Consider the following 57,671-nt stretch of genomic DNA (forward strand, 5'->3'; position numbering starts at 1 on the left):
TTCTTTATCCGAATATTCAAACCATACCGATTGTTATCGCAATTCTTACGGGGATTTTCCTGATCCAGGCTTTTGGGACAAAAATCGTTGGACGTGCATTTGGGCCGATTATGATCACCTGGTTTTCCATGCTTGGGGTTCTTGGCTTGTATCAGGTTTTGGATCATCCGGAAATATTCAAGGCCTTGAATCCTATGTATGGATACGATTTGCTAACCAAACATCCGGGCGGATTCTGGATGCTGGGTGCCGTTTTCCTTTGTACAACGGGAGCCGAAGCATTATATACCGACCTTGGACATTGCGGTCGTGCCAATATTCGCATCAGCTGGATTTTCGTTAAAATTTGTCTTGTTTTAAATTATTTCGGTCAAGGTGCATGGTTGCTTTCCGAGGTGGGAAATCTGCTTGCTGAACGTAAACCATTTTACGAAGTAATGCCGGATTGGTGGCTGCTTCCGGGAATTGTTATTGCTACCTCGGCTGCCATTATTGCCAGTCAGGCTTTAATTTCAGGATCTTTTACCTTGATCTCCGAAGCAATTCGATTAAATTTCTGGCCAAAAGTACGTCTGGTTTATCCAAGTGATCAGAAAGGACAATTATATGTCCCGAGTGTAAACTGGCTTTTGTGGCTGGGTTGTATGGTGGTTGTGTTTTATTTCAAGGAATCTTCCAACATGGAAGCAGCTTATGGACTCGCGATCACGATGACAATGATTATGACTACGATCCTTTTCTCTTATTACTTGTATCTGAAGCGGGTTAATTTATGGATCGTTGTCGTGTTTATGCTGCTTTACCTATCTATTGAAGGACTTTTCCTTGGTGCTAATTTATTGAAATTTACACACGGAGGCTGGTTCACTATTCTGGTCGGTGTTCTGGTTGCAGGCTTAATGTCCGTTTGGCTCCGCGCTTTTTATATCAAATTGCGTTTGACAGAGTATACCAAACTTGAATCTTATCTGCCGGCTTTAAAGGAGTTGAGCCGCGATATCAGTATTCCAAAATATACAACGCATTTAGTTTTCATGACGAATGCTTCAAGGGTTTCAGAAATTGAAACAAAAGTTGTGTATTCAATTTTCCAAAAAAGACCAAAACGTGCTGATATTTACTGGTTTATCCACGTAGATACCACCGATGATCCGTACACAATGGAATACAAGGTGAATACAATCGACGATGATGAAACGGTTATTAAGGTAAATTTCAAACTCGGATTCAGAGTTGAACAACGTATTAACCTGTTTTTCCGGAAAGTTGTGGAAGATATGGTGATGAACAAGGAAGTGGATATTACCAGCCGGTACGAATCATTAAGTCGCCAGAATGTCACCGGAGATTTCCGTTTCGTAGTTTTGGAACGTTTCCTTTCCTTCGAAAATGATCTGCCATTTATTGAACAAATGGTTATGAAAACGTACTTTTTCGTGAAAGATTTTACAACGCCGGAAGACAAATGGTTTGGTCTGGACAGTAGTTCTGTAAAAATTGAAAAAGTCCCGCTGATCATTCGCCCGGTTGAAAATGTAAAGTTGAGACGGGTTTACGTTTAAAATTAACAATCAATATTAATTTAAAGGATCAATATTACTCAGTATGATTGAGCGGTATTGATCCTTTTGCTATCTCAACAATCAATTTTTTAATCTTATCAGTTGTGTATAAAAAAATTATCCACTCCCTCTTTCTCATCGTTATGGGAACCGGTTCCTTTGCCCAGAATCAACCAACTATCATCCCTATAGAAACCAGGCGAAATGCTCTGGTGCTTCAAACAGATAAAGAAAACCATCTTGGGATCATCTATTTTGGAAAAAAATTAAGTCAATCGGCTGAATATAAATCCATTCCGTCACAAAGCAGGCAGCACGACGGGAACGCCGGTATTTACAATTCAGCTTATACGCCCTCGGGTACATGGAGTGTTTCAGAACCGGCGCTTCAACTTACGCATGGTGATGGGAATAAATCGCTGGATCTCGTTTACGTAAGTCATAAAACAACCAAAGAAAATGATAATGTAAGTGTTACGAGCATTGTTTTGAAAGACCCGGTTTATGCTGTTGAAGTAACACTTTTTTACAAAACCTACTTTCAGGAAAATGTCGTTGAGCAATGGAATGTGATCAAAAGTGAAGAAAAAAATCCGGTCACGCTGCAAAAATATGCGTCGGCAAATCTTTATTTCATAGCAAAAGATTATTACCTGACACATTATAACGGAACATGGGCGAAGGAAATGAATCCTGAGGAAGAATTGCTGACAGCCGGAATTCGTGTGTTAGATTCAAAATTGGGAACACGTGCAAATCTTTTCCAGCCTCCAAGTTTCTCTTTGTCTTTTGATAAACCTGCAACGGAAACCGAAGGAAAAGTACTGCTGGGAACATTAGCCTGGTCAGGGAATTTCAAAATGGATTTTGAAGTGGATTCCTATCATAATTTACGTCTGATAGCCGGAATAAATCCTTACGCTTCTGAATATCCGCTTGCTTCAAAACAGGAATTCAAAACACCTTCTTTCATTTATACTTTCTCTGAAAATGGAAAAGGAGAAGCCAGTCGTAACTTACATATCTGGGCCAGAAAATATAGAATTCTGGATGGTGAAGGAACAAGAATGACACTTTTGAACAATTGGGAAGCTACTTATTTTGATTTTAATGAAGATAAACTTTCTGAACTTTTTAAAGACGGCAAAAAATTAGGCGTTGATTTATTTTTGTTAGACGATGGCTGGTTTGCCAATAAATATCCAAGAAATAACGATCAGGCTGGCTTGGGCGACTGGCAGGAAAATATTAAAAAATTGCCGCACGGAATCGGTTATCTTGTCAAAGAAGCACAAAAAACAGGGATAAAATTCGGTATTTGGGTGGAACCGGAAATGGTAAATCCGAAAAGTGAATTGTATGAAAAACATCCTGACTGGGTGATCAAGCAACCACAACGCCCGGAACATTATATGCGAAACCAGCTTCCGCTGGATTTGTCAAATCCGGAAGTACAGAATTTTGTCTATGGAATTTTAGATAAATTGTTTACTGAAAATCCGGATATCGCGTACATCAAATGGGATTGCAACGCGATCACTTTTAACGCTTATTCCGCTTATCTCGAAAAAAGCAAGCAAAAACAATCGCAGCTTTATGTTGATTATGTAAAAGGGCTGTACAAAGTTTTGGAAAAAATACGTGCAAAATATCCTAAAATTCCGATGATGTTATGCTCTGGCGGCGGCGGTCGTGTGGATTACGAGGCACTTAAATATTTCACTGAATTCTGGCCAAGCGATAATACTGATCCTCTGGAAAGGGTTTTTATGCAGTGGGAATATTCTTACTTTTTCCCAGCTATTACGCAAAGTGCACACGTAACGGATTGGGGAAAACAACCTTTGAAATTCCGTACGGATGTAGCCATGATGGGCCGTTTAGGTTATGATATTGTGGTAAGTCATTTGAATGAAAAAGATTTAAAGTTCAGTCAAGAGGCAGTTGCTACATACAATTCCGTAAAGGATGTGATTTTCCAGGGCGATTTGTTCCGCTTGGTTGATCCAAAGAAAAATGATTACGCTGCTTTGATGTTTGCTGCAAAAAACAAATCCAAAGCGATTCTTTTTTCTTATTTGGTTGGAAACAGAAATGGTGATGGCTCGGATACACCTTTCCGTCTGGAAGGTTTGGACGCCTCTAAAAATTATAAAGTAAAAGAATTGAATTTATATCCTGAAACGAAATCAGCGTTGAAAGAAGATCAAATTTATTCAGGAGAATATTTGATGACGGTTGGATTTAATCCCATTGTGAATGCGAGAAGGACGAGTGTGGTGGTGGAAATTACGGTGGTAAACTAACTTTAAATATGTTTCCGGTAATAATTTGATCGGAAACATATTTTCATTCTATGGATCTAAATATTTCCTCCAATTCTTTGTTTGTGATATTGCTCTTTTCCGATTTATCATAAATCGATGTTAAAATACACTTCCGAATCGATTATCCTGACATAAGTAATTATCCTAGCCCCTCTGGATTTACCTTTTCCTTTTGAATGAATTGCTAACCTGATTTTATAAAAATTATTGCCAAGAGCCTTTCCTTGATCGGGATGGCTAGCCAGATTTTCAAATAATTCTGCCAGCTCATTTTTTAAGGAAGGATATTTTTGGCAAGTCGTTTTGCCTGCTTTTCAAAAAGCGAGGTTACTAGTACATTATAGCTCATCTAAAAGGGATTGTGCCGGACGAGCTCTAACCTTTCCCTCTTCAACTAATTTTAGTTCAAGAAGGGCTTCTTTAATTTCTCCCAATAATTGCTTCTTGGAAGGTTCCTCGTCTTCCAGATTAGCCAAGTCCTTATACTGCTTTTTGAGCTTATCCCACTCTCCGATTGGGATAAATACTCCGGTGGCCTTGCCGTTGCTATCTTGTATTACTTGTAATCTCATGTTTTTTATTTTTAGGTTTTTGTTAACCGCAAGGAATTTGGTTAATACTCGAATTGGGCGACCAAAAGGGTTGCCCCTACCTGAGGTACACTCCTTCTTCGGAGGGACGGCTTAAAATTACTTCTACTCTTTCGCTGATGGTTGTACTTAATGAATAACCTACATAATTGGCAGATACTGGAAATAAATGATGTTCACGATCCACAATCACGGCAACCTGTACTTTTTTCATTCTCACTTTTAAAAAGGGTTCAAGAGCAAACGCCAGGGTGCGGCCGGTATTTAAAACATCATCCACAACTACTGCAACTTGGTTCTCCAGCAAAACAGAGTCATCGTCAAAATGGATTTCACTTTGCCAATGAATTGTTTTATCAAAACGAAGTTCGACCAGTTTCACATCAAGTGGCGAAATCGATCGTAATTCTTCTGTAAGGATTTTTGCAAATTCATATCCTTCTCCTGCTATACCGGCAAGAATAATAGTACTTTCTTCAAAATTCTGCTCATAGATTTCAAAAGCAATCCGGCGGATTTTCTGACGGGTTTGCAGTGAAGTCAATATTTGGCGGTGTGTATCTATATTCGTAATTTCCATGGGAATGTCGTTCAAATATTCAGGTTTCCCCAAACTTATAATACTTGTGTTTTTCATTGTAAAAATCTTACAATCTTCTGACAAGAAAAAATTAAATAAATATTAACTAATTCTTCTATCTGCGAAATTTACTATCCATTGAGCCATCTGTATTTCTTCGGTAGGTAATTCAAGGCTCATGACTCCCATTTCCACTTTTCGCTCACCAATCCGTTCAACGCGTAATTCCATTAATGCCTTGTCGTATGCTTTTGGAAATTCGGGATGCGCCTGTATTCCCAACATCGTTTCCCCCACCTGAAACATTCCATGCGGACAATCAGGAGTCTGCGCCAACAGAACACTATCCGCCGGCAATTTCAAAACCTGATCCTGGCACATCATCAAAAGATTGAAAGATGATAACGCAGGCCGCATCCAGTTTTGCAGTTTAAGTATTTCAAACGAATGAACGCCAACACACCAGTCAACATCAGACTTTTTGACTTCTCCACCTAACGCTTCACCCAAAATCTGGTGCCCGAAACAGACACCAATATATATTTTTCCCGACTGAGATATTTCTCTGACAAATGTTTTCAGCTCCTTTATCCACTCATCATCATCATATACCGACGACTTAGATCCTGTGCAAATGTAGACATCACAAGCATCGACAGAAGTGGGAAAGTGACCATTACAAACATCAAAAAACTCGAATTGCCAGTGAGGCGCCACCTTTGAAAATAGCGCAGGAAACATTTTACGATAGTCGCCGGCAATCGGCAGAAGCTCTACCCGGACGTGATCGCATTCTAAGAGACCAATTTTCATTTGAACAATACTGATTAATTAAGGCTAGGTTTTCCTGTTCTGATATTCTGATAAATTTAAGAATATAAAAAAAGATTTACCTAACGATGACCACCAGTATTCTTGAAAAATAGGCCATCAAGCACAGAATATGACTTTTTGACGTATATTCTCAATAAAAATTAGAAAATGCGACATTATTTCCGATTTTACCATTAGGCACACTGTTTGACGGTATATAATTACTATCAATTTATCAACTAAATACCGCCATGAATTTTAACCAATATACCATCAAGGCGCAGGAAATTATACAACATGCCGCACAAATGGCTCAGGGCAACCAGCAGCAAGCCATAGAAACAGGACATGTTGTCAAATCCATTTTGGAAGAAGATCCAAATACGTCTCAGTTTATCCTTAATCAATTAAATATTAGTGCAGATGTTTTAAATAGCCGCCTGCAAAAAATACTTGACAGCTATCCTCGTGTAAGCGGAACCAGCCAATCTTTTTTAGGAAATGACCTGACTGCCGCTACCGCAAAAGCACAAAATTATTTGAAAGAATTCGGCGACGAATTTATCAGCATCGAGCTTCTTTTACTGGGAATTCTTAGTGGAAAAGATTCCACAGCTACCATGTTGAAGGAAGTGGGATTTAAGGAAAAGGAACTTGTAAACGCCATTAAAGAACTTAGAGGAAAAAATAATCCCGTGAAAGATCAAAACGCAGAAGCCAAATACCGTTCTCTGGAACGTTACAGTAAAAACCTCAATGAGCTTGCTAAGGCGGGTAAAATTGATCCGGTAATCGGCCGGGATGAAGAAATCAGGCGGGTTTTACAAATATTAAGCCGCCGTACAAAAAACAATCCGATCCTGCTGGGAGAACCCGGAGTTGGGAAAACTGCGATTGTGGAAGGACTTGCCCAAAGGATCGTTCAGGGTGATGTTCCTGAAAATTTAAAATCGAAAATTATCGCTTCTCTGGATATGGGCTTGTTAATAGCAGGTGCCAAATACAAAGGAGAATTTGAAGAACGTCTGAAAGCAGTTATCAAAGAAGTTACCGATTCGGAAGGTGAAATCGTATTGTTCATTGATGAAATTCATACGCTGATTGGTGCCGGAGGTGGCGGTGAAGGCGCTATGGACGCGGCAAATTTGCTGAAGCCAGCTTTGGCTCGCGGTGAATTACATGCGATCGGTGCGACGACATTGAAAGAATATCAGAAATACATGGAAAAGGATAAGGCTTTGGAACGTCGTTTCCAGGCGGTGATGGTGGATGAGCCTAACATTCCTGATGCCATCAGTATTTTGCGTGGTATTAAAGAAAAATATGAATTGCATCACGGTGTAAGAATTCAGGATGATGCAGTAATTGCGGCGGTTGAACTTTCAACCCGTTACATCAGCGACCGTTTTTTACCGGATAAAGCGATTGACTTAATGGATGAAGCTGCTTCCAAATTGCGTCTGGAAATGGACAGCGTGCCTGAAGAGCTGGATGAATTGAACCGTAAGGTAATGCAGCTTGAAATTGAACGTGAAGCAATTCGTCGAGAAAATAACAAGGAAAAAGAAACGATTTTAAACAAAGAAATCGCTGACCTGAGTGAAAGACGAAATAGCCTGAAAGCACTTTGGGAAAATGAAAAAGGCAAAGTCAACGAAGTTCGTACGTTAAAAGAACAACTTGAACAATTGCGTCTGGAAGCTGAGCAAGCCGAAAGAAGCGGTGATTTTGGTAAGGTTGCAGAAATCAGATACGGCCGGATTCCGGAAGCAAATAGCCGACTCGAAGCTTTAAAGGCGTCTGAAAGTGCGGAAAGTTTGATGCAGGAAGAAGTTACGCCGGAAGAAATTGCGGAAGTAGTAGCCAAATGGACTGGAATTCCAGTTGTTAAAATGCTTCAAAGTGATAAGGAAAAACTTCTTCATTTAGAAGATCATTTGCATCAACGTGTTGCAGGACAGGAAGAAGCGATCACTTTGGTTTCTGATGCCGTTCGTCGGAGCCGCGCAGGTTTGCAGGATTCTAAACGCCCGCTGGGAAGTTTTCTTTTCCTTGGACCAACAGGCGTCGGTAAAACAGAATTAGCAAAAACATTGGCCGAATATCTGTTTAATGACGAAAATTCGATGGTTCGTATCGACATGAGTGAGTATCAGGAACGTCATGCGGTAAGTCGTCTGGTTGGAGCGCCTCCGGGTTATGTGGGTTATGATGAAGGCGGACAATTAACCGAAGCCGTTCGTAGAAAACCTTACAGCGTAATTCTTTTGGATGAAATTGAAAAAGCGCATCCGGATGTATGGAATATTCTTTTGCAGGTTTTAGATGAAGGTCGTTTGACTGACAATAAGGGTCGTGTTGCCAATTTCAAAAATACGATCATTATCATGACTTCGAACATAGGAAGCCATATTATTCAGGAAAAATTCGCAGAAGACGAAGGCTGGAATCATGCATTGATCGTTGAGGAAGCCAAACAAGGAGTTCTTGATTTGCTGAAAGCATCGGTTCGTCCTGAGTTTCTAAACCGGATCGATGAGATAGTTCTGTTTGAACCGTTATCAATGAAAAATATCCGGAAAATTGTTGATATACAATTCAAAGGAATTCAGAAAATGTTGCTTGAACAAGGCGTGACGTTGGATTCCAGCGAAGAAGCATTAACCAAATTAGGAGAAGAAGGTTTTGATCCTGCTTTCGGTGCCAGACCGTTAAAAAGAGTGCTGCAGCGTAAAATTTTGAATGAACTGTCAAAAGGAATTTTGAGCGGCCAGGTTGCCCGGGATTCAGTTATTATGATGGAGCTTAACTCCGATGGTGATTTGATTTTTGAAAATGTTGGTGGTGTAGAAATATAATTTAATCAAATATTGATTATTTAAGAGCGCAGCAAATTTTGTTGCGCTCTTTCTTTTACTTATCCATGATTTTTTGTAACTTAACATTCAATTAGTTAGCCCCTGTCGCGAAAGATCTTTCAGATCTTGAAATGAAAATTCCTCAATAATCTCTGTTTTGTCTTGGCATATTATTTGTGCTCATTATTTTATTAAAAATTTTCAAGTAATAATTCAAATTAATATAATTATGGACTCGACATCAAATGTAATCAAGGTTGCGATTTTGGTAGCCGACGGATTTGAACAGGTAGAAATGACTTGCCCAAGGGAAGCCCTGGACAAAAATGGTGCGACAACCCATATTATATCACCTAATAAGGATTCGGTAAAAGGCTGGAACCATGTAGATTGGGGCGGAACACATAAAGTGGATGTGCCTCTGGATAATGCAAGAGCAGATTATTACGACGCTTTGGTAATACCTGGCGGTGTAATGGGCGTTGATGCACTAAGAACCAATTCCAAAGCAGTTGAATTTGTACGTTCATTTTTCATGAATCATAAGCCAGTGGCAGCAATATGTCATGGCCCGCAAATTTTGATTGATGCAGATGTCGTCTTAGGCAGAACATTAACTTCCAATGCAGCGATTAAAATAGATCTTGAAAATGCAGGAGCAATTTGGGTCGATAAGGATGTAACAGTTGACAACAGCCTGGTAACAAGTAGAAAAACGGATGATTTACCGACTTTTATCAATCAGATGATGAAAGAATTTAATATGGAATTGCATCATTAATAAGTCTGGAAGCCAAAATATCAACTTTTTCAAACACCTGATTCTGCCGAAGCCGAGTCGGGTGTTCTTTTTTTACAAGCAACTCCACCTTTTGATTCTTATCAAAGTTCACAATCTTTGCAGTTTAAATGTAACCGGCCGTACTATCAACTGCCAACAGATTAAATTTGATTTGAATAATTCCTTATGACTCAGCTATCATTAGAAAATATTTTTGTAAAAAAGTATGATACAACCGTATTAACGGATCTTAACTGGAAAATAGAAGGCGGAGAACACTGGGCGATTATCGGCCCGAACGGATCCGGGAAAACAACATTACTGGACATTATAGCCGGGAAATGGCCGGTTTCAAAAGGAAAATTAAGTTATGCTTTTGATCAGCCGGTTCGTGAGATTATTGAATTTGTACCTAATGATTATTCTTTCAACCGCATCGTAAGTGCAGGTGCAGAATATTACCAACAGCGTTTTCATGCATACGAAGCAGAAAGAGCGCCCTCCGTCAGAGCAATTTTGACGGATCAATTGAAACCTGTCGGAACGGTTAATGAAAATTCTGTCCACCTTGCGCCTTCCAAAGTAAATGGAGAGCAGTTAAAAAAGGTAAGTGAGCTACTATCGATTTCACATCTGCTGGACCACCCTTTTGTAACTTTGTCAAACGGTGAAACGCGCAGAATGTTACTGGCAAAATCACTTTTAAAACATCCTAAAATATTACTTCTGGATCACCCGTTCAGTGGTCTTGATGTTCATTCCCGTGAGGTTTTGAGAAATGCTTTAACTGAATTGGCAGAAACTGGCGTCACAATCATCATTGCGACCACAGCCACAGAAATTCCGCCCTGTGTTACTAACATCCTGGAATTAAATCATGGACGTATTGAAAAATTGATTTCTGTTGATGAATACAAGATAATGAATCATGATGTCGATACTTTTCCAAAACCGGATCTGCAAAAACCAGTCAACTTTGGAGAACCAAATTTTAAAGATTTTGAAGTAGCATTTGATCTCAGAAATATTCGGGTGACTTATGGTGAAGATCCGATCCTGAAAGGTATAAACTGGAAAATCAATAAAGGTGAGAAGTGGGCCTTATCCGGTGCAAACGGTTCGGGAAAATCGACTTTACTAAGTATTATCACCGCAGATAATCCACAGCGTTTTGCGAATGATTACGATTTATTTGATAAAAAACGCGGTGGAATCGGCGCTTCTATTTGGGATATCAAACAGAAAATTGGTCACGTTTCACCTGAATTACATCTCTATTTCCCAAAAAATACAAACGTTTTTAAAACCGTCGCATCCGGTTTTTTCGATGCAACAGGCATATTTTTCAAAAAGCTAACAGAAATCCAAATTGAACGTGTGCATGAAGTGGCTGAATTTCTTCACGTACATTCTTTAATTGAAAAGGATTTTTCTCAGCTATCAAAAGGTGAACAACGCCTGGTTTTATTGGCAAGAGCTTTGGTTAAAAACCCGCCGTTATTAATTCTCGACGAACCTTGCCAGGGATTGGACACCATTTCGATTGAATATTTCAAATCAGTAGTTAATGCAATCTCTGATACGCCGGAGCGGACATTGATTTATGTTTCACATTATCTGAACGAGATTCCCTCCTGTGTGACGAAGTTTTTGAAATTGGAGAAGGGGGAAGTTGTTGAAGCTGGATAGATATGATTTTTAAACATTATACGATTAGACTTGTTACAGGAATTGAAAATAATTCCTGAATCATACCAAAAACACATTCAAAATAGTGATGGCTTATATAAAATCAGAATCAAGCAAGGCAGTGATATTTTTCGCATATTTTGCTTTTTTGATAATGAAAAGATAGTCGTATTAATGAATGGTTTTCAAAAAAACACCAAAAAATGAAATCGAAAAAGCATTAAAAATCAAGAAGAATTATGAAGGAGAAAGGTAAATTGCAAACACTCGATCAATTCAAAGACCGTCATTATGGTCTTTCCGGAACCGCTGAACGGGATGATCTCGAACGAGGTTATGAAAATTTTAGAATTGGCGCATTAATTCATGAGGCCCGAATTGCAAAAGGCTTGACACAGGAAGAACTTGCCAAGAAAACAGGGACGACCAAATCGTATATTTCAAAAATTGAAAACGATGTAAAGGAGGTTCGAATTTCAACTTTAAAAAGAATTGTTGAGGAAGGACTTAATGGCTCACTGCAACTTTCTATTAATCTCTGACGGTTCACAGTGTCAGCTGATTCCCTCCTATAATTGGAATTTTCTGCTAAAAATAACGCCTTGAAAATTGATTCTAATCTCCTTTTTTCAAATTCATCGCAATAGACAATGAGCTGCTTCCAAACCCAGGCGTATACTGCGCTCGTCCATAACTGATTTCGAATTGTTTTACACGAAGCCAGGCGCCAAATGAAAATCCGGCCAATCCGCCTGCATTATACAAACGTAATTCCTGTCTTTTCAAATGATCATATCCAAGCAGAATTTTAAAGTTTTTGTCCAGTAATAATTCTGCTCCGATCGATAGATGTCGGGCGAGTTTTTCCGCTACTCCTACTTTTCTTGGAATTCTGGTGCCGTTGATATCATAAGTAAAAAACAAACTCGGATCATTATAAACCATATCGAAACGGTTTAGATGATGAATCGTTCCGGAAAATCTAATCGGCATATATTTCGGCTTGAAAGTTATTCCGGTTCTCAAATCCAAAGGTAAAATCGGCGTGTTTGCTCCTGTGAAATTCTGTTTTAAAAATCCCAGATTTTTAACCACAAAACCGATTGTTAGATCCTGATTAGGATGCTTGAAAACACCTCCCCAATCAAAAGACATCCCATAAACATGATAGGATTCTATGGAAGAGCCAACGAATTTAACTGAACCGCCAAGCGTAAAAGCACCAACTGTTTGTCCGTAACCGGCGGACAACCCATAATCAGCTGCCCGAAATTCTCCTACAACATTACCAGACGCATCGGTTTCTGTGATCGTGCCATAATTCAGATACTGCAAACCAACAGCCCAGGTTCCGGACGTACTTTTTATTTTATTGCCATAAGCCAGATTTAAAAACTTTGTATCGGCCAGATAGGGCATCAGATTAAGAGAAACCTGGTCTTGTTTGGATGAATCAAGCAAAGCAGGATTTTGTAAAAATAACGCAGGATCATTTCCCGAAATTGTCATATGATTTGATCCCAGCGCCGTACTTTTTGCCTGCGACGGAAGCTGCAAGAAATTAAGTCCGCTTTTCCCACCGGTTGTTTGCGCGAAACTTTCTCCTGAAATCAGAAGAAGAAAAACCAGTAAAAAAACTAAGCGCGTACCAATCTGCCTCATAGAAATGCAAAAATTTCTCGAATCCGTTAAAATGACATTATATTTATGAATCTGTTCAAAAACAAATGTAACCATATCGTCTGTATTACATGGAATCAACGTCTGCTGCAACTTCGAAAAAGGATCAATTAGATAAAAAAAACGCAGAAGCTGACCTTGGAGGCGGCGAACACCGAATTAAAACACAACATGCCAAAGGAAAATTAACCGCTCGCGAACGAGTTTCTATACTTGTTGACGAAGGATCTTTTGAAGAAATCGGCAAATTTGTAATGCACAGAAGCAGGGATTTCGGTCTGGACAAGGAGCATTATCTGGGTGATGGCGTTATCACAGGTTATGGAAAAATCAACGGAAGATTAGTCTACATTTTTGCACAGGATTTCACGGTTTTCGGTGGATCTCTTTCAGAAACACATGCCGAAAAAATCTGTAAAATCATGGATCTGGCTATGAAAAACGGTGCCCCCGTTATTGGTTTAAATGATTCTGGTGGAGCAAGAATTCAGGAAGGCGTACTTTCTCTTGCGGGATATGCTGATATCTTTTACAAAAACACACTCGCATCCGGGGTTATTCCGCAAATTTCGGCGATTATGGGTCCCTGCGCCGGTGGTGCTGTCTATTCTCCCGCGATTACGGATTTTATCATGATGGTCGAAAACAGCAGTTACATGTTTGTTACCGGACCAAACGTTGTAAAAACAGTTACGCATGAAGATGTTACATCTGAGGAACTAGGCGGTGCTATGACACATGCGACGAAATCAGGGGTTACACATTTTGTAGCGCCTAATGAAGTTGAATGTTTGCTGAATATTAAAAAATTACTAAGTTATCTTCCTCAAAATTGTGAAGACGATGCACCAGCATTAGCTTATGAACCGGCAAGCGAATCGCGACCGGGTTTAAATAATATCATTCCTGATAATCCAAACCAGCCATACGATATCCGCGAAGTAATTGAGGAACTGACGGATGCAGAAACATTTTTTGAAGTCCACAAAAACTTTGCTGAAAATATCGTTGTCGGTTTTGCCCGAATTGCCGGCAGAAGTATTGGTATTGTAGCCAATCAGCCCGCGGTTTTGGCTGGTGTTCTGGATATTAATGCAAGTCAAAAAGCAGCGCGTTTTGTGCGTTTTTGTGATTGTTTCAATATCCCTTTGCTCGTATTGGAAGATGTTCCCGGATTTTTGCCAGGTACCGATCAGGAATGGAACGGCATCATTACCAACGGTGCTAAATTGTTGTATGCATTTTGCGAAGCGACAGTTCCCCGCATCACAGTCATTACCCGAAAAGCATACGGCGGCGCGTATGACGTAATGAATTCAAAACATATCGGCGCCGATATGAATTTTGCCTGGCCTACTGCGGAAATTGCTGTTATGGGTGCAAGTGGTGCAGCAGAAATTATTTTCAAAAGAGAAATCGCGGAAGCGGAAAATCCTGCTGAAAAATTACAGGAGAAAATTGACGCTTATACCAAAAAGTTTGCAAATCCTTACCGTGCGGCTCATCGTGGTTATATCGACGAGGTGATTTATCCCGAAAAAACCAGGGAGAAACTCATCCGTGCGTTTGATATGCTGGAAAATAAAGTAGCCACATTACCCAGAAAAAAACATGGAAATATTCCCTTGTAAGGTATTATCCATTATCCATAAATTACAAAACCTGCAGGTGGAATGGTGAGGCGAACAGCCTTGCCATTTCTTGTTTCAACGTTAACCTGAACCGGACTCACGCCAGAGGCATATAAACATTTCAGGTGAGAATCGATTTCATGCAAACTTTCATCAATCGTGACATAGGCGATGGTTTCATTTTGCTGATCGGTATTAAATGCGCACAAAATCTCCTTATCGTCACAAATCCTTGACCACGCCACGATTGAATTCATCCGGTCGCCCATTAAAGCCGGATAACCAAATTCTGTGCCGTTACCCGAAATCTGCCTCAAATATTGCCGCCCCCTTCTAAGTGCCAAATGCTCTTTTCTTATCTTTACAATTTTTGCGATTTCAGAAAACCACTGATTTTCTTCATTGAAAAAATGAACATCTCTACTTCGGAAAGCACCAAAGTTTCTTCCAAACATAGATTCCCGGATGTAACGGTCATTTCCTCCTTTTCCGTCAAAACCTTGTTCTGTTCCGTAATAAAGGCAAGGAATACCAAGTGAAGTAAGATTTAATCCCACCACGGCTATAAGTGACAAAACACCTGAATCATTTGCACAAAAACGTGCCTTGTTATTACCTTTCCTTACCTGATCATGATCATCAAAAAGTGTCACAACTTTATTCCTGAACCAGATATGTGATTCTTTATGAACAAGTTCCGAATTTCTGAAAAGATTGAAATAATCCGTCGGGTTACGGTAACCTTTTACCATATATTCCATTTTGTCGGGAATATCATCTATACCGAGCGCTGCATCTAATCCGGTTATTTCAAGCGTATCAAAAGCCCGTTGACGGCCTCCGGTTATTTCTCCGATCAGGTAAAAATTTTCCTTTTTGATCGACATGGTAAATTCTTTGATCACCGATGCAAAATATCTTGTTGCGCCGGGATCCATATGTTTTACAGTATCAATCCGAAAACCGTCAATATCAGCAATCGCAATCCAGTATTTATAAGCCTTCGTTAGCGCCTTTAATGTTTCGGATGGACTGTAATTATCAACCAGGCCAGAGCCGTGATGCAAATCTTTCAGCACTTCAAAATCTCCTTCCAAAAATTCCGGGCTATCATCCCAGTGAATTATTTTTCCTTTTTGTGTAAAGGTTTCGGCGGTTTGCAGTTCTTTGGGCCATATCGCAGCATCCGGGTATTTGTTGTCTCCAACAAAATCAAGAGGCAAATCCGGAATTCCCAAAGCATTTCTAAATCCTTCTACCGAAAATGTTTTTCCACTCTGATAATCAGGCTGACCATTTATGTAGCCAAAAACATCACCACTATGATTTAATATAATATCGAGAATAACATAAATTCCATGATCGTGTGCAGTTTTAACAACATCCACAAGATCCTGCGTCGAGCCAAAACGTGGTTCAATATCCAGAAAATCCTGAATGCCATAACCATGATACGTTTCCTGCGATACGACTTGTTTAAACACCGGACTGATCCAGATAGCCGAAATTCCCAACCGTTTCAGATATCCGATTTTACTTTTTAAACCAATAAGACTTCCCCCGACAAATTTCTGTCCGGCTTCATTCCAAATTTCCGCATCCTGAGTGGTCTGAATAGCATTTTCAAAATCTGTTGGCAGATATTTGACAGTATTCCCGGCGGTTACTACATTACCGTCGTTATCTATAAACCCTTTTTCTTGTCCATCAGAAAAGCGGTCAAGCAGCAAAAAATATAAAACCTGATCTTCCCAGGCATCCGGCGAGGGAAAATATTCGGATTTGATCAAATTTTGAAAATCCAGTTCTGCTATTGATTTAAAATTCCCCATGATAGATAAAGTCGCTGGTGATCAAACGGATAGTCGTAAAAAAAGGAAAAAAGAAAACAATTCGGTACTTTCGATCTTGTCAAAATTGAAACGATAAGAGGCCGCTAAGCCTAATTCAATTACAACAATTTGTTAGTCAACAGATTAATATAAATATACCAGAAAAATTGAAAAAATTATTACTTCCAAAAGCCTTGGTAAAAGTAAAAATGACCTTTTTGTTTTTATCAATTTGCGCCACGATCAGCTTCGCGCAACTTCCGGTTCCTACCGATTATCTTACCAAAGATTTTCATAAAGGAAGAAGAGAAGCGCTTAGAAAATTACTTCCCGTAAATTCCGTCATGGCGATTTTCGCCTATCCGGTCAGAAATTTTTCAAATGACGTTGATTATAAATATCACCCAAATCCCGATCTGTATTACTTCAGCGGTTATACGGAACCAAATTCCGTACTGCTGATTTTTAAAGATAATCAGAAAGATTCAGCCAGCCAGTCATATAACGAGCTGTTTTTTGTTCAGAAAAAAGATGCGCGAAGAGAACAATGGACAGGAAAACGGCTTGGTATTGAAGGTGTAAAAGCAGCGGGTTTTTCTCATGTTTACAATGCAGAAGATTTCGATCGCTATGCCCCGGATCTTTCAAAATTTGATAAAATTATTTTTGAATTCCCACTGGATATTGCTGACAAACTCAACCAATCGGATGACATTTATGATTTGGTAAAAACTTTTAAAAAGAAAACGGCTATGCCGGAAGATTTTGATGATGAAGTACTTGGCGATTTAATGTCGCTTCGTCAGTATCCAAAATTACTTGCCTCTGTTCCAAGACTGACCCAATATTACCAGGCATTGGCTGACAAAAACGAACGGTACAAAAAGAATTCACTGGTTACCAAAATCATTCAGGTGAAAGATTCGACGGAAGTAAAAACGCTTTTGTCTGAAATGGATGCTATGAAATACAATCCTGCACTTTACAGCCTTTATACCAAACAATTAAGACAAATTAAAACTTCGGAAGAATTGGTTTTGATGCGGAAAACGGTTGAGATTTCTGCTTTGGCGCATCGTGAAGCCATGAAAGCGATCAAACCCGATATGTCGGAACTTGAATTGCAGGGTGTTCAGGAATTTATCCACAAAAAACTGGGTGCTGAATATGTTGGTTATCCTTCCATCGCCGGTGCCGGTGCAAACGGCTGCGTGCTGCATTATATTGAAAACATTGCAACCAGTATTGGAAATAACAAAATGATACTCATGGATATAGGCGCCGAATACCATGGCTATTCAGCTGATATCACCAGAACTTTCCCGTCCAACGGCAAATTCACTCCCGAACAAAAACAGATTTATGATATCGTGATTGATGCACAGGACGCAGTTTTCAAAATTTGTAAAGAGGGTACTTCTTTTCAGGACATTGAAAAAGCAGCTCGTGATGTTGTTGGAAAAGGATTGGTAAAACTTGGCATTCTTAAAGATGAATCTGAAAGCCGGACTTATTTCCCGCATGGTTGTTCACATTTCCTTGGACTTGATGTGCACGACAAAGGAATTTATGATAAACTGGTTGAAAATATGATCATTACCGTCGAACCTGGAATTTACATTCCGGAAGGCAGCAACTGCGATAAAAAATGGTGGGGAATAGCGGTAAGGATTGAGGACGATGTTTTAATTAAAAAAGATAAATTTGAAATGCTATCATCCGCCGCACCAAGAAAAACAGAAGATGTGGAAAAAGTCACAGCACAAAAAAGTTTTGTGGATAATTTGTCTGCTGAACTAAAAAAATAGTCTCTAAATTCCCAAATTGTTATTAGTAGTAAGCTGCAATTCATAAATCGAATTGCAGCTTTTATATTATTCCGCTCGACAAACATTAACCTGTTTGAAAAATTGCGGTTAATTAATTACACCAAATAATTGTGGCATAAGAAGTTAAACTGAAATAAAACCTGGAATAAGATAACTCCTTTTGTTCCATTATAAATAATGTCATAATTTCACACGTACTTAATAATATTATTTACGATCCCAAACTTTTCAATTCCTAAATTTCCCCTTAACTAATGAAAGAAAAGAAAGGCACTTCTTCGTCCAGGCGTAACTTTATCAAAGGTTCGCTGGCGACGCTCGCCACATTTTCCATTGTGCCCCGTCACGTACTGGGTAAAGGTTTCATTGCACCAAGCGACCAGCTGACAAAAGCGATTGTTGGCGTAGGTTCTATGGGCCGTGGCCACATTCCCTATGCAGGAACCAAAGTTGTTGCCCTATGTGATGTTGATAAAACCCATCTTCAAAAAGCGGTAGAGCTTGTGGATAAAGGTGTTAAAACCTTTTCTGACTACCGTGAATTAATTCAATTACCCGAAGTAGATATCGTTCACGTGGCAACGCCTCCGCACTGGCACGGAATCATAGCAGCGGATGCTGCACGTGCAGGAAAAGATGTGTGGTGTGAAAAACCGATGACAAGAACAATCGGAGAGGGAAAACGTTTGGTGGAAGCAGTTCAGCAGCACGGAAGAATTTTCCGTCTGAATACCTGGTTCCGTTTTGAAGATAATTTTTATGGTATGAAAACGACCGTAAAACCGATCAAGAAATTGGTTCAGAGCGGGTTGCTTGGATGGCCATTAAAAGTCACCGTGAGTAAACATACCGGTTTTGACTGGAAATTTTACTGGGTAGGGAAAACGGATAATCAGCCAATGCCGGTTCCGGCAGAACTGGATTATGATATGTGGCTCGGACCAGCTCCCTACAAACCATACAGCGAACACCGTGTGCATCAGACTTTCCGTGGATACTGGGATTATGATGGCGGCGGATTAGGCGATATGGGACAACATTATATTGACCCGATCCAGTATTTCCTTGGAAAAGATGACACCAGTCCGGTGAGTGTAGAAGTGGACGCTCCGCAACAACACACAGAAGCAGTTGGTACCTGGAGACGTATCACGTATACGTATGCCGATGGCTGCCAGATTGTTCTGGATGGCGAAGGCAAGGATGAAAATGTAGCTTACATCGAAGGACCAAAAGGAAAACTTTATCCAAATTTCAAATCCGATATTCAGGATCTTGAAAAGAAACTGGCTGCTTTCCCGGACCCGGAACCACAGGTTACGAATTTCGTTGATGCAGTTAAAAGCCGTCAGAAATTTGCTTTGAATGAAGAAAACGGACACCGTTCCTGTACTATAGTGAACATGGGACTGATCGCTTTGCGCTTGGGTCGTTCTTTAAAATATGATCCTGTAAAACAGGAATTTATTGACGACGAAGGTGCAAACCGACTTATTGACCAGCCAATGCGCGGCCCATGGACTATGTAAACTTTTAGTTACGGAATGGGAAGTAGCCCAAATCCGTGCTTACACAGTAATTTCTGTATTGATCTTTATTCAAATTATGGAAAAGAGAAATACAAAAACCGTTTCATTCATTTAAAACAGATCATGAAAAAAATTATATATGCGCTGCTTGCCTGCTGTATGCTTAATACCGCTGCAATGGCTCAATTGGATAAAAACAGAACCCTATCGACCCGGATCGCCGATTTACTCGCGCAACTCCCCGCTGATAATGCTGCTCAATTAAAGAAAAGCATGGACGAACTGGCTGAACTCGGGAAACCGGGATTGGTTCAAATCGCATCGATGCTGGTAGCGCCGGGAAAAGGTAATGATGCGAAAGCTCAGTATGCATTGGGTGGCTTTACTTATTATTCTTCTCAGGCCGGAAAAGAAGCATGGCGCAAAAATGCAGCCGAAGCTTATGTTGAAGCGTTATCAAAAGCACAATCGCCGGAAAGCAAGCAGTTTTTAATTTACCAATTACAAACGATTGGTAAAGACGAAGCCGTTCCGGTAGTAGCCACATATCTTTCTGACGAATATTTGTCAGGACCTGCTGCCAGAACATTGGCTAGAATCGGGACTGAAAGTGCCGGGAAAGCGCTTTTACAAGCTTTGGCTAATGCAAAAGGCAAAGCTCAGATTTCAATCACGGAAGCACTTGGCATGAGCCGTTTCAAGGAGGCAGCTGCTGCAATTGAAAAAACAGCTACAAATGAGGAATTGGACTTACGTAAAGTTAGCCTGTTCGCTCTCTCCGAAATCGCTTCACCATCTTCGGAATCCATTCTGGCTGCGGCTGCAACCAAAGCGAATTATCTGTATGATGAAGCAAATTCGACTGCTGCTTATCTGAATTATTTGTCGCGTTTGTCGTTAACCGGAAACGCTCCGATTACAGAAAAGGCTGCTTTGGCGCTTACTTCCTCTTTGGTTGATGCCAAACAAACAGACACACGTTCTTCTGCTTTGAAAATATATGCGGACAGCAAAAAACGCGAAAGTGTTCCTATTTTGGTAAAAGCTTTGGATAGCACAGATCCTGAATACCGCGCCGCGGCATTAAAACTGGGACAAAAATATACAATGGCCGACGGAACGACGCCTTGGATAAATGCTTTGAAAAAGGCAAAACCGGAAGTTCAGGCTGAAATTATTTATATGTTAGGCCGTGCTGAATCAAAAGATGCGTTGCCAACAATTACCAAATCTCTTGCTTCAAAAGACGCCAAAGTGAAAACGGCGGCTATCTGGGCAGCAGGTAAAATCGGAGGAGAAAGCAGTCTTCCTGCCTTACTTCCAATTTTAAAAAAAGGTAATGCAGATGAAATCAAAGCGGTAAAAAACACGCTTTTGACTTTGAAAGGCAATACAGTTGTGGATCAGCTTGCAGCAGCTTTGCCAACTTTACCTGCTACGGCACAGCCTGCGGTAATTGATGTTTTGGCTGCAAGAGCCGCAAGTTCTAAAATGAGCGTGGTTTCAGCTTTGCTTACAAGTGCTAATCCTGAAGTAAAAACAGCTGCTTTTAACGCATTAAAATCGTTGGCAACTTCAAATGATCTTTCTCAGTTATTTACGCTTTTAAATTCCGTAAGTAATGCTGACGAAATCACTGCCGTTCAAAAAGCGATTATCACAGGTGTGAAAGGATCAGGAAATGCTTCAGCACAGAGTGATCTTATTTTGAAACAAATCACTGCTTCTCCTGCTGATAAACAATCACGTTATCTGGCGATTTTGGCTAGTATTGGTGGAAATAAAGCATTGACTTCGGTTGTTTCGTCTTACAATAATGGAGATGCAGTTTCCAAAAAAGCAGCAATTTCAGCGCTTTCCAACTGGACGGATGCAAGTGCAGCAAATGAACTTTTGGCCATTGCCAAGAAATCAACAGATGCAGAAGATTTCAATCTTGCCCTAACAGGTTATGTTTCAGGAATCACAAAATCTCCAAAAACTCCGATCAACAAAGTTTTGATGCTTCATAACGCACTTGACATTGCAAAAACGGATGCGCAGAAAGAATTGATATTGAAAGAATTGCCAAGATATAAGACTTTCAATGCTTTGCTTTTGGCAGGAAAATATCTTGACAATTCAGGTGCCGTTCAACAGGCTGCTGCCCAGGCTGTGATGAATATCGGTTTGGCTAACAAGAATTTCAGCGGTGCAGAAGTTCGTGAATTGATGACAAAAACATCATCGGTTTTGAAAGGCCAGGATAGCGAATACCAAAAGGAATCAATCCGTAAATATTTAGCTGAGATGCCGGCTGGTGACGGTTTTGTTTCTTTGTTCAACGGAAAAGATCTTACAGGCTGGAAAGGTTTGGTAGAAAACCCGATCGCACGCGGTAAAATGAGTGCTGATACTTTGGCAGCAAAACAGAAAAAAGCTGACGAAGTAATGAAAACAGGTTGGGCCGCGAAAGACGGAGATTTAGTATTTTCAGGTCACGGTGATAACCTTTGTACGGTAAAACAATACGGAGATTTTGAAATGTATGTTGACTGGAAAATCGAATCAAAAGGCGACGCTGGGATCTATCTTCGCGGGACACCTCAGGTTCAGATCTGGGATACGTCGCGTGTAGATGTTGGCGCACAGGTTGGTTCTGGTGGATTATACAACAATGCAAAAAATCCTAAAAACCCGACCAAACTTGCTGATAACGCAATTGGCGACTGGAACAATTTCCACATTACGATGATTGGTGACCGCGTTACGGTTGAACTGAACGGCGAAAAAGTGGTTGATAATATTATTCTTGAAAACTATTGGGATCGTAAATTGCCGATTTTTGTAAAAGAGCAGCTGGAATTGCAGGCGCACGGAAACATCATTTACTACCGTGATATTTATGTTCGTGAAATCCCCCGTCCCGAACCTTTTGTTCTATCCGATGAAGAGAAAAAAGAAAGTTATAAAATTCTTTTTGACGGAACAAATATGCACGAATGGATCGGAAACACAACGGACTATTCAAGTGAAAACGGTGAAATGGTAATGAATCCGCATGGTGGTGGAAAAGGCAATCTTTATACAAAAGATGAATACAGCGACTTCGTTTTCCGTTTTGAATTCCAGCTTACGCCAGGTGCCAATAATGGTGTGGGAATTCGCACGCCGTTAACGGGAGATGCTGCTTATGTAGGAACGGAAATTCAGATCCTTGACAACGATGCTGATATCTATAAAGATTTGAAAGAATATCAATATCATGGTTCGGCTTACGGAATTATCCCTGCGAAACGTGGATATCTGAAACCGCTGGGCGAATGGAACTACGAAGAAATTTATCTGAAAGGATCCAAAATCAAGGTTACATTGAACGGAACCGTGATCACAGAAGGCGATCTTACAGAAGCCAGCAAAGACGGTACTGCTGATCATCGTGATCACCCGGGCTTGAAAAATACCACGGGTTATATCGGATTCCTTGGACATGGAGCCCCGCTAAAATTCAGGAATATCCGGATTAAGGATCTATCCAAAGTGACGGAAGAGCCTGTCGCAACAGGAAAGAAAAAAGCTAAAAAGAAGAAGTAATCATATTTTTGCAAAAAATTTAAAAAGTCCGGCCGCTTGCGACCGGACTTTTTTTGTGTTTTTTTATTTAGCTTTGGTATAACAATACTATCTGATTAAATAATCTAAACCTTTTAACATAAAATCTGTCAAACCTTAGCCAAATGAAATCCAAAAACTTATTCTTAACAGCTTTACTTACAGCATCAGTTTTTTCTGTTAATGCGCAAAATACTTTAACAGAAATATGGGCGACGGAAGGGACAATTCCTGTACCGGAATCTGTGTTTTACAGCGCAGGTGATAAAATTTTGTACATAGCCCAGATCGACGGAAAATCAGGCGAAAAAGATGGGAAAGGTGCCATTGGAAAAGTTGGGCTGGATGGTAAAATTATTGATTTGAACTGGGTATCAGGTTTGAACGCGCCAAAAGGAATGGGGAAACTCGGTGGGAAATTATATGTAGCAGATGTCACCGATATTGTTGAAATAGATTTCAAATCAGGAAAAATTTTACAAAAATATCCTGTTGAAGATTCAAAATTCCTGAATGACCTGACCATTGACTCAAAAGGAAATATTTATGTTTCCGACTCGGACACACACAAAGTGCACCTTCTGAAAGATGGAAAAGTTTCGACTTACTATGAAACATTAACACGTCCGAACGGGTTATTGGCGGTAGGTCCTGATTTACTTATTCTGGACAGCGGATCACTTATAAAACTGGACGCAAATAAGAAACCAACGACCATCGCAGAAGGCATGGATAAAAGTACGGATGGCATTGTGGAAGTGAAACCAGGAGAATATGTCGTGTCCTGTTGGGCCGGGGTTATCTATTATGTAAAGTCCGACGGATCAAAAGAATTGATGCTGGATACAAAGGCAGCGGGCAGCAATACAGCCGACATTGGGTATGACGCCAAGAAAAAGATTGTGTACGTGCCAACATTTTTGAAAAATAGTGTAGTAGCTTATCAGTTAAAATAATATATTTATCATAACAAAACAAAATTTTAAAAACAGGCATTTCTATGGACATTTTTGTTGGGAGTCTTTCTTTTAAGTTAAAAGAAAGCGAGTTGCGTGAAGCTTTTGAAAAATTTGGTGAAGTAAGCTCCGCAAAAATTATTATTGACAAAATTACACGTCAAAGCAAGGGGTTTGGGTTTGTAGAAATGCCTGATGAAGAGCAGGCTAAACTAGCCATAAGTGAGTTGAACGGGATTGAAATGTACGGCAGACCGTTGGTAGTAAACGAATCGCAGAAAAAAGAAAGAACACCGGGAGACCAGCCAAGAACTGGTGGAAGTGGTGGTAGCAGCAGTAGCGCAGGCGGAAGCGACAGAAGTTCTAATTTTGGAAGAAACAAACCGGCCGGTGGTGGTGGTTATAGCGGAGGCGGAAACAGCGGCGGAGGCTACAGCGGCGGAAGCGGATATGGCGGAAAACCAAAATCCGATTACGGACGTGGTGGAAGAGACGGTGGAGACTTCAAAAAAGGCGGCGGATCCAAAAGGGGTGATTCCAGAGACAGAGATGATTGGTGAGAAATTGTTGAGCTTAACGCTCGATAATTGAAATATAACATGAATAGAAAAGGTCATCAGGTTTTAAACTTGATGACCTTTTTCGTTCATAAACCTTAAAACAAATTCCAGCGAATCAATTTGGAAATAACAAAGATTTACGGCTCCATAGGAGCCTCCTGTTTATAGAAATTTGAAATGGCCAAACATATCCCGGCTCCGTAGGAGTCTCCTAACATTTCGATCAAATTCTAATCAGGCAAAAAACAGGAGACTCCGATGGAGTCATGAAAATTGGCATCAAGACATTTTTTCTATAAACAGGAGATGTCTACGCCATCGGGAATATCCCAAGTTCTACAAACAAAAAGGCCGCAAACAAAACTTTGCGACCTTCCTTTTTTACTTTTTTGCTTTGCGTGAAATCTCAACTCTCAGCTTTGACCTTATTATCTTTAAAGAACAAGACAAATAAAACCAGAACCAAAGCAGCAATAGCAGCCGGAACCATCCAGATACTCGTCCAGTTTTTAACACCATTCACCGTATATTCGTCAGCAACAATTCCAGCGATCCAGGAACCAATTCCCATCCCGATACCATAAGTTGCGATCGTAATCAATCCTTGTGCAGAAGATCTGTATTTCTCACCTGCTTTACTATCTGTATAAATCTGACCAGTAACGAAGAAGAAATCATAACAAACACCATGAAGCAAAATGGCCATATAGAGTAACCACTCGCTGCTGGCATCGCCATAACCAAAGCCGATAAACCGAACAATCCAGGCGATCAATCCTACGATCAGTATCCATTTTACTCCGAATTTACGGAATGCAAACGGAATCAAAAGCATGAAAACAACTTCCGAAGCTTGTCCTAATGACATCTTGTTTTCAACATTAGTCATACCTGAATCTGTAAGGGACGGATTGGCCATCGCATAATAAAATGACAAGGGAATACAGATCAACAAAGACGAAATAAAGAAAATCGCGAAAGACCGGTCTTTAAAAAGCTTGAAAGCATCCAAACCTAAAATATCAGAAAAAGTTGTGCTGGTATTTGGTTTAGGAGGCGTATTTGGAAGGAAGAAAGAATACACACCTAAAATAGCAGCAGCGATCATGGAAATTTTGAAGATCATCACGCTGTCACCAAAACCGTAGAAACCGATAATATTTGAAACCACAATCCATGCCACAGTTCCCATCACACGAATGGTTGGGAAGTCTTTTTCAGTATCTTTCACATGTTGCATCGCTATGGAAGTAGTCAAAGCCATGGTTGGTGCAAACGTGATACAGTAAGCCAGAATCACCCAGAAAAATGTGTCAGCATCTGTAATTCGCGTAATCAAATACAACAAAGCCGCGCCAGCCAAACTTAGTACACCCAGTACTTTCTGTGCTGCAAAATACCGGTCGGCGATCATACCGACAAAAAACGGCGCAATAATCATTGCAATAGAAAAAGCCGCATAGGCACCACCCACCTGAACTCCAGTGGCATGCAGGGAATTAAACATGTATTTACTCATCTGGCCGTACCACGATCCCCAAATAAAATAGAGGAGAAACATCATGGCCATCAACTGATAACGGGTCAAATTTTTCATAAAAAAGATTAGGAGTTATTAGATTAAAATGCTGCTTTCGCTGTGGTTAAATTATTTTTTCTGTAACATTTTCTGAAATTCATTTAGTTTTAAAAGTGCCTCGATCGGCGATAATGTATTTACATCAATCAACGCCAGGTCTTCTTTCAGTTTTTCAAGTCTCGGATCGGTAGGTTCAAAAATGCTAAGCTGAAAATTATTTTTCGGCATTTCCTTGATCTTCTTCTGATGTTTATCCGCTACATGATCTTTTTCCAGGTGATGCATAATTTCACTCGCCCGCAACACAATCGGTTGCGGCATACCTGCAATCTGCGCCACATGGATACCAAAGCTATGCGCACTGCCACCCGGTTTTAGCTTTCTTAAAAATATTACTTTGTTGTCAACTTCCTTTACGGCAACATTGAAGTTTTTGATGCGTGGAAAATCATCGGCAAGCTGATTTAATTCATGATAATGGGTAGCAAACAATGTTTTTGGTTTAACCAATGGCTGATTATGCAAATATTCGGCAATGGCCCATGCTATTGAAACACCATCGTAAGTACTGGTTCCGCGCCCGATTTCATCCATTAAAATCAGACTTCGATCACTAAGATTGTTGAGAATACTGGCTGTTTCCGTCATCTCGACCATAAACGTACTTTCTCCCCTGCTTAAATTGTCGCTCGCTCCTACCCTCGTAAATATCTTATCAACAATACCAATCGTAGCTGCTTTTGCCGGAACGTAACTTCCCATCTGCGCCATCAGGACAATAAGCGCGGTTTGTCTCAACAAAGCAGATTTACCCGCCATGTTTGGACCGGTAATGATAATGATCTGCTGCGTTTCATTGTCGAGGTAAAGGTCATTTGGAACATAACTTTCACCTAACGGCAATTGCTGTTCAATAACGGCGTGACGACCATCTTTAATATCCAGAATCCTGTCTTCATTAATAACAGGCTTGACATAATTGTTTTTCCTGGCCGTATTCGCAAAAGAACCCAGCACATCGAGTGTCGAAATGATGATGGCGTTTTGTTGAATGGTACCGACGTACTCCGCTGCGGTCAATATCAAAGCGGAGAAAATACGGAATTCAATAGCCGAAATCTTATCCTCGGCATTCAGTATTTTTTCTTCATATTCTTTAAGTTCCGGCGTTATATAACGTTCGCAGTTAACAAGCGTTTGTTTACGAATCCATTCTGCCGGGACTTTGTTTTTATGTGAATTGGTAACTTCCAGATAATATCCAAAAACCCGGTTGTAGGCAATTTTCAATGATGGAATTCCCGTCCGTTCCATTTCTTCATTTTGAAGCTTTAAGAGAAATCCTTTTCCTTCACGGGAAATTGCATGTAATTCATCCAGTTCGGCATCAATTCCGCTCTTGATCATTCCACCCTGATTGATCAGCAACGGTGCATCTTCTCTTAATTCCGTTTCAATTTTATCAATTAAAAAAGTGCATAGATTAAGCTGATCAGCATATTTGTTCAAAACAGCGTAACTGATATGGGTCGAGGCTATTTTGCCTAAAATCTCTTTAATCGGCCCAATTTGTTTCAGTGATTTTTTAAGCTGAACCATTTCCCGTGGACTAATCCGGCGAACGGCCACTTTTGAAATCAGTCGTTCAAGATCACCGATTTGTTTTAAATATTGGGTAATGGATTCGTGCAATTCATCATTGGCAAGAAAAAACTCAACGGTATTCAGGCGCTCTTCAATAGGCAGCTTTTCCTTTAATGGCAAAACAACCCATCTCCTTAGCAACCGTGCACCCATAGGCGTTACCGTTTGATCCAGAATCTGAATTAAGGGCACACCGCCCTCCTGCTGAGGGAAAATCAGTTCCAGATTTCGGACAGTAAACCTGTCAAGCCACACATATTTTTCCTCTTCCAGCCTTGTTACACGACTGATATGGCTTACTTCCCGGTGTTCAGTTTCTCGTAAATAATGCAGAATTACACCAGCGGCAATGATCCCCATTGGCAGATTTTCAATACCAAAACCTTTAAGTGTTGTGGTGCTGAAATGCGTAGTAAGTTGCTCATAACCATAATCATACCCAAAACACCAGTCTTCCAGTTGAAATGTATGGAACTTGCCTCCAAAAAGCTGATTGAATTCCTGTTTGTGTTTTTTACAAAAAAGCACCTCAGAAGGTGTAAAACCCTGAAGCATTTTATCAACATAGGCTGCGTTACCTTGCGACGTCATAAATTCCCCGGTAGAGATATCCAGAAAGGAAATTCCATACAGATCTTCACCGCCCACATGCACTGCAGCGAGATAATTATTTCTGCGTGTGTCCAGCACATTATCGTTCATGGAAACGCCAGGCGTAACCAGTTCGGTAACGCCGCGTTTTACAATTCCTTTTGCCGTTGCCGGATCTTCAAGCTGATCACAAATGGCAACACGCTCACCGGCACGAACCAGTTTTGGAAGGTAATTATCCAGGGAATGGTGCGGAAATCCTGCAAGTTCTTCATGCGCACCACCGTTATTACGACGTGTCAGTACGATCCCAAGTATCTTGGAAGCACGTATCGCATCTTCTCCGAAAGTTTCGTAAAAATCGCCAACCCGGAAAAGAAGCAATGCACCGGGGTACTTGGCTTTAATCTGATTATACTGTTTATTAAGCGGAGTTTCTTTTTGTTCCTTTGCCAACTAATATCAATTTTGAAAACAGGATAACTACAAAATTAACCCTTCTATCCGGTTTGGCAAGTCCAAATAGTTGTTTTATCAAGTAAGTTTAAGGATCAAAGTGAGAGCTTACGGACTTCCTGATCTGTAACTTCCCATACGTCCCCAGGTTTAGCTCCGTCAGTACCAAAATCGGCAAGATTAATTTTTCCAATTGCCCAACGTACCAAACGTAAAGTAGGAAAACCAACTGCAGCCGTCATACGGCGGACCTGGCGGTTTTTACCTTCATGAAGTGTAATCGAAACCCAGGAAGTCGGAATATTTTTCCGGAAACGAATTGGAGGATTTCTTTCAGGAAGCGAAGGCTCTTCCAATGGAGAAGCTGACGCAGGCAAAGTCAGATAGGATTTTCCGTTAATGGAAATTGTTACGCCATCCGCCATTTTCTGGCAGGCTTCACTGGTAATTTCTCCTTCAACCTGAACATAATAAGTTCTGTTGTGGCGGTTTCTCGGTTCCAGCAGTTTTGTTTTGAGATAATTGTCATTGGTAAGTAAAAGCAGTCCTTCACTATCCGCATCCAGCCTTCCGACCGGATAAATATCTTTGGCAAAAGTACATTCAAGATCAGCTAAGGTAGCATGGTCGCTCTCGCGGGTAAATTGCGAAAGCATTCCGAAGGGCTTGTATATGAGGAAGTAGCTGAACAAGATGAAAAGAATTATGAAAAGCTCATGAAAGCTTTATTTGATAAGTGATTCAAGATCAAGAAAAAATTCCGGAAGTACGTTCTCGCCAGAAAGCTTGACCTGTAAGGAATCAAGAATTGTAATTGATTTATCACTTCTATAAATGTAGACTTTACCGTCAAGACGGTCAATTAGCCAAGCAAGCCTAGTTCCATTTTCAATATATTCCTCCATTTTTTCAAGAAGGTATTTAAGTTCGTCAGACTTAGAGCGAATTTCTACAATAAAATCAGGACAGATTGGAGCAAACTTTTCCTTCTGCTCATCAGTCAAAAGATTCCATCTTTCATTCTTAATCCAAGAAGCATCCGGCGACCTAACTGCCCCGTTTGGTAACGTAAAACCTGTTGATGAATCAAATATTTCTCCTTGACCCAAATTTTCATTCCAAATAAATAACTTCCCCGAAACTTGAGAATTAAAATTGCCGGTAAAAGATCCTGTTGGCGACATAAGTATAATATTTCCATGTGAGTCCCTCTCGAACTCTAGTGTGTCATTCATCTGGCAGAATTGGAAGAAATCCTCTTCACTCATCAATTCTCCCATTTTCAAAGTTACAGGCGTGGAGATGTTCATAACTTAGGTTTTTACATTCTGGCTTTATCAAAAATACAAAATATTATTGATAGTTATAGATATGATTCGTCTCTGTTAAAGGCGGCTAACATGTGCCACATAACCCGGCTGGCATGTGGATTTACGGCCTTAAATTCAACCTTACTTTCCATCAGGTTTGAGATAAAGGCCACATTCCGGCCTAAACGGTCGATCTTGGCAATAATCAAAACAGCCTTTTCTTTCCGGCATTGGGTGAGGGCGGCCAATAGTTGCGGACGCTTGTTTTTACGTCCGGACTCAACCTCCGTACTAAGCTGCAGGAATGTCATAGCCCTCCTGCAAACTGCTCGACGGCCATTGCTGGGCTTCCAGCCCTAAGCCGCTGCGGCCTTGCTTGGCAATTTATACATGGTAATAGGCAACGGCTTTTTTTTATGACTGGCCAAAAAAATGAGATTTGTTACTAAATATGCGGACGTTTATATAGTAACAAGACATCACAAAAAATCAACTTTTTAATACCCAAAAAAATTTACTCCTAAGGGATTATTCATAAAATTACTCGTGATGAATGATTCTCTTATTTGATTTTCACCATCCCAATAAACATTTTCTCCTTGCGATTGCCTAATAAGTATCTCTCTTTTGTCTTTGTATTGTTCAATAAATGTGTGATAGTAAGTTGGATTAAAAAAAGTATTTTCCGCAAGAGTTATAAACATTGAAATATCAAGTTTAAAATTATTCCTTCTTCGCATTTGCATACCTAACATTTCACAAACATTTCGGTCTTGTTCAAAATAGCTAATTAAAAAAATCGTTTTATTTTTTGTAGGAAATAACGTTATATATATAAGTTCCCCATTCTGTTTTCTGAATGAATAATTGGATTTCCATCAAAGTCAAATTCTAAATTAGCAGCTGATGATACTGCCATCGGGTAATGTGCTGGTAGCTCAAACACATCCGTTTTTATAACTGAATAGTTTTTAGAAATAATTGCTAAATCAAATATTTTCTTATTTTCCTCGATATCGTTTTCGGATTGAATACCATAATTTATAAAATATGATGTCTCTCTCTTTTTGTGAAAACTTACAACAAATGCGCGATAAGCATATAAAAAGTGTTGCTCATCTGTTCCACTATAAGAGTTTGTTTCAATAGGATAAAAAATGGCATCGTGATTATTACAAAATCCAAGAAAAGTAGATGCAATATTTTTTCCGATTTCTTTATCTTCAAAGCCGTTTTTATCAAGTGAAAACCCTACAACATGTCCGTTTTCAGAAATTTTACTCAATACCCCATTATTCTGAATTGAATGAGCTTCTGTTACAATAATTTTACGTGACCTATCTACTTTACAAGTTGAGCTACTTGCTAATGGGTGCCAACAGGTTTTAGTTATATTTCTTGACCTTCTCTGAAATTCATTACTAATTACAAACACATCTGATTCTGTAAGATTTGATAAATTGAATTTGTCAAAAATTCTATAATCCGAAATTTTTCTTGAAGGAAGGTTTGGTAAATTTTTTACGGTGTTTAAAAATTCTGGATACATATCAGGATTAAGCCCACCTTTTCGTAAGTCTCTCATTACCTCAAAGTGTCTCTCATATTTGGTTTGAGTATTTTCCAGTATCATCCTTAAAAAATGCACCATGTTATAATTAGTAATACCTACTTCAAAATCACTATACTATATTTTAAACTAAGCAGGCTGCAACGCCTTTGGCTGCCATATTGCATGAATTTTAGATACATCTACGCGCTTTCTAGCTTGCGCTAGGTTATAATCTTCCTGTATCGCTAACCAAAATTCTGGCGTCGTGTTAGGGAACGCTGCACCTAAACGAATTGCCATTTCAGGCGACACCGCAGATTTTCCGTTGATAATCGCAGACAGGGTTTTACGGGTTGTCCCCAATACTTCGGCAACCTGCTCAATTGTAAGTTTTTTCCCTGTCTCCTCATAAATTCCGTCAAGCGTTTCGCGGATAAGTTCGCCCGGGTGGGCGGGATCAAATAAAATCATATTGTTCCTCCTGTTTAATGATAGTCTATATAGTCAACGTCTGAGGCATTCTCTCCCTCGAAACGAAAGATAATACGCCAATTTCCCGATACTCTGACTGAATAAAAACCCTTTAAATCGCCTTTCAGAGCGTGAAAATAATATCCTGCCTGGTTCATCATCTCTGGTTCTGTTGCCCTATTAAGACGGCTAATAATTAACCTAATTCTTGCAACATGGCTTTGTTGAATCTTTGAGCGGTCGCCTTTGGTAGCGAAAAGCTGTAAACCTTTGTGTCTGAAACTTACAATCATAACACGAATGTAACACGAAACGTGTCAAGTATTTTTACAAGTTCCTTTAACCCTATTCAATTTCCAGCCAAACCGGACAATGATCCGAATGCACAGCATCATTATATTGCCTGCTTCCAACAATTCTGTCTTTAATCGTATCGGCTACGGAAATATAATCGATCCGCCAGCCTTTGTTACTGGCCCTTGCGCCTGAACGGTATGTCCACCAGGAATATTCCTGCAAATCCGGATTCATGTGCCGGAAAGCGTCCGTATATCCACTTCCAAACCATTTTGTCATCCACTCCCTTTCTTCGGGCAAAAATCCTGATGACTTTTTATTTCCCTTCGGATTATGAATGTCCATTTCAGTATGCGCGATGTTGTAATCTCCGCAGATGATTAAATTGGGCCGTTCGATTCTCAGTATATCCACCCAATTGTTAAAATCTTCAAGGAAATTCATTTTTACACTTTGCCGGATTTCTCCGCTCGTGCCCGATGGGAAATAGCAGTTCAATAATGTAATATCACCAAAATCAGCACGCAAAAGTCTTCCTTCACTATCGTAAACAGGCAAATTGAACCCGTGAGAAATCAAATCAGGTTTCATTTTAGAAAATATCGCTACACCGCTGTATCCTTTTTTCTCAGCCGCATGCCAGCCGATGAGTTCATAACCAAGTGCCGCAAACCCAGACAGATCCACTACATCGGGCGTCGCTTTTACTTCCTGAAAACAAAGTACATCAAAAGGTTTATCCTTTAACCATTCCAGCAAGCCGTTCTTCAAAGCTGCCCGGATTCCGTTGAGATTGTAAGTAAGAATTTGCATAAAAAAGTAAATGTAATATTATGTCAAACTTTGGTAACCGCTGGTAATTTGCTAAAATATAAATATTTTCTCTCTTGTATAACGGGATTCCCACTTACCGGAATCCTTTTCTCCACCGGACAATATCCAGATATCGAATTTGCCTTTTGGTACTTTTCTCTTATAAAACGAATAGGAATACTTTTCGCCATAATAGGTTCTTTTCTTCAAAAAATCTGACAGGGAATTCGGGACAGGAATGGCCGGAAGCAGATTGGTATATTGATCAGAAACTAAGACAAAATAAGCAGGTTTTGGATGCATTCTCTTTTTTGTTTCAAACTTGATATATCTGATCGGCATGTTATCATCATTATTCCTTATACTAAGCTGAATATTCAGCTTAGGTGCATATTCGTCTACTTTTTCAGTTTCCTGAATGAGACGGTTTGCCGGCGGCAACTTGTCAGTTTCATAAAGATGAAGCAACCCCTGTTTTTCGAGATTGTTTATAAGATTTTTCATTTTGGTCGGATGATTCCAGAAAGGTTTATCTCCATAATTGAACCCAACAGACAAAAGCGTATTATAGTTTTTCCAGTAGTATGCGTCCAGGGATAATTTTTCGTGCTGTTCTCTCACACTTCTTATTGAATAAAAATAACTCACAAAGTTCAGCGCCAGACAGCCAACCAAACTTAAAACAAACACTGACAAACTGATATTTTTATAGTTTTTGACGATCAATATCAAACCAACATAAGCGATAGCCAAAAGTACAACGCCAAAAATCATGTACCGTCTGGAAAAAATATTTCCTCCATACATCAAAAAATTGCCCGACGGCCTGCTCACGATAAACATAGCTCCGGTACCCATCAGGAACATAAATGCACCGAGCAAAAACCAGTTGGTCCACGGCATATTTTTATTCAGGAACATTCTGGTAATCCAACCCAAAAATACCGCAAAAATACCCATTCCTAAAAATACGCATAACACCATATCCTTGTAAAACACCGGCGTAAGCGGATGAGGGATATCCAGATATAAAGCATTTCCCCAGAATCCGAATATAAAAATCAGATTGAAAATCGGGTGCTCCCAAACTTTTCCATGTCCGGTAGATACAAATTGGTAATCGAAAAGAAAATAGAATAAAATAAATACAATGGCAATGCCTATCCACTGAGCCAGCAATTTATATCTTTTTTGGAAAAGCAGAATGACACCGCCAATAATCCAGGTAAGCATTCCGCTGCCGCTGATAAACATGGTAACTATTGCCGCTAATACGGCGAAAATCCAGCTTCTTTTATCCGGTTTGCCAATAAAATAAACCGTCAGCATGGCAAAAAACAGCAAAGGAGTATTTTGTATGGCCGCAATTCCCCAAATGGCATTTTCAAAATAAACCAGATTGAAAAGAATATAAGGTACCGGGATAAAATAATACCACGAAACCTTCTCCTTTTTAAATGTCAGAAAGAAAAGATAAAGAATACCAAGCATAAAAAGATTGCCCAGCATAACCTGCAATTTTATATCAACCGTTCCCGTAAAGAATACCATGATGAGCATAACAATACGCTCAAAAGCAAACCTGTGCTGGTTTACCTGCTCAAAAAGTATTTTTGCCGTATTGGTAAAACCCGAACCGTTTTTTAGATTATAAATCGTCTCCAGAAGATTGTAGTCGTCTTCATAAGGAACATTAATGACGTGGGCGCTGAGTATAATATAGAAGTAACCGACCGGAACAATTATTAACCCTAATCCCAGAAAATCTCTGAATTTTTGAAGACTTTTAGAAAGAAATGTAAGTCCAAAAAGTAGGGCCAATACCAGTACAAGTACAAAATATTCAAATAACCGGGGGTTTTGTAGAAAAGAATTATCCAATTTTTGCTGTGTTAAAATTATGTTTTAATGACTTGTGGAATGAAAGGAAATCACTCTACAAGTCATTGTCTGTGTGTTGTCAAAAGTATGCCGCGATATAATCTGATTATTTCGTTTTCAGAATCATATCGCTTGTAATCTCCTGTTCAAAAGTAAGATAACCCGGATAATTAATTGATTTCCCTCCCAAATCCAGCGTAGGCTTTACCTTTACGGTGAATTTTGCAGGCTTCGAATCAGATTTCCCGGTTAACGCCATTACCATATTAATAAAATCGTCTCTTGTCTGGTCATTCATGAGCAAACTGTACACATTTGCGCTTAGCTTAATCGGAACCCGCGTACTTCCGCTTCCCGGATAAACCTCGATTTTCTCATTTAAAAACCCGTTGAAAATTTCAGTATTGGTCAGCAAAACTTTATATTCCAACTGATTAACAGCAGCTTTTTTCCGTGTCGGATTTTTGATATCAAGATTAACCCGCAAATCCAAAGGAACATCTTTACGTAAAAATGCCAAACCCAGTCTTGGAAATCTGGCAATGTTCAGATCACTCATACTCTTGATATTCCTGAACTCGTTGATATCAATTCCCGCCAGATAAATACTATCCGCAGAGGCAATTTTATATTTACAATCACCAAAAGCCTTTGCTTCCGAAACCTGACGACTGACGCCGCAGCCCGTAATATATAACCCAACAGCCGCTAAAACCGCGACAAACCAAATTTGTTTTTTCATTGTGTGTTTTAATAATTTTCCCGCAAGATAAACAGTAGCTACTACAACGCGCATACTTGGAAAGGATTATTCTTTGGTAATTACTTTTTTAGATTAAAAAACTTATTCAACGATTTTATGTAGAAAAATCCTGTTGCAAGCGTTATTTGCAAACCATACCTTTGCAAACTTTTATGTCCACTTTAATCAAAAACAGACTACAATGGCAAGCTGGTATTTAGGAAAAATACGTTACCAAAAAGAAGACGAAGCAGGAAGTCTTAAAACAATTAATGAAGTTTATCTTGTCGATGCGGTTTCTTACACCGAATCAGAAGCCAGACTTTATCAACAAATCGTAACGGGTGCGAGTGATTTCAGTGTTACCAGCATTACACGCATGCGCCTGGCCGACTTATTTTCTTACGAAGACGGGGAGAAATGGTTCAAGGCAAAAGTTATCTACTTTTCTGTGGATGAAAAAAGTGGAAAAGAGAAAAAAGTGGTGAATTATATGCTTGTAAACGCTGACGGAATTGATCAGGCTTTGCAACGGATCACCGAAAGTCTGCGCACCATGTTGATTCCTTACGAAACAACGGATATGAATTTGACCCCAATTCTGGACGTTTTCCCTTACACTGCGGAAGAAGAAGTGGAAGAGATTCCGGCAAATATGCGCCCTCTTTCCGAAGTAATGGCGGAAAGAGAAGCGGCACAATAAATAAAAATGAGCCTAATTCTCAGCCTTTACTTCTGCATAACCACGGGTAACTGCTAAAAAAGGATTAGGCTCATAACTTTTCAATTTCAGGATCAAACCCTTGGAATTCAACTCCGTCAAAAGCTGATTGTTGTTGAAAATATAAGTATAATCAAAAGATACCGGCAAACTTGGAACGCCATCGATCAGATCAAATCCGTATAAAGGATTAATACCAAAAGGTGTTTTGGTTAGCCACAATTTATCTTTTGCTTCGGAAGTTGGATATGAAAGTTCGTATTCAAGACTTTCCATACCGAAATCTTTTCGGATATTCCCGGTAGGAATACAATAGGTGCTAAAATCTTCTTTTTGCTGTGCAATGGTTTCAGCATCCGGTTTCAATTCTTCAACTTTTTCTGTCATTTTGAATTTCTTCCCGGATTCGTCAGCTCCGTAATACACATATTTCCCGTCCTGAAAAGCAAGAATAAAATCGAAAGCTTTGCCTGTATCTCCAAAACTGTTTTCTCGTTTAAAACACATCGTTCCCGTTACCGGATCCACATAAATCACAATTTCACCTTTCGTTTTCTTTTCTTTATTTTCAAAAGAATAAGTCAAAGCATGACTAAAATAGTATTGCCCTTTCTCAGGTTTCCATTGCGTTGCTCTTTGCGCCGCGACATTACTTTTCGGCGCTTGTGCCATTACCAAACCTCCTGAAAGCAGAAGGGCAAAAGTTAAATAAGCGAATGTTTTTCTAAGCATAACATAAATTATTAATGGCTGCAAGCTAAAAAGAGGCCATCAAAAAACCATGTTTCTTATTACAATTTAATAAATTCTACCCGGCGATTATTCGCTTTTCCTTCGGCGGTAGTATTGGGAGAAACGGGTATACTTTCACCTTTTCCATCGGTTTCCAATCTGGATTTATCTATTCCAAAATCCTTTGCAAGCGCTTCCTTAACCGATTCTGAACGTTTCTTAGATAATACCAGATTTCCTGCATCATCCCCATCCGAATCTGTATGTCCGATAACTTTCACTTTTACGGTAGGATTTTCAGTAAAAACGTTGGCAATATCTTTCAGGACACCATAAGATTCCGGTTTGATCGTAGCAGAATTTACATCGAAAAGAATTCCTGTTGTTGAAAATTTACCTTCAGTGATCAGTTTGTTACGGGTATCCGGCGCGCCAACGGCAAGTCTGATATTTGATATAAAATACCGATCCGTTTCCACATGATATCCCTGGTTACTGAAAGCTATAAAATTGTAGTTTGTGGTTGTATTAAATGCTTTTGGCAAATCCCAAACCTTAAAATCATCGACATACAAACGAAGCCGCGATTTTTGTCGCCAGATGGAAACCTTCACCACGTTATGCTCAGGAACATGAAATGCGGGAAAACTTTTCTCGTTTTTCATGATCGATTCCGCAGGGCCTTCAAAAACATTGAAATTTGCTATTCCCTGTTGTCCGCCGGCATCTTTTGGATGTAAACCCAGTTCCAGTCCCCTTTGCTTGTCGCCATCAAATCCTTTCCAAACTGAAAAATTCTTGGCGGGATTTGTTACCTCAGCGAAAACAGTGCGCATAAAGCCGGAATAATAGCTAAAATCAGAAGTTGTAGCCAGATTAAATTCCAGGGTAAAATTCTCTGGCAGTTTGGTAACAAATTCCGGGTAAAAAACACCTTCCGGACCAAGCATTAACCATTTCCCTTCTGTACCCGCAATCGTGACCACTTCACCAGCCGAATTTGTATTCCATTTGGCAGGAAAATCACCAATGGCATCTTGCGAGAAATCTTCAACAGCCACCACTTTTTCACCAGGAATGAAATCAAATTTACTGTACGATTTCAGCGTTGGTTTTTCCGTGCTGACAGAAGCAACGGTTTCAGATTCAGCTATTCTGGTATTTTCATTTTCGTTTGAAGCATTATCCGGTTTTTCATTTTTTCCTGAAGACGGCTCTTCTTTTGGCTTTTTATCTTTTTTCTTAAAAATACTTCCAATTCCTTCTTCAACTTTATCAAAACCTTTATCAATTGTCTGGTTAACCTTTTGATTTGCGCGATTTTCTACCTGCCTTTCTGCAACCTTTCCCGGGTCCGTAATACGGATCTGAGCCTTTGCAATCAAAGAAAAATATGTAAATCCTAGTAGAAAGGTGAGTTTTATATACATGATTATCAACAATTTAATTTCCCAAAATAAACCTTTTCAATATAAATTTACGAATTGAACCCTTTTATTTAAGACATATTGAGTGAACGGTAATGACACATTCCTGAATATTCTGTCGTGTCGATTTCACAGAAGATCGTAAATTGCAGCGCATTAGTTCACATCGCATGATTTTCAATTTCGAAACCAGATCCGTTGCACTACAGGAAGGCCGCAAAATTTATTTTTCCTCCGATTTCCATCTCGGCGTTCCCACTGCTGAAAAAAGCAGAGATCGTGAGAGAGTACTTGTAAAGTGGCTGGAATCCATTGAATATGATGCCCAGATTATTTTTTTGGTAGGAGATATTTTTGATTTCTGGTTCGAATACGGACACGTTGTCCCGAAAGGATTTGTCCGGTTATTAGGCAAGCTGGCAGAACTTTCTGACCGTGGGATTGAGCTTATTCTTTTTACCGGAAATCATGATATGTGGATGTTCGGTTACCTGAAAGAAGAAATCGGAGCTACCATTTTCCGTAATCCTGTAAACTTTGAAATTACAAATTCGGAAGGATTAAAAAAGTCCGTTTTAGTTGGACATGGTGACGGACTTGGGCCTGGAGATAAAGTCTATAAAATCCTGAAACAGATTTTTGAAAATTCTTTCTTTCAATGGATCTTCCGGATCGTACATCCGGATGTAGGCATGTGGATCGCCTCAGAATGGTCGAAAAGAAGCAGAATTGCCAATATTAAAAAAGGCGAAGAAGTATTTGTAAGCGAAGAATACGAGTGGCTGCTCCACTACTGTAAGGAAGTCGAAAAAGAACAGCACCACGATTATTACATTTTCGGACACCGGCATCTGGTTCTCGACCTCGCTGTGAATAATAACAGCCGCTATATCAATCTCGGAGAATGGGTTACCAAACAGACCAAGCAGGCTTATGCAACGTTTGACGGTGAAAAGGTATTTTTGAGAGAATTTGTTTAAACTCTTATCTTACTTTTTAACTTCTTTTTTTAGCTGATCAAACTGACCTTTGTCATTCAGCACATCATATTTATTGATGCTTTCCGGTGGCGTATCGTTAAGAACTTTGCGCCATTCCTGTTGTTTCAAATCTCCGTTTTTCACTGATTTGATAAATTTCGCTATGCGAAACGGATCAAGGAAAGGAAAAGTTGTGGCAAAACCTTTTCCGGCAGCAGATTCCCGGCCGAACATCAGCTGATCCATACTATAACGGTAATTGGTTTGCGCGTTATTGGCAACCTGCTCCGATAATCTTCTGATATATTGCGGATCAGAACTTTTGGCCAATGCGTCACGATCGGCCTGATCGGGTAACTTTAAAGCCAAAAATGCCCGTTTAAATTCCTCCTCGGTACTATAAGGATAAATCTTAACTTCCGACAACATCATCACATCTTCCTGCAAGGAAACAATGGCCGAATAGGTATCCGCATTGTAATTCTTTGGAATGATATGGTATTGCTTTTTATATCCAACGTAACTGTAAACAATACTATCACCTGGAAAAACCGGGATCGTGAAAGAACCGTCACGATGTGCCAGCGTACCGGTTCCTGCTTTTGGAATGTAAATATAAGCTCCCGGTAAAAGATCTGTTTTTTTCCCGCCTACGACAACACCGGAGAATATAATTGCCTTTTGCTCGCCTTGTGCAAAAAGGTTTTCCACGTAAAAAAGCCCTGCAAAGAAAACTAAAAATAGCAAAACCTTATTTTTCATCTGTTATCAGTATTTATTTCAGCGCTGGAATAAATAACCAGACAAGTCTGACAAACTTACAAATTCTACTAAAAAGTAACGACGAGGCACAAAAAAAATCAGCCTTATGAGCTGAATTTTAAGATATTTTAACATTTCAATTACTTATTATTATCATCCTTTTTAGGATTCTCAAATTCTTCGTTCTTTTTAATAACATCTTGTCTCGTAATACTCTCGCGGGGCGCATTATTAAGGTCTTTTCTCCACTCTTTTTGTTTCAGATCACCTCTCTTAACCGATTTGATAAAATTTGCCCACGCAAAAGGATTAAGGAATGGAAATGTTGTTGCAAAACCTTTTCCCGCCGCAGATTCACGACCAAACAATTGCTGATCCATTGTGTAGCGATAATTGGTCTGTGCATTATTTGGAACCTGGGCTGCCATCCGGTTGATGTAATCCGGGTCCGTACTACGTGCCAAAGCGTCACGATCAGCCTGATCTGGTAATTTCAAAGCAAGAAATGCTTTTTTGAAATCTTCTTCGGTGGCATATGGATAAATCTTAACCTCGGAGAGCATCGTCACATCTTCCTGCATCGCTACAATGGCCGAATACGTATCAGCATTATAATTTCTTGGGATAACGTGATATTGCTTTTTGTAACCTACGTAGCTATAAATAATACTGTCACCAGGAAAAACCGGAATTGTAAAATTTCCCCGGTTATCTGCAAGTGTTCCTTTACCGGCTTTGGGAATAAAAATGTAAGCACCAGGTAAACGATCCGTACTTTTTCCTCCAACTACAACCCCGGTAAAAATAATTGCCTTTTGCTCACCTTGTGCAAAAACCTCCTGCCCACACAACACGCTCGCAAGTATCGCAAAATATATTAAAAATCGTTTTTTCATTCTTAAAATTCGTTTTCCGGTGCCGGAATATTTTCCTCCCGCGCCTTTAAGGGTTATAGGTTGATTAAATGACCTTAATATATTATAAAATTATTTCAATATAATCTTTCTGTATTTCTAAAAGAATTGTTCCTCTAATTTAAAACGCCTCATATTCCAGCGCATTGCCTGCTGTGGATATTAATTGGAACATCAGGAAAATAATTTAAGAAATGTTACGATAAAAGGCGCTGAAAGCAACAATCCATCAAAACGGTCCAAAAATCCACCATGCCCCGGAATACTGTTTCCAGAATCTTTAATTGCTATACTACGCTTAAATAACGACTCGACCAAATCTCCATAGGTACCAACCACCACAATAATCCCGCCGATACAATACCATTTCCAGGGTTCGAAGGTACGGAAATAATGTCCGAGCACAAAAGCAATTAACGCAGCAAAAGCAGCACTGCCCATAGCTCCTTCCCAGGATTTTTTTGGAGAAATACGTTCAAAAAGTTTCCTCTTCCCAAAGTTTGTTCCGGCAAAATATCCACCGATATCCGAAGCCCAAAGTAAAAGCAGACTTCCTAAAACGATCTCGTAGTTGTAAGTTCCTCCGCGCATGGCCATCACGATGATCAATGAAAAAGGCAGTGCTACGTAAATTATCCCCAAAAAAGTAAAGCCAATATTTGTAAATGGTTTTAAATCATTCTTTTTATAAAGTTTGATAAAAAATATCATCGACAGCAAAGGGCTTATCAGGAAGTAATTTTCGAAAGAAACCAGGTCCTGCTCTATCAGGTACGCCAATAACATCATAACTGTGCCACAAAAGGTGCCATAATATGTTAAAGGCTGATTTCCGTCGAGGCCGAGCAGCTTATAAAATTCCAGTTGCGTCAGCGAGCTGATCGTGCAAAAGAGCAATAAAAAACTCCATTCACTGTATAGGATACAGCCAAGAATTATCACAAATCCTATTAAGCCGGTAATGGTCCGCTGCTGTAAATTACTCAGATTCTGTAAGGGAGTCTTCATTGGCTAGGATGGTTTGCGCCCGAACAAAATCAGTCATAGGAACATGTACTTCACATAATCCCAAAATAGGATAAACACTATCCTGCTTATTGACAATCACAGCTGCGACTCCATTTTGTTCCAATATTTCCCTGGCAATTTCCGCCCTTATCATTTGTTTGGTATCGTATACCTTACCCCAATTATCATCCATAAAAATTCTTCCTGCAAGTACCGTTTTAATTGTCTAAACCCTTAATTATTATTCTCCAAAACCGGATTTTTATTTCCGGTTTTTCTTATTTCATATAGTATGCCTGCTGTGATCACTGCCGAAGCAACGATCGCTGTGACCGGCATTACTTCTGTGTCATCAATATTGATATCCAACATTTTGATGTTCCGAAAGAACATCATGACCAGGATAAATCCATTGTTAATAAAATGGGCTAGTATGGCTACTGAAATTCTACCCGACCAAAAATAAAGGTATCCAAATAGTGCCCCAAGTATCATACGCGGCAAAAATCCGAAAAACTGGAAATGGATTGCGCTGAAAATGGCTGCTGAAACCCAGATCGCAAGATGCGGATTGGCCCAATGTTGTGCAAGTTTACGTTGTATAATCCCACGAAACAAGACTTCCTCACCAACAGCCGGGAGAAGTACCACCACAATCAGTGCAATAATGAGCTGACCTGCCTGTGTGTAGCTCGTCATAAATTTGGTGAGCATCGCATTTTGTTCCTCTTTATCCCGCATCCAGTTTTCAACTCCCGATAAAAAATCAGGAAATACCATTTTGGAGTTCAAATCAATAAAAAGACTATTGACCGGAATAAAAACCAGCACTACTATGCAGACAAGAAACCAGGTCAATACAGCAGGTTTATCTTTAAAATTAAAATCCTGAAAACCTTTCCGCTCCATGTAAAACCAGTACAAAAGCGAAGGAAGAAGATAAGAGAAAAAATGTACTGTACCCTGCAAAACCATCATCAGAAGCCATCCGTTGGCCACTTTTTCAGGTTCGGCAAACAATGTAGTTAACAAACCGGTAATACTATTTGCATCCGAAGATGTAATCAAAGCAAGGATTATAATTGCTAAAATATTACCAACAGCCATTCCAATAAGCACGAAACCAACCAACACCAACAAACCTCCCAGCGTACCGGGCACTCGTGTATGTACCAAATTTGAATAACTTTTTTGCATAATTGGTGTAAATTTACAGCTAATTATGAATTTAAAAATATTGAGTGACTGTTGAGCTGTAAGATTAAGTGAATAAAAGACTTATAAAATCTGTTCCCACAAGAATCTCAAACCTGTATAAATGATAAAAATCGGCAAAATAGAACTTGGAGATTTCCCGCTGCTGCTTGCTCCCATGGAAGATGTGAGCGACCCGCCTTTTCGTGCGGTGTGCAAGGAAAACGGGGCGGATTTGATGTATACCGAATTTGTTTCATCCGAAGGTTTAATTCGTGATGCGGCAAAAAGCGTACAGAAACTGGATATTTTTGAATATGAAAGACCGGTAGGTATTCAGCTTTTTGGAAGCGATGTGGAAACGATGGGCGCTTGTTCAGAAATTGCGTCCCGAGTTAATCCGGATCTGATCGATATTAATTATGGTTGCCCGGTAAAACAGGTGGCCTGCCGCGGTGCCGGTGCAGCCTTGTTGCAGGATATTCCCAAAATGGTGCGCATGACGGAAGCAGTTGTGAAATCCACACATTTGCCTGTTACTGTAAAAACCCGTCTGGGCTGGGATGAAAGCACAAAAAATGTTCAGGAAGTAGCTGAAAGATTGCAGGATATCGGAATTCAGGCACTTTCTGTGCATGGAAGAACCCGCGTGCAAATGTATAAAGGTGAAGCTGACTGGACTTTAATCGCAAAAATAAAAGACAACCCGCGCATTACCATTCCAATTTTCGGAAACGGCGATGTGGACAGTCCGGAAAAAGCGCTGGAATATAAAAATCGTTTTGGTGTTGACGGTATCATGATCGGTCGCGCGACCATTGGAAACCCGTGGATTTTTAATGAAATAAAACATTTTGTTAAAACCGGCCAAAGACTGGCACCTCCTACCCTTGCGGAACGTGTGGCCGTTTGTCGCCGCCATCTTGAATTTTCGATTCGCTGGAAAGGCCCGATAGCAGGTGTTTTTGAAATGCGCCGTCACTATACCAATTATTTCAAAGGACTGGAAAATTTCAAACCTTTCCGTATGCGCCTTGTCGAAGGTATGTCTTTTGAAGAACTGGATCAGATACTTAATGAAGTTGTACAGGAATTCAGTGAAGTATTATGCTAAAAGTAAATGTTGGCGGAAAAACCGTAGATGGCGTTTTATCGGGTGAAATTTCAACTTTTGAAATAAATCAGGAAAAAGATCAGTGGCTGATCGGAGAAAATATTTTCGATGGAGATATTGTCAGGATAAGCCAGAATCAATATCATGTTTTATGGCAAAATCGGTCTTATAACGTTGAAGTTTTGGAAACGGGCGTCGCCGATAAAACTTTTAAACTTCTTATTAACGGACAACTTTTTGAAACATTCGTAAAAGATCAGTTCGATCTGCTGCTCGAAGGGTTGGGTATGCAAGCGAGCGTCAGCACAAAAATAAATAATCTTAAAGCCCCAATGCCGGGCTTAATCCAGTCCATTGCCGTAGAACCAGGCCAGGAAGTTCACAAAGGAGAAACTTTGCTGGTATTGGTAGCGATGAAAATGGAGAATATTATCAAATCCCCGGGCACCGGAATTGTGAAAACTTTGAAGATTACAGCGGGCCAAATCGTAGAAAAAAACCAGGTATTGGTAGAGTTTCAATAAAATGCTTGGTAATCTGAGCTGCCTACACTTATTTTTACAGAAAAAACACCAACAAACAAATCATGCCCGAACCTAAATACAAACGTATCCTTCTCAAACTTAGCGGAGAAGCACTCAACGGTGGAGATAAAACACAAGTAATCGATTTTAACATTCTGGATAGTTATTCGTCAGAAATCAAACGCATTGCAGATGTAGGTGTACAAATTGCTATCGTAATCGGCGGCGGAAATATTTTCCGTGGCGCATCGGTAGAAAAATCAGGAATTGACCGGGTACAGGGCGACCACATGGGCATGCTGGCCACTGTAATCAACGGGATGGCAATTCAAAGTTCTCTTGAAAAACATGGAATGCGAACACGCCTGATGTCTGCCATTAAAATGGAACAGGTTTGTGAACCTCTAATCCGCCGCCGTGCAGTGCGCCACCTGGAAAAAGGACGCATCGTGATTTTTGGTGCCGGAACTGGTAATCCTTATTTCACAACGGATACCACAGCCGGTCTTCGTGCCATTGAATCAGAATCCGAAGTGGTTTTGAAAGGAACACGTGTTGACGGTGTTTATACAGCAGATCCTGAAAAAGATCCAACGGCAACAAAATACACTTCGCTAACTTTTGATGAAGCATTGTCCAGAAATCTGAAAATTATGGATTTGACTGCCTTCACGCTTTGTAAAGAAAACAATGTCCCTATCATCGTTTTTGATATGAACAAACCCGGCAATCTTTTTGACCTGGTCATGGGTGAGGAAGTTGGGACTTTGATATCGAATTAATATAATTCCAAAATACATGCAGCGCATCGAAGTCAAAAATTTCGGCCCATTAAAAGACATAAACCTTGAAATCAAGGATTACATGGTTTTTATTGGGCCGCAAGCTTCGGGCAAAAGCACGCTTGCTAAATTGATTTATTTTTTTTGGAAGGTTGAAAGCGACATATATAGAAAGGAAATTATTCCAAATTATATTCTTTCTAAAATCTCGGATTCGAGCTTCAATGAAAGTAATAGTATTAATAAGTTTACTAGTCAAATTCGAGAATTATTTTTTGAACTTTTTCCTACACACCGAAATGGACAAATAAGATTTATCTATTCAAATGGGGCCAAAATTCAAATCGATGTGGCCCGATGGTCAGAGAAATTAAATGAAGACATCATTATTGATAATTCATTTTTTTCTGATTTGAATGAATTCGATGAGCGGGTCAGAATTCTCAAAGATAACAAGTTCCTTTTCGAAGGCGGGACTGAGGACACACAAAAACCATCAAAGCGTCAACTGGATTATTTAGCACAAATATTACTCGATAATATGCTGGATAATACTCCAGGCGAAGCAAATCCGGAAATAATATTTATTCCGGCAGGTAGGAGTATTCTTTCATTGCTTTCCAATGCCTTTACATTTATTGATAGTAACAATTTAGATTACTTTAATGAGAATTTCATACGCTTTACAAATAAGGTAAGGAAATTTCTAACCTCTCCTGATCATGATAATCTTTTTGGCAGGAAGTTTATCATGTCGTCGAAAAGAGAGGAGGAAGATATTTATTCTCTAAGTAACGAGTTATCATTTAATGTTTTAAAAGGGGATTTCCATGTCGGAGATAATGGTGATGGTATTATGCAGTATCATAATAATTCGGGTTATGTTATTCCTTTAAAACATACATCTTCCGGTCAACAAGAAGCTTCCTGGTTAATTAACGTCATTCAATACATCTTGGCGGAATCTTATGCAAATGGTTACGACATTATAATTGAGGAGCCTGAGGCTCACCTATTCCCTGATGCACAACGTGATATAACAAAATTAATTACTTTATTAAGTAGCCCTGATTTAGAAAAGAAAACTAGATTAATTGTCACAACACACAGTCCATATATATTAGCGACCTTAAACAATTCTATAAAAGCTTTTACCACAGCTCAAATAGAAAACAAGTCAGAAGAAGTTGCAAAAATCCTAAGTAAAGAGTTCTGGATTAATCCTGAAAACTTGTTCGTAGGATTTATGAATAAAAATGAAGGCGAAGACAATTTTGGTATACAAGATATTTTTGATCATGAATCGCGTTTGATTGACCACGAAGTACTGGATCAAGTATCGGATGATATTATTAAACAATTCGATGATCTATTAGATATTCAGTATAGCGAATGAGTGAGAATTGTAATCCTTTTGATGAAGCTAAATTCGAGATATGTCAGGAATATGCTGATCGTAGATCGATAGTAAGTGTAAAGGATGAACGAGCCAAATCAGAATATATAATAGATAATACAAAAAGAAATTTAATAGTAAAATTAAGAGTAGACAACTGTTTAATTAAAGGATCAGACAAAAGAAAATGCGACTTTCTTATTTTAGATTGCTCCGATAAAATTGCTTATTTTATTGAATTAAAAGGAGGAGATCTTGGTGGTGCAACTGACCAAATTATATCTACGGTGCACATGTTAGCTCCTAGATTGAAAAATTTTCAGTTTTGTTGTCGAATTATCCAGACACAAACAAATAGGACTACGCAGCCTAAATACATTGACAAAATAAACAGTTTTCTAAAAGAGAAACACAAAATAAATAGCCAATTCAAAGCGGCCAACTTAATTAGAATCAAAAGTAGACAGTATACTGAATCAATATAAAGTTAAAAATGGAAGAAATAGAATTATATCTGGACGACGCCAAAGACACGATGGAAGGTGCGGTTAAGCACTTAATTATTGAACTTGGTAAAATACGCGCCGGAAAGGCATCTCCTCAAATGCTGGAAGGGCTTCAGATTGATTATTACGGTACAATGACACCTTTGCACAATGTGGCAACGATTAACACGCCGGATGCAAGGACTATTGCCATCAGACCGTTTGAGAAAAAGATCATCAATGATATCGAAAAAGCGATCCGTAACGGAAATCTTGGTTTTGCTCCTTCCAATGATGGGGAAATGATCCGTATTTCTGTTCCGCCGCTTAACGAAGAACGCCGTCGTGAACTTGCAAAACGTGCAAAAAACGAGGTTGAAACTGCGAAAATCAACATTCGTAACATTCGTCAGGATGCAAATAATTCACTTCGTAAATTGACGAAAGATGGCGTTGCCGAAGATTTGGTTAAAGTAAGCGAAGACCGCGTTCAGCAGCTTACAAACAGCTTTGTTGCAAAAGTAGAACAGATTCTTACTGCGAAGGAAAAAGAGATAATGGAAGTGTAGTTTTGGCGGTCGGCTTTCGGCAATCGGCTTTCAGTTTCTGGCTTAAAACAACAAAAACTCCCGTAGAAATTCTGCGGGAGTTTTTGTTGTTACGTATAAAATTTCAATTGATCCACAGGCCGACAGCTGATTGCCGAAAGCCATATTAATCCTCCTTTTTAAAATCTGCGAAACCTCTGTGGTTTGATTCTTCGTATAATCTCTCGTTTGGAAGATTACGGAAATAGTCATAAGTGATCTGCAAACCTTCTGCACGGGCCACTTTTGGTTCCCATCCAAGGATTTCTCTTGCTTTTGTAATATCCGGCTGACGTTGTTTCGGATCATCCTGTGGAAGATCTTTGTAAACAACTTTCTGGTCAGTACCAGTCAGCGCGATGATTTCCTCAGCAAATTCCTTAATCGTGATTTCAGAAGGATTTCCAATGTTAACAGGCAATTCATAATCGCTTAAAAGCAAGCGGTAGATTCCTTCAACAAGGTCATCAACATAACAGAATGCACGTGTTTGAGATCCGTCTCCGAAAATCGTGATATCTTCTCCACGTAACGCCTGTCCGATAAATGCCGGCAATACACGTCCGTCATTCAGTCGCATTCTTGGTCCGTAGGTATTGAAAATACGAACGATACGCGTTTCAACACCATGATAGCGGTGGTATGCCATCGTGATCGCTTCCTGATAACGTTTTGCTTCATCATAACAGCCTCTTGGACCGATCGGATTCACGTGACCCCAATATTCTTCCGTTTGCGGATGAACCAATGGATCTCCGTAAACTTCCGATGTAGAAGCAATGATAAAACGTGCTTTTTTGGCAAGCGCAAGTCCCAATAAATTATGAGTTCCCATCGCACCAACTTTCAAAGTCTGGATAGGGATTTTCAAATAATCGATCGGACTGGCCGGAGATGCAAAGTGCATGATGTAATCCAGATCGCCGGGAATATGCACGAATTTAGTAACATCGTGGTGATTGAACTCGAAATTTGGATTAGGCATCAGATGCTCGATGTTTCGCAAATCACCTGTGATCAGGTTATCCATTGCGATCACGTACATGCCTTCTTTCAAAAATCGCTCACAAAGATGCGACCCCAAAAAACCTGCCGCTCCCGTTATTAATACACGCTTCATGAATTATATATTTTATTGAGATTGAGACAAAATTATGATACCTTTTCCCGGCCTATACTGAAATAAGTATAACCCATTTCACGCATTGTGCTTAATTCGTAAAGGTTACGTCCGTCAAAAATTACTTTATTTTTAAGCAATTTACCCATTTTTTCAAATTCAGGTGTACGGAATTGTGGCCATTCAGTAAAGATCATCAGCGCATCTGCATCATCCAAAGCGGCATAAGGCGTATGGCAGAAAGTAACTTTATCACCCAAAATCGCTTTTACATTGTCCATCGCTTCCGGATCGTAAACAGTAATATTGGCTCCGGCTTCAAGCAAAGCTTCAATATTTTCCAAAGCCGGCGCTTCACGGATATCATCGGTATAAGGTTTGAAAGCCAATCCCCAAACTGCGATTGTTTTTCCCTTAAGATCGTTATCGAAGAAATTATGTACCATTGGCAGAAGCTTTTTCTTCTGATCGTCATTCACTTCCATTACCGATTTCAAAATTCTGAAATCATAATCAAAATCCGCTGACGTTTTTGCCAAAGCCTGAACATCTTTCGGGAAACAGCTTCCGCCATAACCGATACCGGCAAAAAGGAAACGCTTTCCTATACGGCTGTCTGTTCCGATACCACGACGGATATCATCCACATTCGCTCCTACTTTTTCGCAAAGGTTTGCGATCTCGTTCATGAAAGTAATTTTCATCGCCAGGAAAGAATTCGCGGCATATTTTGTCATTTCCGCAGAACGTTCGTCCATGAAAATAACCGGATTTCCCTGACGTACCAATGGTGCGTAAAGTTTCTCCATTACCTTTTTAGCTTTTTCAGAAGTAGTACCAACCACAACACGATCAGGCTTCATGAAATCTTCAACGGCTACACCTTCACGTAAAAATTCAGGATTGGATACCACGTCAAATTCAACTTTTGCATTTTTTGCAATGGTAGCACGTACTTTTTCCGCCGTTCCAACCGGAACTGTACTTTTATCAATGATTACGGCATATTTATCCAAAATATACCCGAGATCATCTGCTACTTTTAGAATGTATTTCAAGTCCGCAGAACCATCCTCGCCCGGAGGTGTTGGCAGCGCAAGGAAGATTACTTCTGCATCTTTAATTCCTTCCGCAAGGTTTGTAGTGAATTTCAGACGGCCTTCTTCCACGTTGCGGTGAAAAAGAACATCCAGTCCCGGTTCGTAAATGGGAATTTCCCCATTTAACATACGGTCAATTTTTTTAACATCAATGTCTACACAAATGACCTGATTACCTGTTTCAGCAAAACAAGTTCCTGTTACCAGTCCGACGTAGCCGGTTCCTACTACTGCTATTTTCATAAAATCCTATAATAATATAGCTGCGATGAATTATATTTTAGTTAACCTGAAAATTGTATTTTATTAAGCTCTCAAAACGTCATTGGAAGCAAAAGTAATTTTTTTATACGAATCATACTTCTTCTCATCCGCTTTTGTTTTTAATCGGCAATGAAATATGTTCATTTCTTCTTATAATTGAACTATACATATCCACTCATCAACATAAACAACTATGCACACTCCAAATGTAGCCGAAGACCAACAGGCAGAAATCCGGTCCATGATTGAAAAAACAGTACGCGATTTCGCAGCAAAGGAAATTAAACCGAACATCAGCCATTGGGACGAAGAACAATTTTTCCCAAAAAACATATTTCATCAGCTTGGTGAACTGGGGCTAATGGGTATGCTCGTACCTGAAATATACGGCGGCGCAGGTTTTGGCTATGCTGAATACGTGACTGCTATTATTGAACTTTCAAAAGTGGATCCTTCCATAGGACTGTCCATGGCCGCGCACAATTCTCTTTGTACAAATCATATTCTGATGTTTGGCAGTGAAGAGCAAAAAAACAGATATCTGCCAAAACTGGCTACCGGACAATGGCTCGGAGCCTGGGGATTGACCGAGCCCAATACCGGATCAGACGCAGGAAACATGCAAACCGTGGCGACAAAAAAAGACGGTGGTTGGATTATCAACGGATCGAAAAATTTTATAACAAACGGAAAAAGCGGCGATGTAACCGTATTAATTGCCAGAACCGGAGAACCGGGTGATAAACATGGCGCCACTGCTTTTATTATTGAACAGGGAACTTTAGGATTTAGCGCAGGACGAAAAGAAAATAAACTCGGTATGCGCGCCTCAGAAACAGTTGAGCTCATTTTTCAGGATTGTTTTATTTCTGATAATCAGAGAATGGGTGATGTAGGAGATGGATTTATTCAGTCTTTGAAAGTATTGGATGGTGGAAGAATTTCTATTGCCGCTTTAGGTGTAGGCACTGCGATCGGTGCTTATGAAGCCGCTTTAAGTTATTCAAAAGAAAGAAAACAATTTGGCAAATCGATTTCGAATTTTCAGGCCATCGCTTTTAAACTGGCTGATATGTATACGGATATTCAAGCTTCTTCATTATTGACTTATCACGCAGCGGCTTTAAAAGATAAAGGTCAGACGGTGACATTACCAAGTTCTGTCGCCAAATATCATTCTTCGGAAACCGCCGTGCGCGTCGCAAATGAAGCCGTTCAGATTTTTGGTGGTTATGGTTTTACAAAAGATTACCCGGTAGAAAAATTTTACCGCGACAGTAAACTTTGTACGATTGGCGAAGGTACCAGCGAAATACAAAAAATGGTTATTTCAAAAGAAATCTTGAAAGATTGATATATTCACCAAAGACCATCCATCCTGCACTGTAACCGACAACCTAGGTTGTGGGTCGTTGGTACTACATTCTTAGGAAAAGGTTTATGATGACGCTATTTTCGTCATAAACCTTAACAAAAAACAATGATGACTCCCCTATTGGTACTTCTGGTGCTTGTCGTTCTTACCATTCTGATGACGGTAAAAGTAATTCCTCAGCAGACTGCTTATATCATGGAAAGGCTTGGGAAATTTTATGGTGTATTACAGCCCGGAATTAATTTCATCATTCCTTTTTTTGACCGGATCGCTTACAAATACACGCTTAAAGAAACAGCTATTGATATTCCGGAACAAATCTGTATTACCCGGGACAACGTGCAGGTTCGCATGGATGGTGTTATTTTCATTCAGGTTATTGATCCAAAAAAAGCAGCTTACGGTATTGCTGACTATACTTTCGCGGTAATACAACTTGCCCAAACGACGATGCGGAGTGAAATCGGCAAACTTGATCTGGATAAAACTTTCGAAGAAAGAATGACCATTAACCGCGCCGTTGTACAATCCATTGACGACGCCGCGATTGGCTGGGGTGTAAAAGTACTTCGTTATGAAATAAAAAATATCACGCCTCCGCAAAGTGTACTGATTGCGATGGAAAAACAAATGCAGGCAGAGCGGGAACGCCGAGCGGTAATCTTGCAATCGGATGGTGAAAAACAAGCTGCTATTAACGTGGCCGAAGGACAAAAACAAAAAGCGGTACTGGAATCGGAAGGTTTACGCCTCCGCCAGATTAATGAAGCGGAAGGTGAAGCGGCCGCTTTAAAATCTGTTGCGGAAGCTACCGCAGAAAGTATCAGGCTGGTAGCGGCAGCCATTCAAACCGAAGGAGGAATGGAAGCGGTACAGCTAAAAGTTGCAGATAATTATGTTGAACAATTCGGAAAACTTGCGAAAGCAGGCAATACAATGATACTTCCGGCTAACTTTGCCGACATGGGTGCGATGATTGCCGCAGCCATGAGTATAGTAAAATCTTCCGAACCAAAGAAATAAGATATGGATTTGTCGCTGCCACAAATATGGGTGATTATCGGTCTGCTGATGTTAGTGGCAGAGTTGGTAAGCGTTGCCTTGGTTTTTGTATTTTTTGCTGTTGGAGGGTTAATCACTGCCTTATTGGCAGCGATTGGCTTATTACCAAGTCTTGAATACCAGATAATGGCTTTCTCATTAATTTCCATTTTGACGTTAATCATTTTCAGAAAAAACGCAAAGAAATTACTGGAAACCAGACATGACAAACAGCAGGAATACAAAGAATTTGCCGGAGAAACTGCGATGGTAATTAGAGATATACCTGCCAGCGGAGAAGGGAAAATATATTATCGCGGTGCTGAATGGAGCGCCATTTCTCAAAACCATGCAACCATTGAAGCTGGTAGCAAAGTAATTATTCAGCGGACAGAGGGGATTACTTTGGTGGTGGAGGAATCTTAGAGGATATCGGCCCAAATATTTTTGACATCTTTTATCTCAGTTATTCTTCCTGCTTTTATATCTTCAATTCCTTCTTTAATCGAATTCATCACATTCGGATCTGAAAAGTAAGTATCTGTTTCAGTTTTCTGTTTTTTGATCGACTTTCTTGCGTTTGTTGTTTTCATAAGATTAATACACAAAAAACAATAATAAGTAACTTGATTTCATCAATTTTAATACAAAAAAAAGGCCTCAGAGGAAATCAAATCCCTTCAAGGCCTTTTCAATTGTTATTAAATTTTTATTTCTTCAGAGCTTCTTCCACCGGATTTCCAATATTTCCACTAGGAGGTAAAATATGAAGTAAGGAAGAAATCGTTGATGCGATATCAGAAACAGAAGTACGTCTCAGCGTTTCACCTTTGTTAATTCCCCACCCATATAAAACAAATGGAACCTGTGTGTCATAATTGTAAGGCGTTCCATGTGAAGTACCTGTTGACGTACCATAAAACCATCCCGGCTGTGTCACAATTTGAATATCTCCGCTTCTTTTTGCGTTGACATTATTTTTGTAAAGTTCAAGCTGATAGGTATTTAAAGGCGCTCTTCCCATATCACTCAAATTAATCACATCTGCGATGCCATCAACTGGCAAAAGTGCTTCACGCACAACTTCATAAACATTGGTAATATTGATCTTTTTCTGCTTCAACAAAGCATGATCCAGATACAACTGATTGTTATCATTGCCTTTGATAAAATCACCTTTCCCAAAATTTTCTTCCAATGCTTTTTTTACAATATCACCCAAAACTGTTCGGCTGGCAAGTCCGGCCGGAAGTTTATGTTCCCTGGCAAATCCCGGAACATCCACTACCCCATGGTCTGCTGTAAGAAAAACGGTATAATTTCCTTTTCCTGTCCAGCTATCTAAAAATGAAAACAATTCAGCAAACTCACGGTCCAGTTTAAGATAATCATCTTCCTGTTCAACAGAATTTGGCCCGGCCATATGTCCGATTTTATCAGGAGAAGAAAAACTTACGACCAGGAAATCCGTGTCTGCACCTTTTCCAAGTTTTTCACCTTTAATAGCTTCAATCGCCATTTCTTTGGTAATCGTATTTCCCCATGGTGTGCTTGTAACAGTACCAAAAACATCACCGGCAAAACCTGCCAGCTCAAAAGGAAAAACAGGTTTTTTAGCTCCCGGAAGTTTTCCTTCCCAGGCAACATCGTCAGGCGTACTTTGGGTATATTGTTCTATTGGATTTAATAACTGCCAGCCTTTTTTCAAATATTCAGAAGGCATTTTTTTAGCATTATAATCTTTCGCCCATTGCGGAAGATCATTCATATAAAAAGTACTTGTAACCCAGTTTCCCGTATTTGAATCAAACCAGTATGAAGCGTTCGCAGTATGTCCGGCTGGCAAAATAGAACCGCGGTCCTTAATAGCAACGCCAATTGTTTTTGAACGAAAATTGGTAGCAATTCTTAGCTGATCAGTAACCGTGCTTGTCAATAAATTCTTTGGAGACATTTTACCAACGCTGACGTTAGTGCTTCCAATCGTTTTTACCGTGCTGTCTTCCACACAATAAACACCTTTTGCAGCATTCTGGTCGTACCATTCATTTCCGATTATTCCGTTGATTGCAGGGACCGATCCTGTGTAAATGGATGCGTGTCCGGCCGCTGTTACCGTTAAAGCGTAGCTGTAATGATTGTTCCGGCAATTGAAACCTTCGTTCATAAAACGCTTTAATCCGCCTTCTACATATTTATCATAATACCGGTAGAGGTAGTCGTAACGCATTTGGTCAACAACAATACCGACCACCAATTTTGGACGCGCAAGTGTTTTTGAACTGGATACTGTTGTTTTTTTTGGTGTTTGGGCAGCAACGGAAAAAGTTGCCAACATCCCCATCACCCAGAAGGATAATTTTCTCACGATTCAGGATATTAATTTATTGGTGTCAATAATCATTGCACAATGGACAAAGGTCAAAATCAAAACTGGAAATAATCTGGAATTTATGCCAAATTAAAAATGATAATTTAAAGACTTACCGTTGTCTGACTATCAGTTTTTCTTCAAAGCCTCTTCAACAGGATTTCCAACATTTCCGCTTGGTGGTAAAATATGAAGCAATGCTGAAATTGTAGGTGCGATATCCGCAATGGTTGTCCGGCGTAAAGTCTCGCCCTTATTTACTCCCCAGCCATAGAGCAGGAAAGGAACATGCGTATCATAATTGTAAGGCGTGCCATGATCCGTTCCCGTTGCGCCACCTGCAAACCAGCCTGGCTGAACGATAATCTGAAGGTCGCCGCTTCTTTTCGCGTTCACATTATTTTTAAACAATTCCAGTTGATAAGTATTCAGCGGCGCTTTATTCATATCAGTCAAATTCAACACATCAGCAATTCCTTCAATCGGCAACAAGGCAGTTCTGACTATCTCGATAGCCTCTGCCATCGAAATTTTCTTTTCTTTCAAAAGTTTATGATCGAGATACCATTGGTAGTTTTCACTTGCCAAAACAAAATCGCCCTTACCAAAAGCATCAGCTAATGATTTTTTGACTGTTTCGTCAATTTTTACAGCGTCCAGCAAGCCGGCAGGTAATTTATGTTCTTTCCAAAACGCAGGAACATCGGCTCCTCCATGATCTGCGGTCAGGAAAACCGTATAATTCCCTTTGCCAACCCAACCATCCAGAAAAGTAAGCATTTCGGCAAATTCCATATCCAGTTTCAGATAGTTATCTTCCTGCTCAACCGATGTCGGGCCAAAAGCATGGCCAATTCTGTCGGGTGAAGAAAAACTTACAGCCAGAAAATCAGTATCTTTTCCTTTCCCAAGATTTTCACCTTTGATCGCCGCAATTGCCATATCTTTTGTCATCGTATTTCCCCAGGGCGTAGTCGTAACCACACCGAATGCATCACCCGCCAACCCAGCAAGTTCATAAGGAAAAACAGGTTTGGCTACACCCGGAAGTTTCCCTTCCCAAGGTTCATCATCAGGCGTACTTTCGGTATATTGTTCAATGGGTAAAAGTGTTTTCCAACCTCTTTTCAGATATTCCGAAGGCATTTTTTTATCATTATAATCCTGAACCCACTTTGGAAGTTCGTTCATGTAATACGTACTGGTCACAAAATTTCCGGTTTTTGAATCAAACCAGTAAGCCCCGTTTGCAGCATGTCCGGCAGGAAGAATCGAGGCTCTGTCCTTGATAGCAATACCAATCGTTTTGGAACGAAAATTAGTAGCAATTCTTAACTGATCAGTTACGGTACTGGTTAAAAGATTTTTAGGCGACATTTTGCCTGCCGTTACATTATTACTTCCAACCGTGGCAACGTCATGATCATCGGTACAATACACTTTCCGACCTGTTGCCTTATCAAACCAGTCATTTCCAACAATCCCGTTTATTGCCGGCAAAGAACCACTATACACCGCGGAATGACCTGCTGCTGTAACCGTTAAAGCATAATGATAATGATTGTTACGACAGTTGAAACCATCGTTGATCAGTCTTTTCAGGCCGCCTTCGGAATATTTATTGTAAAAA

General features: G+C 39.8%; 52 protein-coding genes (2 of these 52 running past the window's edge). 24 read left to right on the forward strand and 28 right to left on the reverse strand.

Annotation, left to right across the window (positions count from 1 at the left end; translation table 11 throughout):
• On the forward strand, positions 1–1,562 hold the 3' portion of the coding sequence (locus tag FDK13_RS11845; protein WP_137340213.1) for a KUP/HAK/KT family potassium transporter. The gene continues 382 nt to the left of window position 1, outside the view; the window shows 1,562 of its 1,944 coding nt (coding positions 383–1,944); the start codon falls outside the window, past its left edge; the stop codon is at positions 1,560–1,562.
• Between the two features lie 104 nt (positions 1,563–1,666).
• Positions 1,667–3,868 (forward strand): alpha-galactosidase, encoded by a 2,202-nt coding sequence (locus FDK13_RS11850; RefSeq protein ID WP_310588100.1) that lies wholly within the window; start codon positions 1,667–1,669, stop codon positions 3,866–3,868.
• A gap of 359 nt (positions 3,869–4,227) precedes the next feature.
• On the opposite strand, the gene FDK13_RS11860 is transcribed toward FDK13_RS11850, so the two are convergent.
• From FDK13_RS11860 to FDK13_RS11870, 3 genes are all read right to left on the reverse strand, one after another.
• Positions 4,228–4,461: a hypothetical protein gene (locus FDK13_RS11860; RefSeq protein WP_137340214.1), complete on the reverse strand. Its 234-nt coding sequence runs from the start codon at positions 4,459–4,461 to the stop codon at positions 4,228–4,230.
• 76 nt (positions 4,462–4,537) lie between these two features.
• Positions 4,538–5,059 (reverse strand): phosphoribosyltransferase family protein, encoded by a 522-nt coding sequence (locus tag FDK13_RS11865; RefSeq protein ID WP_170982794.1) that lies wholly within the window; start codon positions 5,057–5,059, stop codon positions 4,538–4,540.
• 102 nt (positions 5,060–5,161) lie between these two features.
• Positions 5,162–5,872, reverse strand: a complete 711-nt coding sequence (locus tag FDK13_RS11870; RefSeq protein ID WP_137340215.1) for a glutamine amidotransferase-related protein — start codon at positions 5,870–5,872, stop codon at positions 5,162–5,164.
• A 251-nt stretch (positions 5,873–6,123) separates the two neighbouring features.
• Between FDK13_RS11870 and clpB the strand changes: the two genes are divergently transcribed.
• The 5 genes from clpB (at position 6,124) to FDK13_RS11895 (ending at position 11,742) form a co-directional block, all read left to right on the forward strand.
• On the forward strand, positions 6,124–8,730 hold the full coding sequence (gene clpB, locus FDK13_RS11875) for an ATP-dependent chaperone ClpB (RefSeq protein WP_137340216.1): 2,607 nt from the start codon (positions 6,124–6,126) through the stop codon (positions 8,728–8,730).
• Positions 8,731–8,959: 229 nt separating this feature from the next.
• Positions 8,960–9,511 carry a type 1 glutamine amidotransferase domain-containing protein gene (locus FDK13_RS11880; RefSeq protein WP_137340217.1) on the forward strand — a complete coding sequence of 184 codons (552 nt, stop codon included), beginning with the start codon at positions 8,960–8,962 and terminating at the stop codon, positions 9,509–9,511.
• 186 nt (positions 9,512–9,697) lie between these two features.
• A complete protein-coding gene (locus FDK13_RS11885) occupies positions 9,698–11,200 on the forward strand; it encodes an ATP-binding cassette domain-containing protein (RefSeq protein ID WP_137340218.1) in 1,503 nt (500 codons plus the stop codon).
• 42 nt (positions 11,201–11,242) lie between these two features.
• Entirely contained in the window at positions 11,243–11,407 is a 165-nt protein-coding gene (locus FDK13_RS11890; RefSeq protein ID WP_229216018.1) for a type II toxin-antitoxin system RelE/ParE family toxin, read from the forward strand.
• Between the two features lie 32 nt (positions 11,408–11,439).
• On the forward strand, positions 11,440–11,742 hold the full coding sequence (locus tag FDK13_RS11895; protein ID WP_137340219.1) for a helix-turn-helix domain-containing protein: 303 nt from the start codon (positions 11,440–11,442) through the stop codon (positions 11,740–11,742).
• A gap of 73 nt (positions 11,743–11,815) precedes the next feature.
• On the opposite strand, the gene porQ is transcribed toward FDK13_RS11895, so the two are convergent.
• A complete protein-coding gene (gene porQ, locus FDK13_RS11900) occupies positions 11,816–12,862 on the reverse strand; it encodes a type IX secretion system protein PorQ (RefSeq protein WP_137340220.1) in 1,047 nt (348 codons plus the stop codon).
• Between the two features lie 89 nt (positions 12,863–12,951).
• Between porQ and FDK13_RS11905 the strand changes: the two genes are divergently transcribed.
• Complete coding sequence (locus tag FDK13_RS11905; protein ID WP_137340221.1) at positions 12,952–14,511, forward strand: acyl-CoA carboxylase subunit beta; 1,560 nt, start codon at positions 12,952–12,954, stop codon at positions 14,509–14,511.
• 11 nt (positions 14,512–14,522) lie between these two features.
• Here FDK13_RS11905 and FDK13_RS11910 read toward each other — a convergent pair whose 3' ends face one another.
• Positions 14,523–16,343 carry an alpha-amylase family glycosyl hydrolase gene (locus FDK13_RS11910; protein WP_137340222.1) on the reverse strand — a complete coding sequence of 607 codons (1,821 nt, stop codon included), beginning with the start codon at positions 16,341–16,343 and terminating at the stop codon, positions 14,523–14,525.
• 167 nt (positions 16,344–16,510) lie between these two features.
• Here FDK13_RS11910 and FDK13_RS11915 point away from each other — a divergent pair, with 167 nt between their 5' ends.
• The 5 genes from FDK13_RS11915 to rbp all read left to right on the forward strand — a co-directional run bounded on the left by FDK13_RS11915 (position 16,511) and on the right by rbp (position 24,808).
• Positions 16,511–18,151 (forward strand): aminopeptidase P family protein, encoded by a 1,641-nt coding sequence (locus FDK13_RS11915; RefSeq protein ID WP_137340223.1) that lies wholly within the window; start codon positions 16,511–16,513, stop codon positions 18,149–18,151.
• Positions 18,152–18,426: 275 nt separating this feature from the next.
• On the forward strand, positions 18,427–19,701 hold the full coding sequence (locus FDK13_RS11920; RefSeq protein ID WP_137340224.1) for a Gfo/Idh/MocA family oxidoreductase: 1,275 nt from the start codon (positions 18,427–18,429) through the stop codon (positions 19,699–19,701).
• 123 nt (positions 19,702–19,824) lie between these two features.
• Positions 19,825–23,274: a 3-keto-alpha-glucoside-1,2-lyase-like domain-containing protein gene (locus tag FDK13_RS11925; protein WP_137340225.1), complete on the forward strand. Its 3,450-nt coding sequence runs from the start codon at positions 19,825–19,827 to the stop codon at positions 23,272–23,274.
• Positions 23,275–23,417: 143 nt separating this feature from the next.
• Positions 23,418–24,248 (forward strand): ATP/GTP-binding protein, encoded by an 831-nt coding sequence (locus FDK13_RS11930; protein ID WP_137340226.1) that lies wholly within the window; start codon positions 23,418–23,420, stop codon positions 24,246–24,248.
• Positions 24,249–24,292: 44 nt separating this feature from the next.
• Complete coding sequence (gene rbp / locus FDK13_RS11935) at positions 24,293–24,808, forward strand: RNA-binding regulator (protein WP_137340227.1); 516 nt, start codon at positions 24,293–24,295, stop codon at positions 24,806–24,808.
• Between the two features lie 406 nt (positions 24,809–25,214).
• On the opposite strand, the gene FDK13_RS11940 is transcribed toward rbp, so the two are convergent.
• The 11 genes from FDK13_RS11940 to FDK13_RS11990 all read right to left on the reverse strand — a co-directional run bounded on the left by FDK13_RS11940 (position 25,215) and on the right by FDK13_RS11990 (position 36,144).
• Entirely contained in the window at positions 25,215–26,405 is a 1,191-nt protein-coding gene (locus tag FDK13_RS11940; protein ID WP_137340228.1) for a nucleoside permease, read from the reverse strand.
• Positions 26,406–26,456: 51 nt separating this feature from the next.
• Complete coding sequence (mutS, locus tag FDK13_RS11945; RefSeq protein WP_137340229.1) at positions 26,457–29,078, reverse strand: DNA mismatch repair protein MutS; 2,622 nt, start codon at positions 29,076–29,078, stop codon at positions 26,457–26,459.
• A gap of 95 nt (positions 29,079–29,173) precedes the next feature.
• The gene (locus FDK13_RS11950) at positions 29,174–29,770 is read right to left on the reverse strand and encodes a pseudouridine synthase (RefSeq protein ID WP_137340230.1); all 597 of its coding nucleotides are present in this window, start codon (positions 29,768–29,770) and stop codon (positions 29,174–29,176) included.
• Between the two features lie 33 nt (positions 29,771–29,803).
• The gene (locus tag FDK13_RS11955; RefSeq protein WP_137340231.1) at positions 29,804–30,388 is read right to left on the reverse strand and encodes a Uma2 family endonuclease; all 585 of its coding nucleotides are present in this window, start codon (positions 30,386–30,388) and stop codon (positions 29,804–29,806) included.
• Between the two features lie 53 nt (positions 30,389–30,441).
• Positions 30,442–30,699: a recombinase family protein gene (locus FDK13_RS11960; protein WP_229216020.1), complete on the reverse strand. Its 258-nt coding sequence runs from the start codon at positions 30,697–30,699 to the stop codon at positions 30,442–30,444.
• 515 nt (positions 30,700–31,214) lie between these two features.
• Positions 31,215–32,021 (reverse strand): hypothetical protein, encoded by an 807-nt coding sequence (locus tag FDK13_RS11965; RefSeq protein WP_137340232.1) that lies wholly within the window; start codon positions 32,019–32,021, stop codon positions 31,215–31,217.
• Positions 32,022–32,087: 66 nt separating this feature from the next.
• Positions 32,088–32,411 (reverse strand): HigA family addiction module antitoxin, encoded by a 324-nt coding sequence (locus tag FDK13_RS11970; protein WP_137340233.1) that lies wholly within the window; start codon positions 32,409–32,411, stop codon positions 32,088–32,090.
• Between the two features lie 14 nt (positions 32,412–32,425).
• Entirely contained in the window at positions 32,426–32,704 is a 279-nt protein-coding gene (locus FDK13_RS11975; RefSeq protein WP_137340234.1) for a type II toxin-antitoxin system RelE/ParE family toxin, read from the reverse strand.
• A 52-nt stretch (positions 32,705–32,756) separates the two neighbouring features.
• Positions 32,757–33,521: an exodeoxyribonuclease III gene (locus FDK13_RS11980; protein ID WP_137340235.1), complete on the reverse strand. Its 765-nt coding sequence runs from the start codon at positions 33,519–33,521 to the stop codon at positions 32,757–32,759.
• Positions 33,522–33,572: 51 nt separating this feature from the next.
• The gene (locus tag FDK13_RS11985; RefSeq protein WP_229216021.1) at positions 33,573–35,402 is read right to left on the reverse strand and encodes a hypothetical protein; all 1,830 of its coding nucleotides are present in this window, start codon (positions 35,400–35,402) and stop codon (positions 33,573–33,575) included.
• Positions 35,403–35,508: 106 nt separating this feature from the next.
• The gene (locus tag FDK13_RS11990; RefSeq protein ID WP_137340236.1) at positions 35,509–36,144 is read right to left on the reverse strand and encodes a hypothetical protein; all 636 of its coding nucleotides are present in this window, start codon (positions 36,142–36,144) and stop codon (positions 35,509–35,511) included.
• A 202-nt stretch (positions 36,145–36,346) separates the two neighbouring features.
• On the opposite strand from FDK13_RS11990, the gene FDK13_RS11995 reads away from it, so the two are divergent.
• On the forward strand, positions 36,347–36,847 hold the full coding sequence (locus FDK13_RS11995; RefSeq protein WP_137340237.1) for a DUF4494 domain-containing protein: 501 nt from the start codon (positions 36,347–36,349) through the stop codon (positions 36,845–36,847).
• Positions 36,848–36,859: 12 nt separating this feature from the next.
• On the opposite strand, the gene FDK13_RS12000 is transcribed toward FDK13_RS11995, so the two are convergent.
• Together FDK13_RS12000 and FDK13_RS12005 are read right to left on the reverse strand one after the other, a co-directional pair.
• Complete coding sequence (locus tag FDK13_RS12000; protein ID WP_229216022.1) at positions 36,860–37,597, reverse strand: hypothetical protein; 738 nt, start codon at positions 37,595–37,597, stop codon at positions 36,860–36,862.
• 59 nt (positions 37,598–37,656) lie between these two features.
• On the reverse strand, positions 37,657–39,027 hold the full coding sequence (locus tag FDK13_RS12005; RefSeq protein WP_137340238.1) for an OmpA family protein: 1,371 nt from the start codon (positions 39,025–39,027) through the stop codon (positions 37,657–37,659).
• Positions 39,028–39,194: 167 nt separating this feature from the next.
• Here FDK13_RS12005 and FDK13_RS12010 point away from each other — a divergent pair, with 167 nt between their 5' ends.
• Positions 39,195–40,004 (forward strand): UDP-2,3-diacylglucosamine diphosphatase, encoded by an 810-nt coding sequence (locus FDK13_RS12010; RefSeq protein ID WP_137340239.1) that lies wholly within the window; start codon positions 39,195–39,197, stop codon positions 40,002–40,004.
• Positions 40,005–40,013: 9 nt separating this feature from the next.
• On the opposite strand, the gene FDK13_RS12015 is transcribed toward FDK13_RS12010, so the two are convergent.
• The 5 genes from FDK13_RS12015 to FDK13_RS12035 form a co-directional block, all read right to left on the reverse strand.
• A complete protein-coding gene (locus FDK13_RS12015) occupies positions 40,014–40,766 on the reverse strand; it encodes a carboxypeptidase-like regulatory domain-containing protein (RefSeq protein WP_137340240.1) in 753 nt (250 codons plus the stop codon).
• Between the two features lie 140 nt (positions 40,767–40,906).
• Positions 40,907–41,662 carry a carboxypeptidase-like regulatory domain-containing protein gene (locus FDK13_RS12020; RefSeq protein ID WP_137340241.1) on the reverse strand — a complete coding sequence of 252 codons (756 nt, stop codon included), beginning with the start codon at positions 41,660–41,662 and terminating at the stop codon, positions 40,907–40,909.
• Between the two features lie 192 nt (positions 41,663–41,854).
• Complete coding sequence (locus FDK13_RS12025; protein WP_137340242.1) at positions 41,855–42,688, reverse strand: phosphatidate cytidylyltransferase; 834 nt, start codon at positions 42,686–42,688, stop codon at positions 41,855–41,857.
• Positions 42,660–42,881, reverse strand: a complete 222-nt coding sequence (locus FDK13_RS12030) for a putative signal transducing protein (protein WP_137340243.1) — start codon at positions 42,879–42,881, stop codon at positions 42,660–42,662. Before FDK13_RS12030 ends, FDK13_RS12025 begins: the two co-directional genes overlap by 29 nt.
• A 41-nt stretch (positions 42,882–42,922) precedes the next feature.
• Positions 42,923–43,885, reverse strand: coding sequence for a CPBP family intramembrane glutamic endopeptidase (locus tag FDK13_RS12035; protein ID WP_137340244.1), 963 nt, complete (start codon positions 43,883–43,885; stop codon positions 42,923–42,925).
• Between the two features lie 121 nt (positions 43,886–44,006).
• Here FDK13_RS12035 and dusB point away from each other — a divergent pair, with 121 nt between their 5' ends.
• From dusB to frr, 6 genes are all read left to right on the forward strand, one after another.
• Positions 44,007–44,996 (forward strand): tRNA dihydrouridine synthase DusB, encoded by a 990-nt coding sequence (gene dusB, locus FDK13_RS12040; protein WP_137340245.1) that lies wholly within the window; start codon positions 44,007–44,009, stop codon positions 44,994–44,996.
• The gene (locus FDK13_RS12045; RefSeq protein WP_137340246.1) at positions 44,990–45,520 is read left to right on the forward strand and encodes an acyl-CoA carboxylase biotin carboxyl carrier protein subunit; all 531 of its coding nucleotides are present in this window, start codon (positions 44,990–44,992) and stop codon (positions 45,518–45,520) included. Before dusB ends, FDK13_RS12045 begins: the two co-directional genes overlap by 7 nt.
• Before the next feature lie 62 nt (positions 45,521–45,582).
• A complete protein-coding gene (gene pyrH / locus FDK13_RS12050) occupies positions 45,583–46,302 on the forward strand; it encodes a UMP kinase (protein ID WP_137340247.1) in 720 nt (239 codons plus the stop codon).
• Positions 46,303–46,318: 16 nt separating this feature from the next.
• Positions 46,319–47,698: an AAA family ATPase gene (locus FDK13_RS12055; RefSeq protein ID WP_137340248.1), complete on the forward strand. Its 1,380-nt coding sequence runs from the start codon at positions 46,319–46,321 to the stop codon at positions 47,696–47,698.
• Entirely contained in the window at positions 47,695–48,183 is a 489-nt protein-coding gene (locus FDK13_RS12060; protein WP_137340249.1) for a hypothetical protein, read from the forward strand. The genes FDK13_RS12055 and FDK13_RS12060 overlap by 4 nt, the downstream gene beginning before the upstream one ends.
• Before the next feature lie 8 nt (positions 48,184–48,191).
• Positions 48,192–48,752, forward strand: coding sequence for a ribosome recycling factor (frr, locus tag FDK13_RS12065; protein ID WP_137340250.1), 561 nt, complete (start codon positions 48,192–48,194; stop codon positions 48,750–48,752).
• 145 nt (positions 48,753–48,897) lie between these two features.
• Here frr and FDK13_RS12070 read toward each other — a convergent pair whose 3' ends face one another.
• Both FDK13_RS12070 and FDK13_RS12075 read right to left on the reverse strand, forming a co-directional pair.
• Positions 48,898–49,890: a UDP-glucuronic acid decarboxylase family protein gene (locus tag FDK13_RS12070; protein WP_137340251.1), complete on the reverse strand. Its 993-nt coding sequence runs from the start codon at positions 49,888–49,890 to the stop codon at positions 48,898–48,900.
• A 32-nt stretch (positions 49,891–49,922) separates the two neighbouring features.
• Positions 49,923–51,233, reverse strand: coding sequence for a UDP-glucose dehydrogenase family protein (locus FDK13_RS12075; RefSeq protein WP_137340252.1), 1,311 nt, complete (start codon positions 51,231–51,233; stop codon positions 49,923–49,925).
• 262 nt (positions 51,234–51,495) lie between these two features.
• On the opposite strand from FDK13_RS12075, the gene FDK13_RS12080 reads away from it, so the two are divergent.
• From FDK13_RS12080 to FDK13_RS12090, 3 genes are all read left to right on the forward strand, one after another.
• Complete coding sequence (locus tag FDK13_RS12080) at positions 51,496–52,608, forward strand: acyl-CoA dehydrogenase family protein (protein ID WP_374756098.1); 1,113 nt, start codon at positions 51,496–51,498, stop codon at positions 52,606–52,608.
• A 126-nt stretch (positions 52,609–52,734) separates the two neighbouring features.
• Entirely contained in the window at positions 52,735–53,652 is a 918-nt protein-coding gene (locus FDK13_RS12085) for an SPFH domain-containing protein (RefSeq protein ID WP_229216023.1), read from the forward strand.
• A gap of 3 nt (positions 53,653–53,655) precedes the next feature.
• Positions 53,656–54,096 carry an NfeD family protein gene (locus FDK13_RS12090; RefSeq protein WP_137340254.1) on the forward strand — a complete coding sequence of 147 codons (441 nt, stop codon included), beginning with the start codon at positions 53,656–53,658 and terminating at the stop codon, positions 54,094–54,096.
• Here FDK13_RS12090 and FDK13_RS35380 read toward each other — a convergent pair.
• The 3 genes from FDK13_RS35380 to pafA (FDK13_RS12100) all read right to left on the reverse strand — a co-directional run.
• Positions 54,093–54,263 carry a hypothetical protein gene (locus tag FDK13_RS35380; RefSeq protein WP_170982784.1) on the reverse strand — a complete coding sequence of 57 codons (171 nt, stop codon included), beginning with the start codon at positions 54,261–54,263 and terminating at the stop codon, positions 54,093–54,095. The genes FDK13_RS12090 and FDK13_RS35380 overlap by 4 nt on opposite strands.
• Before the next feature lie 116 nt (positions 54,264–54,379).
• On the reverse strand, positions 54,380–56,014 hold the full coding sequence (gene pafA, locus FDK13_RS12095; protein ID WP_137340529.1) for an alkaline phosphatase PafA: 1,635 nt from the start codon (positions 56,012–56,014) through the stop codon (positions 54,380–54,382).
• Between the two features lie 156 nt (positions 56,015–56,170).
• Positions 56,171–57,671, reverse strand: partial view of an alkaline phosphatase PafA gene (pafA, locus tag FDK13_RS12100; RefSeq protein WP_137340255.1) — the 3' portion only. Its footprint extends 173 nt past the window's final position; only the last 1,501 of its 1,674 coding nucleotides appear in the window; the start codon falls outside the window, past its right edge; its stop codon occupies positions 56,171–56,173.

This window comes from Dyadobacter frigoris (assembly GCF_005280585.1).
GTDB lineage: Bacteria > Bacteroidota > Bacteroidia > Cytophagales > Spirosomataceae > Dyadobacter > Dyadobacter frigoris.

Coding starts and splice junctions, on each gene's coding strand:
- frr (WP_137340250.1), top strand. CDS start 48,192: ATGGAAGAAATAGAATTATATCTGGACGACGCCAAAGACACGATGGAA.
- FDK13_RS11980 (WP_137340235.1), bottom strand. CDS start 33,521: ATGCAAATTCTTACTTACAATCTCAACGGAATCCGGGCAGCTTTGAAG.
- FDK13_RS12055 (WP_137340248.1), top strand. CDS start 46,319: ATGCAGCGCATCGAAGTCAAAAATTTCGGCCCATTAAAAGACATAAAC.
- FDK13_RS11910 (WP_137340222.1), bottom strand. CDS start 16,343: ATGGGGAATTTTAAATCAATAGCAGAACTGGATTTTCAAAATTTGATC.
- FDK13_RS12090 (WP_137340254.1), top strand. CDS start 53,656: ATGGATTTGTCGCTGCCACAAATATGGGTGATTATCGGTCTGCTGATG.
- FDK13_RS11940 (WP_137340228.1), bottom strand. CDS start 26,405: ATGAAAAATTTGACCCGTTATCAGTTGATGGCCATGATGTTTCTCCTC.
- FDK13_RS11975 (WP_137340234.1), bottom strand. CDS start 32,704: ATGATTGTAAGTTTCAGACACAAAGGTTTACAGCTTTTCGCTACCAAA.
- FDK13_RS12030 (WP_137340243.1), bottom strand. CDS start 42,881: ATGGATGATAATTGGGGTAAGGTATACGATACCAAACAAATGATAAGG.
- porQ (WP_137340220.1), bottom strand. CDS start 12,862: ATGAGGCAGATTGGTACGCGCTTAGTTTTTTTACTGGTTTTTCTTCTT.
- FDK13_RS11925 (WP_137340225.1), top strand. CDS start 19,825: ATGAAAAAAATTATATATGCGCTGCTTGCCTGCTGTATGCTTAATACC.
- FDK13_RS11870 (WP_137340215.1), bottom strand. CDS start 5,872: ATGAAAATTGGTCTCTTAGAATGCGATCACGTCCGGGTAGAGCTTCTG.
- FDK13_RS12020 (WP_137340241.1), bottom strand. CDS start 41,662: ATGAAAAAACGATTTTTAATATATTTTGCGATACTTGCGAGCGTGTTG.
- clpB (WP_137340216.1), top strand. CDS start 6,124: ATGAATTTTAACCAATATACCATCAAGGCGCAGGAAATTATACAACAT.
- FDK13_RS12085 (WP_229216023.1), top strand. CDS start 52,735: ATGATGACTCCCCTATTGGTACTTCTGGTGCTTGTCGTTCTTACCATT.
- FDK13_RS11965 (WP_137340232.1), bottom strand. CDS start 32,021: ATGATACTGGAAAATACTCAAACCAAATATGAGAGACACTTTGAGGTA.
- FDK13_RS11865 (WP_170982794.1), bottom strand. CDS start 5,059: ATGGAAATTACGAATATAGATACACACCGCCAAATATTGACTTCACTG.
- FDK13_RS11860 (WP_137340214.1), bottom strand. CDS start 4,461: ATGAGATTACAAGTAATACAAGATAGCAACGGCAAGGCCACCGGAGTA.
- FDK13_RS11970 (WP_137340233.1), bottom strand. CDS start 32,411: ATGATTTTATTTGATCCCGCCCACCCGGGCGAACTTATCCGCGAAACG.
- FDK13_RS11905 (WP_137340221.1), top strand. CDS start 12,952: ATGGAATCAACGTCTGCTGCAACTTCGAAAAAGGATCAATTAGATAAA.
- FDK13_RS35380 (WP_170982784.1), bottom strand. CDS start 54,263: ATGAAAACAACAAACGCAAGAAAGTCGATCAAAAAACAGAAAACTGAA.
- FDK13_RS11885 (WP_137340218.1), top strand. CDS start 9,698: ATGACTCAGCTATCATTAGAAAATATTTTTGTAAAAAAGTATGATACA.
- pafA (WP_137340529.1), bottom strand. CDS start 56,014: ATGGGGATGTTGGCAACTTTTTCCGTTGCTGCCCAAACACCAAAAAAA.
- FDK13_RS11955 (WP_137340231.1), bottom strand. CDS start 30,388: ATGAACATCTCCACGCCTGTAACTTTGAAAATGGGAGAATTGATGAGT.
- FDK13_RS11930 (WP_137340226.1), top strand. CDS start 23,418: ATGAAATCCAAAAACTTATTCTTAACAGCTTTACTTACAGCATCAGTT.
- FDK13_RS11920 (WP_137340224.1), top strand. CDS start 18,427: ATGAAAGAAAAGAAAGGCACTTCTTCGTCCAGGCGTAACTTTATCAAA.
- rbp (WP_137340227.1), top strand. CDS start 24,293: ATGGACATTTTTGTTGGGAGTCTTTCTTTTAAGTTAAAAGAAAGCGAG.
- FDK13_RS12025 (WP_137340242.1), bottom strand. CDS start 42,688: ATGAAGACTCCCTTACAGAATCTGAGTAATTTACAGCAGCGGACCATT.
- FDK13_RS11995 (WP_137340237.1), top strand. CDS start 36,347: ATGGCAAGCTGGTATTTAGGAAAAATACGTTACCAAAAAGAAGACGAA.
- FDK13_RS11880 (WP_137340217.1), top strand. CDS start 8,960: ATGGACTCGACATCAAATGTAATCAAGGTTGCGATTTTGGTAGCCGAC.
- FDK13_RS12005 (WP_137340238.1), bottom strand. CDS start 39,027: ATGTATATAAAACTCACCTTTCTACTAGGATTTACATATTTTTCTTTG.
- FDK13_RS11990 (WP_137340236.1), bottom strand. CDS start 36,144: ATGAAAAAACAAATTTGGTTTGTCGCGGTTTTAGCGGCTGTTGGGTTA.
- pyrH (WP_137340247.1), top strand. CDS start 45,583: ATGCCCGAACCTAAATACAAACGTATCCTTCTCAAACTTAGCGGAGAA.
- FDK13_RS12045 (WP_137340246.1), top strand. CDS start 44,990: ATGCTAAAAGTAAATGTTGGCGGAAAAACCGTAGATGGCGTTTTATCG.
- FDK13_RS12010 (WP_137340239.1), top strand. CDS start 39,195: ATGATTTTCAATTTCGAAACCAGATCCGTTGCACTACAGGAAGGCCGC.
- FDK13_RS12075 (WP_137340252.1), bottom strand. CDS start 51,233: ATGAAAATAGCAGTAGTAGGAACCGGCTACGTCGGACTGGTAACAGGA.
- dusB (WP_137340245.1), top strand. CDS start 44,007: ATGATAAAAATCGGCAAAATAGAACTTGGAGATTTCCCGCTGCTGCTT.
- FDK13_RS11960 (WP_229216020.1), bottom strand. CDS start 30,699: ATGACATTCCTGCAGCTTAGTACGGAGGTTGAGTCCGGACGTAAAAAC.
- FDK13_RS12015 (WP_137340240.1), bottom strand. CDS start 40,766: ATGAAAAATAAGGTTTTGCTATTTTTAGTTTTCTTTGCAGGGCTTTTT.
- FDK13_RS12080 (WP_374756098.1), top strand. CDS start 51,496: ATGATTGAAAAAACAGTACGCGATTTCGCAGCAAAGGAAATTAAACCG.
- FDK13_RS11895 (WP_137340219.1), top strand. CDS start 11,440: ATGAAGGAGAAAGGTAAATTGCAAACACTCGATCAATTCAAAGACCGT.
- FDK13_RS12035 (WP_137340244.1), bottom strand. CDS start 43,885: ATGCAAAAAAGTTATTCAAATTTGGTACATACACGAGTGCCCGGTACG.
- FDK13_RS12070 (WP_137340251.1), bottom strand. CDS start 49,890: ATGAAGCGTGTATTAATAACGGGAGCGGCAGGTTTTTTGGGGTCGCAT.
- FDK13_RS12060 (WP_137340249.1), top strand. CDS start 47,695: ATGAGTGAGAATTGTAATCCTTTTGATGAAGCTAAATTCGAGATATGT.
- FDK13_RS12000 (WP_229216022.1), bottom strand. CDS start 37,597: ATGCTTAGAAAAACATTCGCTTATTTAACTTTTGCCCTTCTGCTTTCA.